We start from the raw sequence: 57,671 nt of genomic DNA on the forward strand, positions 1-57,671 counted from the left end.
CGACAATGTTGGTAACAATGGACTTGGCCGTGGATGCTCTGATCAGGTGATCGTTGAGGTACTCGACACCCCGGATAACATTTCTCTGACAAATGCCATCATTACACCGTCTAATGCCAATGATTGTTCGCCTGATAATGGCCAGATTGCAGTAACAGACGTGCTGCTTAACGGTGGTTCAGATGGCACTGCCAACTATGATTTCAACCTATACGAAAGCGATGCTTCTACCCTCAGCCCGATTACGTTCGTTGGAGCAACTGTTTCTGGCTTAGCTCCTGGCGTGTATTTCGTAGAAGCAGTCGACAACACAGGAACCGGCTGTTCTTCTAACCTGCTTCAGGTAACAATTGCTGATGACGCAGTAAAACCTGCCATCACCATTGCTGAAACTGCTAAGAACACTATCTGCGATCCTTCTTTCGGGGGTGGTATCACTCCTACCGGTTCGCTGACTGCTACCATTACTGCTGGAGCAGGCGTTGATATGGATGGAAGTTATACCTTCGAATGGTTCCAGGGAACTACAGGCACCATGTCTGCCATCAACGATGGAGATGTGCTTGCAAATGGATCTGATGTCACCATCGCCAATGACCTTAACCCTGCAACTCCACCTCACACTTCAGTGATCAGTGGACTGGTAGAAGGTACCTACTGGGTAAGACTTACTGATACAAGCAATCCAAACAACAACTGTACTGCTACTGCTGAGTTTACGCTAACAGCTGATTTGAAAGAAGTTGAAATATTGGCTGCCAACATCACCCTGGCGCCTGATGTGGATTGCTCTGGTAATGACACCGGTTCAATCACTGTAGAGGCCGTAACAGTGGATGCTGTTGATGATGCAAACGTGGCTACTAACTTTACGGTAGAGTTCTTCGATGCTGCATTCGCTCCTATTGTAGCTCCCATCACTACTGTAGGAACTTTCACAAGACTAGGTTCACTGGCTGCTGGAACTTACTATGTAAGAGCTACCAGAGATGCTACTGGTTGTGTATCTGACTACACTGAAGTAACTATCATTGCAGATTCCATTGAGCCTGATATTACTGCCACAGTGAACCCGAATACTTTCTGCGACTTTACCGTCAATGGAAGCGGTGACATTACTTTGTCTATCGATGACCCGGCAAGCCCTGGTACACCTAGAGCGGCGGCCAACTACAACTTCCAGTGGTATGAAGGTTCTGGCATTCTTGGAGCCAACTTCCAAACTGGTGCAGGTCTTAACAGCGCTGCCAACCTGAAACCTGGATTCTACACAATCGTCGTTACAACTATCGACAATGTTGGTAACAATGGACTTGGCCGTGGATGCTCTGATCAGGTGATCGTTCAGGTGAAAGACACCCCGAACCAGGTGCTCATTCGTGCCGCCGACATCACGAAAACCAATTCTCAGGATTGTAACCCAGCGCAAAACGGAACAATCACCGTGAATGATGTATTTTTAAACAATGTATCGAATGGTACAGGTGGCTACACTTTCAAACTTTTCAATAATGCCTTTACCGACATTTCTGGTACCTATGCTTTCGCAGGAAACGTGGTAAGTAGTTTACCAAGCGGAACCTACTACGTGCAAGCCACCAGCACATCTGGTTCGGGTTGTAATTCCAACTTCCGTCAGGTAATTATTAACGACGTTTCGGTGAAGCCAACGCCATCAATTAGCCAGGTACGACCAAATACATATTGTGATCCTGCCAACTTTGACGGTAGCTTAACAGTGACTATTGGCAACAACGATGGTGGGGCATACCTCTACCAATGGCACAAAGGCTCGATTGGCGTTGTCAACCCAGTAGCAGTGGGCAATGGTGGCCAAACTGCAACCATCTCAAATGTTGAGGACGGACAGTATTGGGTAAGGGTAACCGACAACACGACTACCGGCTTGAACTGCGCTGCTACGGCCACTTTCAACCTTCAATACGTACCGGTTGTAATCACCCTGCAAGCAAGCAGCGCTGATGATACGTCTTGTGATGTAGACAATGGCTCCGTTTTCTTCAACGGCACGACGGACTTCGTAACAATAACAAGCTCCGGCAACCCTGCGGACAATGCGACAGTTAATGGACTCGCAGCGATTGATGCCAGCTACACCTTCCAGTTGTATAATTCGTCGTTTGCACTTCAGGTACCTGGAACATTGACCACCGCCAGCCTGGCGGCAGTGCAATTGCCCGCCGGTCGCTACTACGTAGTGGCAACACACAAGACCTTCCTTTGTGCCTCAGCTTTCTATCCAATTGACATTGATGACGATACAGTGCTGCCAATAATCGCTTCGTCAACTATCACCCCGGATACAAGCTGCGATGTTGAGAATGGAAGCATTCAGTTTGTTGCAGAAACAAATGGAGCAGATGGTTTGGCTTACGTTCTAACTTGGTATAGCGGGCAAAATACCTCTGGGGCTAACATCACAGGATCAACAACGGTTACTGGTTCTGGTAGCAGCGCTGACCCCTACATCGCAAGCAACCTGGCCGCAGGTTTCTACACTGTTATGATTGAGCAAACGCCAGGTTCAGGCTGTGAAACAGTAGAAACCTTTCAGGTGTTTGAGCAGCTTACTGCTCCTTCATTCGTGCTTCCTGCCTCACAGTTGACTCACTCAACACTGTGCGTTGGTGTGAATGGTTCGTTTAGATTAGACGACGACGACATTGTGTCGACTGGCATTGGTGCGACACTTTCTAACTACACGTGGAGCTTGTATCCTGACAACAGTGGATCTCCTAATACTGGGGCACCGATTGCGTTGGGCGCAGTTGCTAGTCCTTCATATGACTACTTCACAACAACAGGAACAGGCCTTGCGCCGGGCACATACTACCTGCAAGCTGAAAGCACGCTCGGTTGTGAATCCGCCTTTATCAAGTTCTCCATAGAAGACTTCAGCACCGTCCCTGCGGCTCAGGTGTCAGTAGTCTCTGATAAAGGCTGCGATACGTCCTTCGGCGTAGGCGAGATCAGCGTTGTTGTAACAGAAGTTGACGGAACGCCTGAAGCAACTGGCTATGTATTGGTACTGAAAAACAGTGGTGGTACCACCATCGTCGAAACTTCAACAACCGGCAACAATGCTGCCTCTTATACCGGACTGGCTAGTGGGGTTTATACACTCACCGCTACAAATAACCGTACGGGATGTGTGCTCACTCAGGATATCGACGTGCCAACTGAGACTGAAAATGTATTGATCACGTCAAGTAGTGTAGTGCATCAAACTACCTGTGACCCTAATGGATCAGTTACAATTTCTGAAGTGACATTCAATGGAGTTGTCTATACAGTTGGTGGTGTGAACAATCTACTGACAAACTTTACCTTCACGTGGTCGGGCCCTAACGGCAGCATTACTCCGGCCGGGGGCTCGGAAAATATGATCAGTAATCTTGAGGGCGGATCGCTTGACCCTACTCTGTGGACCTTGTATTCTGTGCAGGTGGAGCATATCACAACCGGATGTACCATGTCGGTAACGGGAGAGTTTCCCGTTTATAATGCCGACATCGTTTATCCCGATATTTTGATTGATCAAGTAGCTGCTGATCAAAGCTGTACTGGCGGAACACCTTCAGGTATACTTTCAGCAACGGTTGATAATTCAAATGATGATACCAACCCCAATTATACTTTCGAATGGTTCACAGGCTCAGGGGCAGTTGCAGCCAATAGCATCGCAACTACGTCAACAATTTCTAACCTGACAGCTGGCTTGTACACCGTCTCGGTAAGGAACCTTTTGACAGGTTGTAATTCACTAGCCGAATTTGACTTAGCCAGTGAACCATGGATGGCAGAAATTGATTCAGCGGATATCGTTATTACGGCCATGACCAACTGTAGTCCAGCCGATGGCACAATTGAAATTAGCGCAATCTCGCCAGGCTCATTGACCGACTACACTTATTCATTGTACGATCAAGATCCGGCTGATGGGGCAGTGGCCATACAAACATCCACCGACGGAACGTTTACTGGTGTTGCTGCAGGGCAGCATTTCATAGAAGTTATTCATAACACCACCAACTGCGCTATGTTGTCATATGTAGAAGTGGAAGTACCGGATGAATCAGTGCCGCCAGTTATCTCCCTTGTGGATATGGTGTTACAGACCAACTGTAACCCTGCCATTCCGAATGGGGCCATTTCTGTGTCGGCTGACGGATCTCAGGATACTGGTGCATATACGTTTAGCTGGTTTAGAGGGTCTAGTGCTACAGGAACTCCTTTGGTTGCAAACAACCCCCAATTGTTGAACATTGCCGCCGGCCAGTATACGGTGCTAGTTGTCAACAATACTACAGGGTGCAGTCAGTCGAAAGTGTACCGTATCACAGATGAGTCAATCAACCCGCTGGAAGTCACGATCACTGCAACCCGCAACGACAAGTGTCTTGCACCGTTTGATGGAGTCGTCGCAGCCAACCTAATTAACATACCGTTTGGTAAGGCCTCATCCGATTACAAATTTGTATGGAATGCGGGACAAGTACCTCCGTCATTCGATGTGTTTGACTACGAGGGCCAGGCATGGGAAGGCTTAAATAGCGGGATATACACCTTGATGGTTTTCAACAGACAGGATCCGCTTTGTGCAACTGCCCCCATACAGGTTTTGGTTGAGGATGCCACCAGCATTCCGGCCATTGTTGTCAAGGAGACACAACCTCTGACCATCTGCTACCAAGACAGACCAAATGGTGAATTGACAGCTTCACTCGCCAATGGCACTGTAACTGGTCACACTTTCGAATGGTATATTGGAAGTCTGGCTGACCCAGCTGCTAAGATTTTTGACGGCCCGATTGTGAACAACTTGGCCGCAGGCCCTTACACCCTGCGGGTAACTAACTCTACGACTGGTTGCCAGTCAACCCAAACCGTGGAGGTAACTGATCAGACTGTTCCACCATCGAATCCTACCCTTACACTTGTGAGCAACATGACAAGCTGCGCAGCACCTAATGGTGAGGCAAGGGCAACCGTGGAAGGTAATATTGGTAACTACAGGTTCGAATGGTACGAAGCAACGGACACTAACACAATCATCTACACCGGCTTCGACCCTAAAGGACTGGGAAGAGAAGGTGAAACGGTGGAGTACATTGTAATCGCTACTGATCTTCTGACAGGTTGCGTATCTGAAGAGTCAAGAATATCAATCAGCGATGCCCGCACAGAGCCACAGTTCGTAGTGGATGTACAAGACTCGCAGTGTCTGGTGCCAACAGGGGTTGCTCTGCTGGTATTCCCTGAGCCTGTAGAGCTGGACAGCGTCGTTTGGACTCACTTAGCCACTGGTAACACTACTTTTGAAGGTGGTCTGTTTGAAGCAACATTTGGTGACTATTCGGTGACCATTTGGGACGGCAATGGATGTACTGCGACACAGGAATTCACTATTGGGGCGGATATCGTGATCTACAATGGTGTGTCGGCCAACGGCGATGGACTGAACGATTTCTTCATCATGGATTGTATCGATCAGTTCCCTAACAACAATGTGAAGATATTCAACAGAGCTGGAGCTATTGTATGGGAAAACGATGGTTACGATAACACCGATGTATACTTTGACGGTGTCAGTAACAAGGGAATAGTAGCGGGAAGCAGGCTGCTACCTGCGGGTACCTATTTCTATCTCGTCGACAAAGGTGATGGAACTGATCCACTTTCTGGCTATCTTGAGCTCGTAAGATAATTTGAAGTATGAATATTGTAACTAGATTATCGTTCTGCGTCGTGTTGTTGTTGGCTAGCTGGGGAGTGTTCGCCCAGCAACGCCCGGTTATTTCGCAGTACATGTACAACGGAATGGTGCTTAACCCTGCCTACGCAGGAAGTACCAACGAATTCAGTGCTGCGGTGATCCACCGGGATCAGTGGGTCAATATTGATGGTGCCCCATCATTCCAAACGTTCACTGCGCACACACCTTTGTTTAGTAACCAGATCGGCGTAGGTCTAACGGCAACCAGAGACCAGGTGGGTATTCATACCGACTACGGTTTTTATGCTAGTTATGCTTACAAAATTAAGTTAGCTAGTGGCTATCTGGCAATGGGCTTGCAGGGAGGCTTTAATGACAGAAAATCGAACTTTGATCTACTAAGGTTGAGGGATCAAAATGATGTATACTTACAGGGAACATGGCGAAAGTTTAGCCCCAACTTTGGGACTGGTGCATATTACTACAACAAAAGAATGTACTTGGGTGCTTCTATTCCTCACATTGTAAAGAACAGCGTGTATGAAGATGATGTAAATGAAGGTGTGGCCTCAAAAGCAAAAACACCTCGGTATGTTTATCTGACGGGAGGAATGGTTTTCCCCCTGACCGACAACATCAACCTTCTCCCTGCTGTGCTGATCAGGTACCAGGATCATCTGCCGTTGGGTATCGACCTTAACTGTAATGTGATATTTGAAGACATTGTTTACGCAGGCCTCTCCTACCGCAGCGGTGACTCAATGACGTTGATTACTCAGCTTGTTTTGAATGAGAACATTCGACTTGGCTATGCCTACGACGTGGTTACCTCGGGCCAAAGGCAGTATACCAACGGAACCCACGAGATCATGATCAACTATAGAGTATTAATAAAGGCTCTTTCTAAAGATCCTTTATGCCCGGTTTATTATTAATCAACCTAACTTCCTCGAAAAGCCAGACAATGTTGTTTGGCTTTTTTTTGCCCAGGCTCCCACTTTAAATGCGATACAGATTCTATTGAAAGCAAACTTAAGGATCAAGCGGAAAATTTGGGGGATAAAACTCAAAAGGAGTGTTATTCGATTCAGCAAATAGGCGGCAATAAAAAAGCAAAACTGGTTCAATGCGTCTCGCCCGGCCGGGTTAGGCTTGGATCTTTTGCTTTTTTATGCAAGCAGAAAATACCCATGCCAAACATCAATCCCCCCAGAAATACAGATTGATCCAAACTTAATCTCCAAAAGAAATCCCTAACCCTCTGGCCGTTTTCACCAGGTAGGAATCCGTGTTAACATAATTATAAGTGCTAATAGCTTCCAGCAATGGCACGTCTACGATATCGTTGTGCTGATAGGCCACCATCCTGCCAAACTTCCGCTCCAGCACCATTTCAAATGCCTTCACACCAAACTGCAAGGCAAGCACCCTGTCAAAGGCTATCGGGCCGCCTCCTCTTTGGATATGCCCCAATACCGTTTCCCGAATATCGGCCTCACACCCTGCATCTTTCAATTCCTGAGAAAGCCGATAAGCACACCCGCCCAACCGGACGTTTTTATACCCGACCTCATTGCTTTTAGAGGCAACCACATCTCCTCCAATAGACTTAGCACCCTCGGCCATCACAATATGGGCGAAACCTTTTCCATTGTGGTAACGCTGGTCTATTCGTTGCTTTATTTTCTCTACATCATAGGGAATCTCTGGAATAAGGCAAACCTCAGCCCCGCCGGAAATGGCTGTGTGGAGAGCAATCCATCCAGCTGCCCTACCCATCACCTCCATGATCATTACCCGGTGGTGGCTTTCGGCAGTGGTCACCAGCTTATCAAGGCAATCAGAGGCTATTTGCACTGCTGTTTGAAAACCAAAAGTAAAATCGGTGCCCGAAAGATCATTGTCAATTGTTTTCGGCACACCCACTATATCCAAGCCCCGCTCGTAAAGCTTCTGCGAAATGCGTTGCGAACCATCCCCGCCTATACTAATCACCGCAGTTATGCCTAAATCATCAAGGCGGTTGAGTAAGTCATCAGAGCGATCAATACTGGACCAGGTACCGTCTTCATGCTTCACAGGCCAGGTAAATGGCCCTCCTTTGTTGGTTGTTTTTATGATAGTGCCGCCCTTTACGTGGATGCCGGCGATGGCCTTATTATCCAGCCTGACAATCTCCTGCGGGTCGCTCAGCACACCATTGTAGGCTTCAATGCTTCCGTACACCTCCCACTCGGGATTTTGCTGCGACCTTTTTACAATCCCCCGCAGCACGGCATTCAGACCGGGACAGTCGCCGCCGCCTGTAAGCACCAGTAGTTTCTTCTTGCTCATATTTCCAGATTTGTGATGAATCTAAGCAATCCAACAGAAATACAAAGCGATTCTTTATCGACCAGCCCATTGGCAAGTCGAGTGGTCACGAACGTGAAAATCACGTCCATGGAAAAATGTTGGCTACGTTACCTGATAAGAGAACCGGCTATCCTAGTACTCCCACACTTTCAATCCCATCCAGCCCGCATCGTAAAGAAACAAGGTGACAATCACACAGGAAAAGGCCAGCAGGATATAATACACCGAGAAAGCCTTCTTCTCCCCCAACTTAAAGTTCATAATACCGAAGCGAGTGCTCAAAAAAGCACTGAACAATATGATCCAACCTCCCAGATAAATTAGCCAGCCATTGACGTTCGGTTCGCCTGCTTCGCTTAACTTATTGATGGTTCCGAACAGCCCCGTAGCAATCATAATCAAACCAACCACCACCAACGAAGGCACCATTCTCCGAAAGAACTCCTGCCAGGCCAAAGACTTCCTGATAGCAAAAATCAGCCATACCAGCGTAGCAAAGCAAGAGCTTACAAGCATCACCAACGACACCACCAGCAGTAGCCGCTTGGTGAGAACACTTGAGTATTTCACTCTCTCAAGGTAATTGCCAACAACTGCTGTAGCCAGCACGGGCTCACCTTTGTCGGTTGGCACAAATACGTGACTGGGAACATAGTCTTTGAGTCCGGCAAAAAGATAGCCCTCGCCTCCCTGATTAGCTACTGGCAGCACGGGAAAGCGATCTTTCATAAACTGCTTGAGGTAGAGCGTGTCGTTGTCGATGGTTACCTCGCAGGTGCTGAATATGCGATCGATAAAGGCGAAAATCTGATTACGGGAGGCCTTGAAGAGGTAGTAGCCCTCGTATTGCTTCATTGCTTCAACGTCCAATGCTTGGGTAGCGGGTCTGGCAACTGATATGTCCTGCACCAGAAACTGCTTGATGAGGTTGACCAAATCTCCCATGCCCTTGCCTGCATTGTTAGAAATCGCATATCCTATGCCATACTGGCTGTTGTAGCCGTAAGACGATGAAAAACCATCAATCCCACCATCGTGCCCATGAAACGAAGCAGGCAGCTGCGTATCAAAAGTATAATTACCTAAACCGTAGCCAACTGGTAAGCCCGCCTGATTGGCAATGGTGTAGGCCGGTGCCTCCATCAGGTCAAGTACTTTTGAGGGGAAAACCTGGGCAGAATCTACCATGCCCCTGTTGATCCAAAAAGAAAGAAAACGTGCCATGTCGTTGGCATTGCTATTGAAGGCTCCTGCAGGGCGATGATAGATTGGGAGAAAGGGCACTTCATTGCCGGTTCCATCATATCCTTTGGAATAAGCCTGTCCCTCAGGAACAGACTTAAAGTTAGAGGTCTTCATTCCGATTGGGCTGAGCACAGTTTCCGTGATAAATTCATCATAAGGCTGCTCAGCATACTTTTCGATAAGATAACCGGCCACTGTCCAACCAGGGTTGCTGTAGGCATAGCGGGTTCCTGGCTGCCACCGTACTTTAAGTGTTTTCTTATGCTGTTCCAGCACCTTTCTTAGAGGATAAACAACGGTGTCGGATGTGTTATAAACTTCATTCAGGTGCATGTCGTCGAACCCAGCTGTGTGCGAAAGCAGGTGTTTTACCCGCACAGGGTGCTCCGGCTCAAAGCTATTCTCAAAGTCTATTTCCGGCACCAAAGCCTTCACTTCGTCTTCCAGCGAAAACTTCCCTTCTTCCACTAACCTGAGCACGCCCAACGCCACAAAGCTTTTGGTGATGGAACCCAACCTGAACAGGGTCGATCCATCTACCTGCGAGTTGGTCCCTTTGTCTTTTACACCCAGTCCGCCTGAAAAGATGGTGCTATCATCTTTAACAATGGTCAGCATGATGCCAGGGATGTCGCTCCTGTCCATCAGCAGTTCAAGGGAGTCTGTCAGCTGCCGGGGTGTCAGCGGCGTGCCGGAGGGCTGGGCTTTTGCAACAAGAACGCTAAAAACAAGAGCGACAGTGAGTTCAAACGCATGCTTCATTCCTTTTTTCTTTTATAGGAGGCTTGTCAAATGAGTTTCAAAAAAGCAATTTAAGCCCGAAAAATGACTTCTCTGTCTGGCTAAACAATATCTAAGTATTTACTTTTGCAGATGGTACTTTGGGGAATGGCGTTGAGCTTCTCCAGAGAGTGCCAATTGTTTTATTATTCGCCAGCTCACACAGCTTTTCAACCAGTATTCTATGAGATTACTCTTACTTATCCCTTGTTGCCTTTTGTCTTTTGCACTGCAGGCACAAACCACTCAAAATCCCGTTGCGCTGGTCAATACGCTCATGGGAACAGACTCAAAAATGGAGCTGTCCAATGGCAACGCTTACCCGGCAGTTGCCGTTCCCTGGGGCATGAACTTCTGGATTCCTCAGACTGGAAAAATGGGCGACGGTTGGGCCTATACTTACGATGCCGACAAAATCAGAGGGTTTAAACAAACCCACCAGCCATCGCCCTGGATGAACGACCATGGTCAGTTTAGTCTTATGCCAGGCACAGGAGCTGTTCAGTTCGATCAGGACAAAAGGGCCAGCTGGTTTTCACACAAGGCCGAAGTAGCCCAACCACACTATTACAGCGTGTACCTGGCCGATGCCAACATTACCACCGAAATAACCCCCACTGAAAGAGCTGCCATTTTCAGGCTTACCTATCCGGAGGCAGACAGCGCCTGGCTTGTTATTGATGGCTTCGACAAAGGTTCTGAAGTAACCATCGACAAAGAAAACGCCAGAATAACTGGTTACACAGTAAGAAACAGTGGTGGGGTGCCAGCCAATTTCCGCAATTATTTTATCATTGAGTTGGATAAAAAAGTGAATTGGAGCGTTGCCGACACGCTTAAAAAAGGGCATGCTGTGGGAGCCGTGGGCTTCTCAACAAAAAAGGGAGAAGTGGTGCACATCAAGGTGGCCTCCTCCTTTATCAGCCCTGAACAGGCCACTATCAACTTGAAAAGGGAAGTAGGCAACAAAAGCTTTGAGCAAGTAAAAGCCGAAGCAGAAACAGTATGGAACGAAAAACTTGGTGTGGTGGCCGTCGGGGGTGGTTCAATCGACCAGATGCGCACGTTCTACTCATGCCTCTACCGCACGCTCCTTTTTCCGCAAAAAATGTACGAGCTGGATGAACAGGGAAAAATCGTCCACTACAGCCCTTACAACGGGGAAGTGCTTCCCGGCTATATGTTTTCAGGCACCGGCTTCTGGGATACGTTCAGGGCGCTTTACCCTTTGCTCAATCTTCTGTATCCGTCTATCAACAAGGAGATGCAGGAGGGGCTCATCAACGATTACAAAGAGGGCGGTTTCCTCCCCGAGTGGTCGAGCCCGGGCTACCGAAACGTAATGGTAGGCAATAATTCAGCCTCTGTCGTCGCCGACGCATACATAAAGGGCCTCAGAGGATATGACATCAATACGCTGTACGAAGCGTTGAAAAAAGATGCCAATACCGAAGGGCCCATGGACGCTGTGGCAAGAAGGGGTGCTCCCTACTACAATAAGCTGGGCTATGTACCCTACAATGTTGGCATCAACGAGAACGCCGCACGCACTTTGGAATATGCCTACGATGATTTCACCATTTATCAGCTGGCAAAAGCACTGAACAAGCCTCAGAAAGAGATTGATCTCTATAAAAAGCGCTCACAAAACTATCGAAATCTTTTTGACAACGAGACAAAGCTCATGCGAGGTAAGAATGAAGACGGCAGTTTTCAATCGCCTTTTAATCCGCTCAAGTGGGGTGATGCATTCACTGAGGGCAATAGCTGGCACTATACCTGGTCAGTTTTTCACGACATAGAAGGGCTAAAGCAACTCATGGGTGGCGACAAAATGTTCATAAGCATGCTCGACTCCGTCTTTAGTATGCCACCGCTCTTTGACGACAGCTATTATGGCTTCACCATCCACGAAATCAGAGAGATGCAAATCATGAATATGGGACAATATGCACACGGAAACCAGCCCATCCAGCATATGACCTATTTGTACAATTTCACTTCAGAGCCCTGGAAGGCGCAGTACTGGATCCGGGAAGTCATGAACAAGCTGTACACCCCTGCTCCTGACGGTTACTGTGGCGACGAAGACAACGGACAAACTTCCGCCTGGTATGTCTTTTCAGCCATTGGCTTCTATCCCGTGTGCCCTGGCACCGATCAATATGTGCTGGGAGCTCCACTGTTCAAAGAAGTAATGATTTCTCTGGAAAACGGTAAAAACATTGAAATTCTTGCACCGGAAAACAATCATGCAAATTTTTATGTTAATGAAGTGGTCTACAATGGAAGTGTGTATGACAAAAATTGGCTCGCTCATTCCGGGTTGGTGAAAGGGGCGAAAATCTCATTTGATATGACATCAAAACCAAATACAAAAAGGGGTGTTTCTGCTGTCAACTGGCCATTTTCGATGACTTTTGACAAAAAATAGCACTCTTTCACAGCCTATTTTTCTTAAACACTGTCAGGTCTACATTAATTATAGGACTTAAGTAATAAAAAAAATAATTATTAGGGGTTACCTTTAACGATAATGTGATATCAACACTAGTGAACATTATAAACTTACATAAGTAATTTTAGTTATCCACTTTCGTTTTTTTCTGTTTTACTAGTTTGTAACTGCGCCGCCTGAAATATTTTGTTTTACCGATTTATAAACATTGTGATCGAGCGACGTTGTATTTTTTTTTCGGAAATTGAGATTAACTGATTTAGTCGACCAGCATGATTAAGAAGCTATTAACCGCAGGAGTCCTCTTCGTCGTATTTTTTAATGGGGAATCGAAATCCCAGGAGAAAGCATCCGACGCAGATTCCGCCCAGTATTGGTGGGGGAAAGGGTACGTTAGTGCCGTCAAAGGGGATTATGAAGCCGCCATTGTTGACTACGACAAATCCATCAAACTATATGGACTGAAGGGGGAAGTGTATTACGACAGAGGTAATGCTCGTGCTGAGCTAAAAAACTATGCAGGGGCCATCGAAGATTACACCAACGCCCTGAAGTACCTGATTGACGATCTTGATAAGTTAAAGACCTACTATGTGAGGGGCATGGCAAAGATCGAAATGCTAGACCTTGATGGCGCCATAGCAGACCTCAGCGAAGTCGTGAAACTATCTCCAAACCACGAGGAAGCATTTTATTACCGGGCAACCGCCAAAGACAAACTAAAAGACTACAGAGGTGCGATAGAGGATTTCACAAAAGTCATTGAAATCAATCCCCAGTCAAGCAGGGCTTATAAGCTTAGGGGTATCGAGAAGATCAGGCTTCGTGACAAACAAGGTGGTTGTAGCGATTTGTCGATGGCCAGTGAGCTTGGAGACACCAAGGTGGCCAGCGTGATGGAAAAGCTTTGCGGATCGTCGAATTGATCTACATGCCGACACATCAATTAAATCCTCAATTGGCTAAAAGCATCTGGTCAAATCACCTGCCCTTTCTTTGTACCCCTCGCACAGCCGGGGCTGTCCAGGGATCATCGGGCCAGGAGTGTTTCGGATACCTTCTCTTAAGATCCTTCTTTACTTCGAAATAGGCATTGCTCCAGAAGCTTTTCAGGTCTGACGTTACCTGCACTGGCTTGTATCCCGGAGATAGCAGATGCAGCACCACAGCGGCTTTACCCCCGTTTATTCTTGGTGTCTCAGCTAGGCCAAACACTTCCTGTAGCCTGACCGATAACACTGGAGACTCTCCCGCAGAAAAGTACTGAAGCTTGATTCTTGATCCGCTCGGCACCTCAATATGTGTTGGAGCTAATTTCTCCAGCTCCTTCTGAGTTTCCCAGTCCAGCGAGCTATTGAGCACCTCAGCCAGGTCAATCCTTTTTAAATCCTCTGGCTTCTTAATGCCCGATAAATAAGGCCCCAGCCACGCTCCGTTTGTCGCCAATAGTGAATGCGTGCTTACATCGGGCCAGCTCTGCTCCGGATTCCATTTTTTCAGACTCATGACCCTGCTTTGCCACTGAACAAACCTATCGTCAAAGTTCAGAAGCGCCTCCCCTTCCTTTGCAATGGCTTCGCTTATCGCCTGTGTTAACTGGCTTTCATCAGGGGCCGGCAATGGCTTCGAGCGCAGGACAATATTGCCAATTCTTAAGTCAAGCGAAGCGACCAGTCCGCCTTTTCTTGTATCCCAGGTTACTACCTCCCTCTCCTTCACCATGCCCGTCAGGTCTTTGGGGTTAAGTGGAGCAGCCAGAAAAATCTTGCCCACGCCGTCACGGGCGTCGAGGTGTGCCACCGCTAGCCAGGGTTCGTGAGCCAGGTCGTCTTTCTGTGCTGCCATGGCATACTTACCATTGGCCAGCTGAAACTGCGCATTGTTGCCAGGCCGGGCACAGGCAATTCTTTCCGGGTACGCATAGGCCAATAACAAACCAACCTCATAGGGATCAAAAACGCCATTTTCTTCCCCCAGGTTAAATATCCTCCGATACGATTCCGCCACTTTCTCTATTCTACCGAACTGCTTTCCATGCCCACCATTATCCCGAAACCTCCGCAAGGCCTCAATCCGCAGAGTGATATCGATACCAGCTTCTCGTTGCAAGGGGTCTCGTTCTTCCAGCACGGCAGCCAGGTCGGTAGCCAACTCCACCTTGTCAGATTGTTTTGCCATTAGCAACATGTGGGCAATGCGAGGGTGACAAGGCAGCTCGTGCATCTTCTTGCCATGAGAAGTGATCCTGGCATTTTCAAGTGCCTCCAACTGATGCAGGGTATCTGAAGCCTGTGCCAGTGCGCCCTTAGGCGGCGGTGTTAACCAGGTAAGCTGTTTAACGTCCACAATGCCCCATTGTGCCATGTCCAGCACAAGGTTGGCCAGGTCAGCCTCCATGATCTCCGGCGTTCGGTGTGGCTTCAGCCGCTCCTGTGTAGCTTTGCTCCACATCCTATAGCAGGTACCGGGGCTAAGCCTGCCTGCCCTGCCGGCTCGTTGGTCGGCGGAATCTCTTGATATCTGCACAGTTTCAAGCCTCGATAAACCCGAGCGGGGATCGAATTTCGAGGTGCGGCCGTAGCCGGTATCCACCACCACTTTGATGCCTTCTATCGTGAGGCTTGTTTCTGCTATCGAAGTGGCCAGCACCGCCTTTCTCCTTCCGTCGTTGCCGGGCATGATGGCGGCGAATTGCTGATTTTGTGGCAGCTGACTGTAAAGCGGATGGATGGCGAAATCGGTCATTTCTTTTCTGAGCAGCTCTTCGCATTTTCTGATCTCCCCTTCCCCGGGAAAAAAGGCCAGAATGTCTCCTTCCCGCTCTCTGGATGCCTTAAGAATGGTTCGGGCAGCCATTTCCGGCAACAGCATCAAATCCTGCTCGCCGGTGTAGATCACCTCCACAGGATATTGCCGTCCTTCACTCACGGTCACAGGCGCTTTCATAAGCTCAGGCAGCTTCTCCATGTCCAGCGTGGCCGACATGATCATGATGCGCAGATCGGGCCGCAGCACCTGCTGCACTTCCCTGCAAAGCGCCAGAGCGACGTCGGCATGCAGGCTCCTTTCATGAAACTCATCGAAAACTACCATCCCCACTCCTTCCAATGCATTGTCAGAGTGGATCAACCGGGTGAGGATACCTTCAGTGAGTACTTCGATTTGCGTTTGGTCTGACGTCCTGTTTTCGAACCTGATGCGGTAGCCGACCTTCTTTCCCAGGTCATCATTCAGCATGGAAGCCATACGGGTGGCTATCGACCTTGCCGCCAGGCGCCGGGGCTCCAGCATTAATATCTTTTTACCGCCCAGCCATGGTTCGTTCATCAATACTAGTGGTAGCAGCGTGCTTTTTCCTGCTCCGGGAGGTGCATTGACGATCAGGGTGTTTTCCCTGGCCAGACTCTCCGTTATTTGTGGAATGATGTCAACAACAGGAAGGTCGAAGGCGAGTGGATCGAAAGACAAACTGAAGGATTTTGAGATATTCAGACTATTTGGACACAAAACTACACACCGCTCGTCGAATTCCTTTTATCCGGTTTCTAAGTTTCTACATTTGCGTCAAAAAACATCCATGACCAAAATCACAGTAAACAATAATGGCTCTCTGAAAATCGACGGAGATTTTGAAATTGTAGACAAAGAAGGCAATGCATACGGTCTTCAGGGAAGAACGATTGTCTCATTGTGCCGTTGCGGAAAATCTGCTAACAAGCCATTTTGTGACGGGTCGCACAAAGAGCACTTTGAGCACGAGGCCATTGCTTTCGACTTACCGCCTAAGAAGGTATAAGGGTTTACATATTCCTCCTGTACTGCCCACCCACTTCATACAAGGCATGGGTGATTTGCCCTAAAGAACAGTACTTCACGGCTTCCATCAGCTCCTCAAACATGTTTTGATTGCTGATGGCAGCCTGCTGAAGGCTTGAAAGCACCTCATGAGACTTGCTTTCGTTGAATTTCTTCAGGTTATTCAACGACTCAATCTGAAACTCCTTTTCGTCTTTCGTTGCCCTTATTACTTCCATGGGCGTGATGGTCGGCGAGCCTTTTGATGAAAGGAACGTGTTCACCCCAATGATCGGGAAGTCGCCATTGTGCTTCATTGTTTCGTAGTAAAGGCTTTCTTCCTGGATTTTGCTGCGCTGGTACATGGTTTCCATGGCCCCCAGCACGCCGCCTCTTTCGGTGATCCTGTCAAACTCTGCCATAACAGCCTCCTCCACCAAGTCGGTCAGTTCTTCGATGATAAATGAGCCTTGCAATGGGTTTTCATTTTTGGCAAGCCCCAACTCCTTGTTGATAATCAGCTGAATGGCCATGGCACGACGCACCGACTCCTCCGTCGGCGTGGTAATGGCCTCATCATAGGCATTGGTGTGCAGGGAGTTGCAGTTGTCGTAAATGGCATAGAGCGCCTGCAAAGTGGTTCTGATGTCGTTGAAGTCAATCTCCTGTGCATGCAGCGACCGGCCGCTGGTTTGGATATGGTACTTCAGCATTTGAGAGCGCTCGTTGGCACCGTATTTCAGTTTCATGGCTTTTGCCCAAATCTTCCGTGCTACTCTTCCAATCACAGAATATTCAGGATCAACGCCATTGCTGAAGAAGAAAGAAAGGTTAGGAGCAAAATCGTCGACATGCATGCCACGGCTAACATAGTACTCAACGAAGGTAAAGCCATTTGACAACGTGAAAGCCAACTGAGAGATTGGGTTGGCACCTGCCTCGGCAATATGATAGCCTGAGATAGAAACAGAATAGAAGTTCCTGACATTCTGGTCAATGAAATACTGCTGCACATCGCCCATTACTTTAAGGGAGAATTCGGTGCTGAAAATGCAGGTATTCTGTGCCTGGTCTTCTTTGAGAATATCGGCCTGCACGGTTCCCCGTACTTTTGAAAGGGTATCGGCTTTGATCTTTTGATACACCTCAGCAGGCAGCACCTGATCTCCTGTCACGCCCAACAACATAAGACCCAGGCCATCGTTTCCTTCAGGAATCGCTCCACTGTACACAGGCTGCGTCATTCCTTTGGCCTTGAAGAGTTTAGCGATTTTCTCCTTCACTTCCGCTTCCAGCCCCTGCGCTTTGATATACTTCTCGCAGTTCTGGTCAATAGCCGCATTCATGAAAAAAGCACAGATAGTAGCTGCCGGCCCATTGATGGTCATTGAAACGGATGTGGTCGGATCAATCAGGTCGAAGCCGGAATAGAGCTTCTTGGCGTCGTCGAGAGAACAAACGCTTACGCCGGAATTGCCAATCTTGCCATAGATGTCTGGCCTGTGGTCGGGGTCTTCCCCATACAAGGTCACCGAATCGAAAGCGGTCGATAACCTGGCGAACGCATTATCTTTCGATACATAATGGAAGCGCTTATTGGTACGCTCCGGCCCTCCCTCTCCGGCAAACATACGGGTAGGATCTTCGGTAGTGCGCTTGAAAGGAAATACGCCTGCAGCATAGGGAAACTCGCCGGGCACGTTCTCCTGCAAGTTCCACTTCAGCACATCGCCCCAGGCTTCGTAGCGAGGTAAGCTGATCTTTGGGATTTTAGTATGTGAAAGCGATTCAGTATGCGTGGGTACTTTGATCTCTTTCCCTCTTACTGTATAAACATATTCCTCGTTTTTATACTGCTGCACCTTTTCAGGCCAACCTTCGACCACCTTAAGATTTTTGGGATCAAGGTCGAGCGACGTCTTTTCAAAAAGTGTCTCCAGCTTCTCTCCCAACATCTTGTCCTCTCCGACTTTCTTCGCTGCGGCAATGGTTTTTTTGATGCTGTAAAGGGTTTGTGCCACTCCTTTCTGATCTTCTACCCACTGATTGTAGTGCCTGATGGTTTTCGTTATTTCGGACAAATAGCGGGTGCGCTTGGGGGGAATGATGAAGATCTTTTCTGAGAGTTCGTCAGAAGACACTGACGTGGACGTCAGGCTTGCCCCAGTTCGCTCGACGATCTTATCCATCAGCTTCCTGTACAGCGTATTCATGCCAGGGTCATTGAACTGGCTGGCAATGGTGCCAAATACTGGCAATTGGTCATCTGGCGTTTCCCAGAGACCATGATTGCGCTTGTACTGCTTCTTCACATCCCGCACCGCATCCAGAGCCCCTCTCTTGTCAAACTTGTTGATGGCAATCATGTCAGCAAAGTCGAGCATGTCGATCTTTTCCAGCTGAGTGGCTGCTCCGTATTCTGGCGTCATCACGTACAGCGAGACATCCGAATGATCAGTAATTTCCGTGTCCGACTGCCCGATGCCTGAAGTCTCCAGAATAATCAGGTCAAATTCGGCCGCCTTTAAGATATTCACGGCCTCCTGCACATGCTTCGAAAGCGCCAGGTTCGACTGTCGGGTGGCCAGCGACCGCATGTACACCCTGGGATGGTGGATGGCGTTCATGCGGATCCTGTCGCCCAGCAATGCACCGCCTGTTTTTCTTTTGGAGGGGTCGACCGACACCACCCCGATATGCCTGTCCTTGAAATCAACTAAAAACCGCCGCACAAGCTCATCCACTAAACTGGACTTGCCAGCACCACCAGTACCTGTGATGCCCAGTACCGGCACTTTACTTTTCGCAGCCTCAGCATCTACCTTTTGTAGCACTGGTTGAGCCACATCCGGAAAATTCTCCGCTGCCGATATCAACCTGGCCACCGACTTCACATCTTTCTTCTTCAAGCTGCCCAGCTCACCGCTGAGGTGCTCGCCAATGGGAAAATCGCTCCCGGCTATCAGGTCGTTGATCATTCCCTGCAATCCCATGGTACGGCCGTCGTCCGGTGAGTAGATCCGGTTGATGCCGTAAGCATGCAACTCCTCCACTTCCGCTGGCAGGATGGTTCCTCCTCCCCCTCCAAATATCTTGATATGCCCGGCGCCCTTTTCCCGCAGCAAGTCGTACATGTACTTGAAAAACTCCACATGCCCTCCCTGGTAACTGGTAATGGCAATAGACTGCACATCTTCCTGAATGGCGCAGTCCACAATCTCCTGTACCGACCGGTTGTGGCCCAGGTGAATCACCTCCACGCCGGTTGCCTGAATGATGCGGCGCATGATATTGATGGCAGCGTCGTGGCCGTCGAACAAAGAGGCAGCCGTAACGATGCGAATATGGTTTTTTGGCTTGTAGGGGGCTTCGGTATGTGACATAAAAGATGACGAAATGACTATTGGGTCAATGATTTCTTAAAGTTAACCAATGTGGCGGACATGGTTGACCATTTTTACCCAACTGATATTGGTCAAATAATGCTGAATGAAGAATTTTATATTTCAGGTTGATTCTTATAATTTCCAGATGACAATCATAAATGCTAATAAGGGAATCATTCTTCGGTTTTTCTTAAGCATTTTTGACGTCGAAAAAACACTACTGAAGGCAGAATCAAATCTGAATTCAGCAATATCAAATCACCAATTCGTTTGAATGAAAGACTATAAAAAATATTATATCATACCCGCTCTTCCCGAAGAAGTGTACGCAGCGCTTACCCACCCTGCCTCTCTTCATGCCTGGACAGGCGAAGAAGCCGAAATGTCTACGGAACCAGGCTCAGAATTTTCTCTTTGGGAAGGAAGCATTGTGGGCAGAAACCTGGAATTTGAGCCTGGCAGAAAGATTGTGCAGCAGTGGTATTTCGGCGAGCAGGAAGAAGCTTCTGTTGTCACTATTATTCTCCACCCGCACAAAAATGGCACCTCGGCCGAGCTGCGCCACAGCAACATCCCCGATGAGGACTATGACGACATTGTGGACGGCTGGAACACCACCTACTTTGGAGCGCTGATCGATTTTTACGAATAAAGCTCAACCATTTTTTATAGATTAGTGTCTGGTAGTTACCGATACTATCGTCTATGAAAAACTGCACTTTACCCTCCATCATCTTTTTAGTTTTTGCATTTGCTTGCCAGAAAGAGGACGTTGATAGCAAAAAGGACCGGGATAATTTGCCTCAGTACAGCTCAGATGCACAGCTACAGCAGGTGACTTTATATGGCCTCGAAAGTAATAGCCTTCCTGGTAATATCATCGAGTTCTACGAGTATGATGAAAATGACAGAGTTGCCAGGATAATAACGCCTGGAACGGGTGGCTTGGAAGATATAGCACAATACCAAAGCTTTGGATATAACAGCGAGGGCAGGGTAAGCTCCGTTTCTACTTATGTAGCCAACACAGGAGAACCAAATGGTTTTTTGTTGATCGAAGTGAAAAATATCTTCTATTCGGGAGACGGTGTCAAGACAAAAGAAAGTGTGGAAAACCCACAGATCGGCCTCAAAAAAGAAACGAAGTTCAGCTACGAAGGTATTCGACTTGCAAAATCTGAAGAGTTTGACAACAAGGGAGCCCTTGAAAGGTACACAGTGTATGAATACAATGACAGCGGCACACTAAAAAAGGAGACGGCTTATTCTCCAACAGGAGACCTCAACAGCTATGTAAGCCATGTCTATGAAGGCAACCGGCGGATACACTCATCGTTTTACTCTTTTTCAGAGGAACTTGTCAAAGAGGAAAAAAGGGCCTACGATGCCAACGGCAACCTGGTTGAGTTAAAATCCATCAATATTGCCCTATGGCTTTCCACCATGAGCTACAGACTGGAGTACACTTACAAAGAATAAAAAAAGGGAACTTAATCCCTTTTTGATGCTTTCTTAGCTTTCTTCTCAGCCCTTTTCTCTTTCAGGTTCTTGGTGGGCTCCTTTTTCTCGTTACCTTTTTGGGGTGATGTTCCTTTTGCCATGACTATTTGCTTTCGTTGATGAAGTCTGTGAGAAATGTAGCGTTAATGTGAATAATATCCTTCAAAAGGATGAGATTTTAATTACTGGATGGGGCAAAGGTGTATCAAAACAGCCACCTCGATTCCCCTCAGTCTTCTCACGCAAGGGTCGTTCTGGTGAGTGTCGTCACTCACCAGCCTCAAAACAGCCGCTTGGCAAGTGTCTTCACTCGCCAACAACCTCCGCCACGTACCCTACCGCTTTCTCGGCACACTTCTCCCCATCGATGGCTGCCGACACAATGCCACCGGCATAGCCAGCCCCTTCTCCGCAAGGATACAGTCCTTTTACAGCAATATGCTCCAGCGTTTCCGGGTCACGGGGAATGCGCACGGGAGATGAAGTGCGGCTCTCAGGCGCATGCACCACCGCCTCATTGGTCAGGTAGCCCTTCATGGCCTTTCCAAACTCCCTGAAGCCTTCCTGAAGCGTCTTGTAAATAAAGTCTGGCAGCACACTACCCAGCTCCACGGAAGTGACACCCGGCTTGTACGAAGTCTCCGGCACGTCGGCCGACAGCTTACCGTTAGTGAAGTCCAACAGCCTTTGTCCAGGCACCCGCTGTGTCTGCCCGCCTTCTTTCCAGGCCAGTTGCTCTACCGACTGCTGAAAAGCCATGGCCGCCAAAGGGCCTTTTTTGGCAAATGCTTTAAAATCCTCAGGCCGAAGCTCGACAACAATACCGGAGTTGGCGCTTGGCTGGTCTCTCTTGGACGGCGACCAGCCATTGGTCACCACCTCGCCGGGACTTGTGGCACAGGGGGCAATCACACCACCAGGACACATACAGAAAGAGTAGACGCCACGGGTGTTGGTTCCGCTACCCACCTGCTTCACGATGCTGTAGGGCGCCGGAGGCAGGTAAGTCCCTCTGTCATCGCATTTGTACTGTATCGTGTCAATCAACGACTGCGGGTGCTCCACCCTCACTCCCAGGGCGAAGGGCTTAAGTTCAATCGCAATCTTCTTTCTGTCCAGCAATTCAAATATATCTCTGGCGGAATGGCCGGTGGCCAAAATCACCTTCTTCGCTTTGATAATATCTCCGGAAGCAGTTGTCACACCCTCAATGGCATCGCCTTTGAGTAAGATATCTGTCACTCTGGTATTAAATTTCACCACACCACCGTGGGCTAAGATGCACTCCCGGATATCGGTAATAATCTCAGGCAATTTGTTGGTCCCGATGTGCGGATGGGCCTCCACGAGTATTTCCTTAGTTGCTCCAAAGCCCACCAACAGTTTCAAAATCCGCTGCACATCACCCCTTTTCTTACTGCGGGTATAGAGCTTACCATCTGAATAGGTGCCAGCTCCTCCTTCTCCAAAACAGTAATTGGAATCTTCGTTGACAATATGATCGATGTTGATCGCCTTCAGGTCTCTGCGACGGTCACGGACGTCCTTGCCTCGTTCAAGAATAATGGGCTTTCTACCTAATTCTATGCAACGCAGCGCTGCAAAAAGGCCGGCAGGGCCGGCTCCGATGATAATGACTTCTTCCGCTTTAGATACATCAGGGTAGTTGGGTAGCCAGGTTGGTGTTTCCACAAAGTCCTCGTTCACATACACCCGAACAGTGAGATTTACTTTGATGATGCGCTGACGGGCGTCGATCGACCGCTTGAGCACCTCCACATGCCTGATGTCTGAAAACGGGATGTAGGCCTTCTGGCTGGCCAGCTTATAGAGCGCTTCCTGGTCGGCGGCCTCTTCAGGTAGTACCTGAAACTGAAATTCTTTTTGCAATGCGTATCTTCTTTAAAAACGCAAAGATAGACAATTGGAATGCTAAGAATTGGATTACCTGGAAAACGGGACATGAATCCTCATTGAAGATCAGAGGAGTGAGAAAATATTCGTTAATAGCCTATTTGGTGGCAAAAGGCAACAAGTTGTCTAAGATCTTCCTCCTGATTCGTTTTAATCGACTTCTCCTTTATGAAGGACTTTATTTCATTTGAATACTTCGGAAAAAGTTTTACGATAACTGACCTTTTTGCTCGACTAATCCTTTTGTTCTTGTCTATAAAATAGTAGGCCGTTTGCTTCGTCAGCAGCATGCAGTATCTGGCTTTCTGGTTATAAAGTTCCCTGTAAGTCGGGTATATCCCCCTTTCAATATTTCTAAATGGCGTTATTCCATCACGGTATTGCTCTCCGAAAACCTCGGTCTTCGCAAGTCCCACTACCTGATGAACGCCCAACTGAAGTCTTTTGTCACCGGCAATCGCCTCCACCCACATATTACCGGGAAACGAGTAGAACTCCGACCCTCCGACCGTGATCTTTTTTGTGCCCGTCGGACTGATACTTACGGTATCGCCAGCGTAATTAATATAAAGCATTTCCCTTAAGAGTAAATTATAATTAAGGAGTGCGTTGATAGTAGACCCACTGACCAAATCTACATCTCCGTATTCAAATGAGGCAAACCTGAATACTTCAGATAACGGAATCACTGACTTAGTCACTTCTCCGGGCCTTACTTTGAACTTACGGCCTTCCTGCGCCCTTAAGCTTACGCTTAAAAGCAACATAAACACCAGAAACAAAGAATTTTTCATCTAAAAAGAATATAGCCTCATGCCGCAATAAACTTCAATATCTGAAATTTTCAGACAAAAAACCGTACGAATTGAGGCAAGAAAAATATCCCACTCACACTGGAAGCCTTTACAAGGTGGAGTTGTCTTTTAAAAACCACTCACTAATACAACCATATGAAGGCATCTATTAATATTTTCGTCCTCATGACAGCCACGCTTACCGCCTGCTACTACGACGACCCCGCACCTTACGTCATTTTCAAAGACACCTATGCGGAAGTAATCTACGACGACACTCTTTTTGTTGACCTCAACTCAAAACAGGAGCTGCTGGTGGAGGCCGGTTCAGATGCAAGTAATGTTCGCTACCTGAAACAAAAAAACAATGAAGAGGTCGTGGACATTACAGGCACGGAGCTAGTTCAATATTCAACAACCGGTTGGAATGGCCACAATAACTATGAAAACTCTATTGTCTATTCGTCGTTCCCGGATAGTTTGTATGTTGTTGGCGATGTGCTCAGAATAACAGTCAGGTTCAATTCCAATGGCTGGTACGGAAAGACTCTTTTTTACAAGGTAAAAGAGTAGTTCGGGTTTTACTCCTTCCAAACGAAAAGAACCCGGCCAATAGTCCGGTTATCAACCACCGATGGGGAAAGGGCTTTCAATTCAGGTAATGACTGCGTATTATTAACTATATTGTTTGCACCCTACTTACCTGCTTAAATGACCGACAACTCTTACCTCATCAGTGCGGCTACGATCAAAGAGCCGCCTACTACCTTCTTTCAGCGTCTTAAATTCCTTGGGCCGGGCTTTATCCTGTCCGCTTCCATCGTTGGCTCAGGTGAGCTGATCGCTACTACAACCCTTGGTGCGTCGGCAGGTTTTACCGCCTTCTGGATCATTATTGCCAGCTGCCTGATAAAAGTGGCAGTGCAAGTGGAGTTTGGCAAGCACACCATCCTCACCGGAGAAACAGCCATGCAGGCATTAAAGCTGCTGCCGGGCACCAAGTCGGGCAAGGGCAAATGGTCAGTGGTGACCATACTCGGCCTGATGTCGCTAAAGGTGTTCCAGATTGGCGGTATGATGGGCGGATCTGCGCTGGTGCTGAGCATGCTCTTTCCATCTGTAGCCACCATGATCTGGGTGATTTTTGTTGCTTTGCTGGTGGCCAGTATCATTTTCAAGGGCTACTACCTCCCTGTAGAAAAAGCCTCGCTGGTGATGACAGTGCTTTTCACCTGCCTTACCATCGCCTGCCTGATTTTCCTTTCCGACACCCAATACAACATCTCCATGGCCGACATCTGGAGCGGGCTCCAGTTCGACCTGTCACCCGCCCTGGTGGGGGTAGCCATTGGCGCCTTTGGCATTACAGGCGTTGCCAGCGATGAAATATTAGCCTACACCTACTGGTGCAGGGAGAAAGGCTATGCTGCCTATACCGGCCCTCGTGACGATTCAGACGCATGGCTGCGCAGAGCAGAAGGCTGGACCAAAGTCATGTACCTCGACGCTACTGTTGCCATGATTATCTACACCTCGGTGACTGCTGCCTTTTATCTGCTGGGTGCTGCCGTTCTCAACCACAGTGGCAATGTGCCTGAAGGGCTCAAAATGGTAGAAACCATTGCCACCATTTACACCGAATCGCTCGGACCGGGCTTCAAAACCATCTTTCTGGTCGGTGCCTTTTTTGTGCTGTTCTCCAGTGTATTTGCCACCCTTGCCTTCTGGACGAGAATGTATGCAGACATTTTCGGGCAGCTTGGCTGGATCGATTTTTTTGACATGGCCGCAAGAAGGAAAACCATCGCTATGCTGGCGTGGATCTTCCCCACAGCCTGGGCCCTGGCCTATTTCTTTGTGGAATCTCCGGTGCTGATGATTCTTTCAGGTGGCATTGTCGGCTCTGTTTTGCTGCTGCTGGTGGCTTTTGCAGCCATTCATTTTAAGTACAAAAGAGAGCAACCCATCACCTCTGGAATGTTGTATAACATCACACTCTGGATCAGCATAGTAGCCATTGTGGCCGTTGCGATATATGGTTTGATCAAGCTACTCTAACCTACATTTCGACAGAAGGAAAGAAAATAACAAGTATTAATTCGACAATTACGAAATTAATATTAAATTCGTCTTTGTCGAATTAACTTTATTTTATGAAAGGGACAAACCTTGGTGAATTGGAAGAAATGATCTTGCTGGTGGTAGCCTCACTTTTCGACAATGCCTATGGCGTGGTCATCAAAGAAGAGGTTGAGAGCAAATGTCAGCGTTCTATCACTATCAGCACGGTACACAACGTGCTGCAACGACTGGCGGAAAAAGACTACCTGGAATCACGGTACAGTGACCCCACGCCGGAGCGGGGAGGCAAACGCAAGCTGCTTTTCAGGGTGACTAAATCAGGCCAGGAGGCTCTTGAAAATGCCAAAAGCATTCGTGAGCAAATATGGCAATCTATTCCCAAGGTGGCATTTGACAGGTCATGAAAGAAGTTAAACATCCTCCAAAGTGGGCAGAGCGGGTGCTCAGAAAATTCTGTCACAGTGATCTGTGGGAGGCCATTGAAGGCGATCTGTATGAGATATACCTGTCTGACTTGAAGCAGTTCTCAGCCAGAAAGTCTTCACGTAATTATGTCCTCAATGCCATTGCCTTTCTTCGCTATCACCGCCTTCGCAAAAAGAATTACTCAACAACTCAAAATAATATGGATTTATTACAAAACTATCTCAAAGTGTCGTACCGGGACTTGGTCAGGCACAAAACGTTCACCGCTATCAATATGGTTGGATTGGTGGCAGGGATCTCCACCTGCCTTCTGATCTTACAGTACGTGCTCTTCGAAACCAGCTTTGACAGGTTCAACAAAGATTTTGATCGTATCTACAGGGTGTACAACGACCGGTATCAGGAAGGTGGGCTGGTACAACACGGCACCATCACCTACCCTACTATTGGCAGCGCAATGGCAGCTGAGTATCCCGAGATAGCATCTTATACACGCATGACCGCCGGCTCGTGGATCAACATAACCTATGGCGACGATATTCGGCGTGTGGAAGATTACCTGTGGGCAGATGAGCATTTTTTTGACGTTTTCACCTACCCGCTGATAGCAGGTGATGCACAAACGGCACTTAGCGAGACGGGGAGTGTAGCCATTTCAGAAACTTTCGCCAGATCACTACTCAAAGGAGGCACTGAGCTTTCAAATTTGATAGGTCAGCCAATCAAAGTGGGGACTGGCGAGCTTCCGGGTCAAATCACCGCTATTTTCGAGGACGTACCGGCCAACTCTCACCTCCAGTTCGGGATGATCGTTTCCTACAAATCATTTATTTTTCTGGCAGGCGAAGCGGCCGACAACAGCTTCACCTGGTCCGACTTCTATCATTACCTGAAGCTAAAACAGGGAGCTGACCATGAACTACTGGCTGCGAAGTTTGATGACTTTAGTGAAAAATATTTCGAAGGCAATACCGTGTCGGGCAGCGTGGAGAAGTTTGGTCTTCAGCCGCTTTCCGAAGCCAGGTTGTATTCCGACTTCGAATATGAAATAGGCCATACTTCCGATGGCAGGGTGGTATGGCTACTGCTATGCATAGCGTTGATTGTTCTTCTCATTGCGTGGATCAACTTCGTTAACCTCACCACAAGCAGGGCGCTACAGCGAGCCAGGGAGGTGGGGGTTAGAAAAGTCCTCGGTGCCCATCGCAAACAGTTGGCCATACAGTTTATGATAGAATCGATAATGGTCAATACCCTGGCGTTGCTTTTATCGCTCGGCCTGGTATTCCTGCTACAGCCAGGCTTTGTTGCCTTAACGGGCGTTGGGCTCACACCTGACATCTTCGCAAATGCCACTTTGCTCAACCTACCAGCCTGGATCATTTTGGCAGCCGGATTCTTTTTGCTGGCCACTTTAGCAGGCATGTATCCTGCCCTGGTGCTTTCACGGTTCAAAAGCAGTGATGTGCTGAAAGGGAAACTGGATACCCGAAGTGGGTCGGCCGGGGTCAGGAAGGTTTTGGTAGTCTTTCAGTTTACCTCAGCAATTATGCTGATTACAGGCACCATTTCCATTACTCAGCAAATTCGCTACATGCAAAACGAGGATCTTGGCGCCCAAATCGACAATATTATCGTCCTCAATGGCCCATCGATGGTCAGGTTCGACAGCACCTTTATTTCCAGGTTTGCTTCATTCAAGAAAAGCCTGATGAGCCTCAGCGGCGTTTCATCTGTCACATCCTCCAGCAGGTTGTTCAGTGAGCGAACTGGCAGAATATTTCAGATTGGGTCACCGGAAATTCCTGACCGGGCCGATCTTACTTCCAGCTTTATCCAGGTCGATTACGATTTCGTTGATCACTTCAAGATCAACTTACTGGCGGGCAGGTCGTTTGAACTAACAGACCACAATACCGATTTCAGGCAGCTCAACACCGTGCTGGTAAACAAATCCGCCAGTGAACTGATGCATTTCAACTCTCCGGAAGAAGCCATTGGCAAGTCAATAACGTTCTGGGGCAATAACTGGCGAATCGTTGGAGTGACCGACGATTTTCATCAACGCTCTCTTAAAGAGTCTATTGAGCCGATCATACTGATGCCTGCCTATAGTCCGGAAAACTATATCAGTGTGAGGTTAGAAGGTTCGAATTCCGAAGAAATGCTGTCCGCTATCAGGAGCAAGTTTGATGAGTTCTACCCGGGCAACTACTTTGACTACTTTTTTATGGACGAGTTTTTCAACCGTGCCTATAGTGCCGACAAACGCCTGGAAAGAATTTCGGAGATCTTTACAGGCCTGGCCATTATCATTGCCATGCTTGGGCTCTACGGGCTGGTGCTGATGATGCTCATGAAAAAAACGAAGGAGATTGGAATCAGAAAAGTGCTGGGGGCTTCATTGCCACAGCTTATGCTACTTGTTGTCAAAGATTTCGGCTTACTGCTTGTTGCAGCCATTCTGATAGGCTTACCATCGAGCTATTTCATTCTCAAAGAATGGATGCAAAACTATGCCTATTCAAACGGGGTTCAATGGTCGGTATTTCTGCTCTCGTCAGCGATTCTGCTTAGCATTGCCCTTGCCACTATCACACTCCAAACAGACAGAATAAGTAAAAACAATCCCGTGGATTCTTTAAAATATGAGTAATCAGGTCTGCTTCCCGTATCCAATTGTGTGCGGGAAGCATTGCCCTACTCAATGCCGTTCGTCATTTTGAGCTTACCGTATAGCGACCAAATGGGCAAAATTTTTTATATTGACTTACTACCACCCAAACTTTCAAGGGTATGGTCAAACGAATCTTTTGGTTGCTGCTCTTTCTTTTGCCTCTCGCTGGTCAGGCCAGTTCGATCCTTATACCCATGGATGCCAGGCAAAGGAATCATCTCAAGGCCTACGGCATCGCCTACTTGTCTCTCCAAAATGAGATACCCATCAACTGGCTGCTCAACTACCGTGGCGGTAGCTTTCTTTTTCCATACAATCCCCTAGTTGAAAATGAGTGCAGCATCAGGGGTGTATCGTTTGAAGTGATTAGTGACGGGGAAACAGCCCTGCTGATGAAAGAAATTGAAAGTCCGAGGGTGAACATGAACTCGGTAAAGATGGAAAAGGAACCCAGAATCGCCGTTTACTCTCCGAAGAACGACATGGTGGAAGACAATACCGACGCTGTGATCACCGCCCTTGACTACGCAGAGATACCCTACACACTTATTTATGATACGGAGGTACTGTCCGATAGCCTGTTGCATTTCGACTGGCTGCACCTCCATCATGAAGACTTTACCGGGCAATTTGGTCGTCACCTGAGACGATCATCGTCGCAAATTGAAGCCAAAATACAAGAAGCCACTGCCGCCTCCTTTGGCTACAGCAAAGTATCAGACATGAAGCTGGCGGTGGCCAAAAAGATTGAGGGCTTCACGCTGACCGGTGGTTATCTCTTTGCTATGTGCTCCGGTGCCGAAACGTTCGACATTGCCCTGGCTGCTGAGGGGGTGGACATTGTGGAAAGCATGTACGATGGCGACGGTATGGATCCGCAGGCGCAGCAAAAGCTCGATTTCAGTAAGACCTTTGCCTTTACCAACTTTATACTTGACCCGCCCAACTCGAGAAGGTTTTCAAACATCAATACATCGGAAGGTCGGCGCTACTACTACGATGAAAGCTCGGGCTACTTTTCCCTGTTTGACTTCTCTGCCAAGTGGGACATTGTGCCCTCCCTCCTCACCCAAAACCATACGGCCATTGTCAAATCCTTTTTCGGACAAACCACTGCATTTTCGGCCTCCACCGTTAAGTCCGATGTGCTGATCCTTGGCGAAAACAGTGGCGACGGCGAAGTGCGCTACATCTACGGCGAAATGGGCTACGGCCATTGGACCTTCTACAGCGGCCACGACCCCGAGCGTTCTCCTGGTGGCTGGCGGGAACAAACCAATCTCGACCTTTACCCCAACTCACCCGGCTACCGCCTTATCCTGAACAACGTGCTGTTTCCTTCGGCGCAAAAAAAGAAGCAGAAGACGTAAAAGGACTGAAATATTCTAAATTCAAACTTTTTTTTCCTTGAACCTATGTCGCAAACGCTGAGAAAACGAATAACCATATACGCCGGGTCGGCACTTACCTTCTATACCCTGCTTGTTGCAGCCCTCACCTACTTCGAGAGCATGAGCAGTGCCGCCAATATCACAAGCTTTCCAAAGGCGCTATGGTATTCTATAGTTGTGATCACTACAAGAATGTATGGCGAGCTGTTTCCAATCACCGTATATGGCCGGTGGATCGGAATGGTCTTTCTTTTGTTGGGCGTTGTATTCTATTGTTTTCTGATAGCTGCTGGCATCAGCGGCTTGATTCATTTGAGACGAAGATGGAAGCCTGAGAAAAGCTGACCCAGGTAAAAAACATCAGAACTTGTAGCCTGGAAGACGTTACTGAACAATTTAACGAACAGATTCTCATAAAAGGATAATTTTGCCTTACCAAAATATCCAGCCGGTGATAGCAGCAAGCCCTTCCATAACCAGATCAATCCACATCGATGCTCCGCCGTCAAAAGTTTGGGGCACACTCACTGTTCCTGACCTGATGAAAGAATGGATGGCAGAGCCTGAAATGGAGTTGGGAATTCTCACTACCTGGAAAGTGGGGAGTGCCATGGTGGTAAAAGGCTTTCACCATGTGAAGTTTGAGAATAAGGGAACCGTACTAGCCTTTGAACCGAACAAACTGCTCAGCTACAACTACCTTAGCTCAATATCGAGACTTCCTGATGAGCCTGAAAATTATACCGTTATTGAGTTTACACTGGCAGCTACTGAAGCCGGTACAACATTAGCAATTACGCTGAGCAATTTCCCAACCGATTCCATTTTCAAACATGTCGATTTCTACTGGGCAGGCACTATCGAAATTATAAAAAGCGTAGCCAATAAAGAAGCAAAAGGTCCAAGCGGGACGCATTGAACCAGTTTTGCTTCTTTATTCACAGACAAAATACTCACTTCAAAAATCAATCCCCCAGAGACACCGATTGATCCGACTTTGCGTGCCTATTCCTCCTCGTCCTCCGCCTGTAGCAATTCCTTCAACCTCATCAGCGCCTGCTGGTTGCTCACCAGGTTGATATTGTCGATAATATTCTTCTTCTCTCTGGTCGTCAGGTGCCAGTTAAGAGAGGCTCTTTCGTTTTGCTTCCTTTCGAGTAATACCTCAGCAGGGAGGTTGCTCTCCCCCTCAAACATGGTGTTGGTGTTATACTCCACCTCTATCTGATAGAGGTTGCCCTTGAACCACTCGGTAGCAAACTCAATCCGGCTGTCGTTGTTGAGGTCCTGGATATTGCCCAGGTTGTTATACACACTGCTGATAGGTGATGAAAACTTCTGCACAATAGACTCTGAGGCCTTTTTCTCTATCTCCGCATTCTTCTGATGGTCTCGCACAGAAAATATCACTACACCGGAAGTGTTTTCCTCAATCCAGTCCCGGAACACGTAAACGAATCGAATAGCATCCGATATGCCATAGTTGTCAGAAATGCCGGCGTCCATGATTTCCAGTGGGGGGTCGCTGGGCAACTCTATATTGGGCGTGATATAGGGAAAAGTAGCACTCATTCTCAGCGCACTTAAAAACCGGAGCTCATCCGCATTTTGCTCTTTAAAAAAGCTCCTGAAATCTACCCCTCTTATCTTCGTGATCAATTCCGCATGGGCGCTGGCTGCATTGGTGGTCATAAAACCGACGTCTTGCGTGGAGATATAGAGCTTTCGCCCGTCATTCACTATGGTGGGAGCCATCAACAGCAACGGCACCTCGGCATTGCTCTCAGCTTCCTGATAGTCTTTGAGCTTTTTTTCCATGATCATGTCCGTGTTCCGGTTAAGCTGGTTCTCAAAAGCGTAACCTCTGTCCTTCAGGTAAACCTCTCCTTCATACCTGAAATACTGGAACCGAATAAACATGTCGTTGACAAGCAGACTGAAAATCATCGGATTCAGGTTATCCATGGCAATTTTGGAGAGGTACTGATCCTCCATACGGTTCTCTATCTCTCCACTCTTCTCCCGCAGAAAAAGCTCCCGATAGTATGCCGCTCCCACAATGCCTCCTGAAGCGCCGGTGATCATCATGGTATTGTCGAGCAAAGTCCCATTCAAAAGGCTGTCCATCTGCTGCATCACCCGCATGGTCCACAGTGCCGCCCGCTGCCCCCCACCACTCACGCACAAGAATACCATCTTGGGCTTTCCGGTCGTCTTTTGTTTGGCCTTCCACTTCTCCAGCACAGGCAGCATCGATTCCACATCACGGTTGTACACCTCCGGCGTATTGCGATCACTTAATGTCTTGATAGAATACTCAGCCCTGCTTCCTTTATAGTTGAGCCCGAAAGCAGGATTGAGGCTCCGAAAAACGTCCATTTTCACAAGGAAATTGAGTAGCAGAAAGGCTGTAATGCTGAAAATAAGTCCCCAGCTGCGAAACCAGTAGCTAATGGCACCACTAAGCATAATGAAAATGGTGCCAAAGAGGATAGCGCTGGCGGCCGCCGGTATCTGGAAATAGGGATTGTCCATAAAGAAGCCCAGCAGCAAAACAACGACAATAATTAAAAGCTCAATCAGCACCAAATTGAAGTGGTTTTGATCAAAAACTTTTAAGATGGCTTCCTTGTCATAGAAATCGTTGATGTAGGCAGTCGGTCTTAGCCTGAATTTTTCGTCCCAATAGAAGTCGACCCTGTTTCTACTTTCTCTTACTTCCTTCAACTTATCAAGGGCTCGTTTGCGGTTGACTTTCACCTTTTTCAGGCGTTTATCCACACTACCCGTCAGGTACTTAAAAATGTCTTTGTTCGTCAGCCTGAAGTAGGTGTATAAAAAAGCCAGCATGCCCAGAAACCCGGCCAGGTAGCCAAGGATCTTCCAGAAAAGGTCGCCAGGCCCTCTGAATTCATTTTCCATTTGAAAACGAAAAATGAAAACGAGGTAAGCCACGTTCACGATAATAGGCAGCAGGCTGTTGTTGATGGAGAACTTGGTAAAAGGTCGCTCAAGCACACCCAGAAAAGAATACTCGTGGCCGTAGAGGATATAGCACGAGATATTGAAAGCTGCGGTAAACCCGCCCATGCAAAAACCTACTATAAAGAAACTCCAAAAGTCTACTCTATTGAGGTATTCCGGGTCAAGAAAAAGGTAAGGGATGCCGAGAATTCTTCCGAAGTTACCTGTAAACACTGCCACCAGGCTCACCCAAAAGAATAGCATGAACAGGTTACGCCTGACGTGCATAACCAATAATTGTACAGGAAAGGAATAAATGAGTTTATTCCACATCTTTCAACCAGCCCATGCTGCGTTTCACGGCGCTTTTCCACCCGTTGTACAGGCGTTTTCTATCACCCTCCTCCATCTCTGGAGTAAACACTCTATTGATCTCTCTGTTTTTCACAATTTCCTTTTGACTCCACAATCCCACTTCAATACCTGCCAGAAAAGCAGCGCCCATGGCGGTTGACTCAATAATACTTGGGCGCTCCACGTTGGCCCCTAAAATATCCGCCTGAAACTGCATGAGAAAATTGTTGGCAGTAGCTCCACCGTCCACCTTAAGGGTTTTCAGGGATAAGCCGGCATCTTTTTGCATCGCCTCCAGCACATCTTTGGTTTGGTAGGCCATCGATTCCAGCGTGGCTTTTACCAGGTGGCTCTTACCCGTATCACGGGTCAACCCGAAAATGGCACCTCTTGCATACATATCCCAATAGGGTGCCCCAAGACCGGCAAATGCTGGCACTACATACACGCCCTCCGAGTCGCCAGCCTTTACGGCAAAGTACTCCGAGTCAGGTGCTTCATCAATCAGCTTCAACCCATCCCGCAGCCACTGTACGGCTGCACCGGCAATGAAAATACTGCCTTCGAGTGCATACGTTACTTTACCGTCAAGCCCCCAGGCAATTGTGCTCACCAGTCCTGAGTGAGACAGCTGCATTTTAGTGCCTGTGTTCATCAGCATGAAGCAGCCTGTGCCATAGGTGTTCTTGGCCATGCCCGGCTCAAAGCAAGCCTGCCCGAACAAGGCCGCCTGCTGATCGCCCGCTATGCCGGCAATGGGTATTTTCACGCCATCCATTTCAAGGTCACCGAAGTGGTGCGACGACGGCTTCACCTCAGGCAGCAGCGATTCAGGCACTTTGAGGGCTTTCAGCAGCGTGTTGTCCCATTCCAGTTTCTTGATATTATAAAGCAGGGTTCTGGAGGCATTGGTGTAGTCAGTGACGTGTTTCTTCCCATTAGTGAGCTTCCACACCAGCCACGAGTCGATGGTACCAAAGGCAAGCTCTCCCTTCTCCGCCCGTTTCCTGGCTCCTTCCACGTTGTCGAGGATCCACTGCACTTTTGTACCGGAGAAATAGGCATCAACTACCAGTCCGGTGTTCTCCCTGATGTATTGCTCATGGCCATCGGCTTTCAGCTTTTCGCAAATCTCAGCTGTGCGACGATCCTGCCACACAATGGCGTTAAAAATGGGCTCACCCGTCTTTCTGTCCCACACCACAGTGGTTTCCCTTTGGTTGGTAATGCCAATGGCGGCGATCTGCGACGGTGCTACCTTGTGATCGGCCAGTGCCTTTTTGAACACCTCCCATTGTGTAGCCCAAATCTCGTCGGGGTCGTGCTCGACCCAGCCTGGCTTGGGAAATATTTGTCTGAATTCTTTCTGAGCGCTGCCGAGAATGCTCCCATCAGCATTGAAGATGATCGCACGTGAACTTGTAGTGCCCTGGTCGAGGGCTACGATATACTTTCCTTGCATCATTCGGGTGTATTAGGGTAAACTTTTGCATCAAAGTAATAAAAAAAAGATAGTCAGACGTATCTTCACGGCAGTTATAAATGGCTAAATACAGAAGTGGCTGCATGACCGAGGAATCTTACGACATAATCTCCAGGGACGGACTCAACCTAAAGGGTCGCTCCTGGTTGCCCAACATGGAGCCATCAGCTTTGATCTGCCTTGTGCACGGGCATGGGGAACACATAGGCAGGTACCAGCATGTTGCAGAGTTTTTTACACAGCAAGGCATGGCTGTGTTCGGTATGGATCTTCGTGGGCATGGTCATTCCGAAGGAAAAAAAGGCCATACCCCGTCCTACGACCTGCTGCTTGAAGATGTGGAAGACTTGATGAAGTCTGCCAGAGTGGAGTTCATAGAAACGCCTATGTTTCTCTACGGCCATAGCATGGGGGGCAACATGGTCGTGAACTTTCTCACCTCAAAAAAGACACTTGAACTGCAGGGGGCTATTCTTTCCTCGCCTTTTTTAAGGCTGGCCATGTCCCCTTCACCACTGCTATTGAAGTTGGCGAAAATCATGCGAAATATCTGGCCATCCTTCAGTGCGTCCAGTGGGCTGGATCCCAACGGAATCTCATCGATAGCAGCAGAAGTAGAGAAATACAAAAATGATCCCATCGTACACGACCGGATTACTTCTCAGCTTTCATTGAGCTTAATAGAAGCAGGAAAAAAGGCCATTGGAAAGGCTGGAGAACTCAATATTCCCGTGCTGGCCTTTCACGGCGGACAGGACAAAATCACCAGCATGGAAGCAACAAAAGAGTTTGCTTCAAAGGCGCCGGGCTACGTTACTTTTCATCTGTGGGAAACGTCTAAACACGAGACGCACTACGATGTAGACCGGGAAAAGGTGCTTCAACTGGTGGCCGATTGGGTTCGGCAACAACTTGCCTAGCCCGGTTGTCCGGCGAACTCAAGAAAGCCCTCTTTCAGTTGAGCCTCCGGTAATGAAGTCACATTTTTCAGCAGGTAATCGACCACCCCTTTTTTGAAGCCCATTTTTTTGGCCACTTCATACATAAAGGTTTGTTCCTCGGGCTCAATCACTCCGTCGGCAACCACCACCCTTCCACAGCTCAGCATCAATTCAATTTTCTGCGTCAAATTCAGCATTTCGAGCGACCCAGTAGGCGTTGGATTGTTGATCATACGGGCTATTTCAGAGTTCTTGGCCCCACGACTGGAAGCAAACTTCATCAGGTAAGCTTTTTCGCTAAGGTCGAATTTATTATCAGACAGGGCGAGTTCAATCAGCAGACTGACTTGCTTTCTTAATACGTAATCCATGCAATCAAAAAATGATTTATTTAAAGATAGCTAAAAAAATCAAATTGAAGAGAACATGGTGTTTGGCTAACTGGGAGTGTTGGCGGTTCGTTTCGTTACTGTTTAAGTTGACGGTGACTGAAGGAGCAGACCAATGCCCTATCTATGTTGCTAGTCACCGAGCGACTGAAGCAATCCTTTGACTACGGAGCCATATTCTAACAGACAGATTGCCACATCACTCTGCCAGTAGCCACACAATCAATATTCGGAACATTAACTCGCAATCACCGGCATGGAGTGTTGAGTGCTTCGACCTACTCCGTCCTCAACGTATCCACCGGATTAATTTTCGCCGCAGCCAGCGCTTTGAATGTGACCGACAATAGCGCAATTACCAGGCTGAGGAAAATCGCAGCTACGTACACAAGTGGCTGCACCTCCACCCTGTATTCAAACCCATCCAACCACTCTGAGGTATAGTGGAATGCTATCGGCGCAGCTGCTATAAACGCAACAGCCACCAGCACTACAAACTCTCTCGAAATAATATAAAAGATGTTAAACACACCAGCTCCAAGCACTTTCCTGATACCGATCTCCTTCATGCGCTGGTTAGTGACGAACGATACCAGGCCATAAAGCCCCAGACAACCAATAAAAATAGCGATGCCGGTAAAAACGCCTATCACCTTTGCCAGCCGTTGCTCAGCTTCATAAAAACTCCTGATTGTTTCATCCAAAAACTGATATTTGAACGGCTCGTTGGGAAACATGTCGTTCCAAATCTTCTCTATGCTGGCCAACGATTCTTTCGCCTGCGACATATTGAGCTTGACCCCAACCTCCACAAAAGACTCCGGATTGGCGGAGATGTAGCCTGCTTTCATAGGCTCTCTCAGCCCGTTGGTATGATAGTTCTCTACTACGCCCACAATCGGCACACCTGATTCACCAAGCAGCACTTTAGCATTCAGCGCCTCCTCAGGGCTGGCAAACCCCATTTCCTCAATCATTTTCCTGTTGGCGACAATTTCGGTAACCGAATCATCTCTAAGAAAGCCCCTGCCAGCCAGAAAGGTAAGCTGGTACATGTCGATATAATCTTTATCGCCGAATTTCAGCTCTGCGGAATACGGTGTATCCTCTGATGAACCCTCGAATGAATAGGTGCTCACCCAGCGGCTGCGAGAGCTGGGGCTCCCGTTTTGCAACGTGGCCATTTCTACGCCACTCACGTTTTTAACAGCGCCTTTGAATGCTGCGCCTTTGCCCTGCTTTCCTTTTGGAAACTGAATATTGATAACGCCTTCTTTGGCAAAACCCAGGTCCTTGTTGATGAAATAATCCATTTGAGAAAAAATCACAAAAAGACCGATGATCAGCACCTGCGAGATCAAAAACTGGAACATGACAAGTATCTTTCGCAATACACTTCCCTTTCCCGTTTTCCCCGACAACCCGCTTCTGATCACTTGCGAAGGACGAAACCTTGCCATGACCAAAGAGGGGTACAAACCAGAAATCAACACCACGGCTACGAGAAGAAACACAAGAAAGCCAATCGCCATGGGGTCGTTGAACAAACTAAAATGAAACGGAAAGCCGATAAGGTCTTCCACATACGGTTTCAACAGATAAGCCAGTGGAATCGATAACAGCAGAGAGACAAGTGCCAGCAAGGTGGTTTCTCCCAGAAACTGCCCAATCAGGTTACCGGAAGAACTGCCGAGCACTTTCTTGATGCCTACTTCCTTGCCCCTTTTCATCGCATTGGCCGTGGCCAGGTTAATGAAATTGATGCAGGCGGTGAGCAGCAAAAAGGCCCCCAGCACCATCATGCCGGTGATGGTAGTGCTCGAAATTGTCCTGGAGTTGTAGTTGCTAAAATGGTTATCGAAATGCACCTGGCTCAAAGGCTGGAGCTCGAAATTAAAGAACTTGGCAAAGAAAGAGCCTGCATTTTTCGCTATCAGGGTGTCGATCTGCGATTGAAAACCAGTGGTATCTGCCTGCTCCGCCAGCATGAAATACGTGTTCATGGAATTATCGAGTCTATTCCATGAAGTGAAGTCTACCTGCTCCTTAAGCGTTTCCTGCGACACCACGATAGTAAAAGGAAAGTCAGTGTTGGGAGGAAAGTCTTTCAGAATGCCAGCCACCGAAAGCGTGAAATCATTGTCCATTACCAGTGCTTGCCCGACTGCCTCCGATGGGTCACTTGTGGCAAAAAACTTTTTGGCGATCGACTCAGAAAGAAACACCTTTCCCGGCAGACTAAGGTCGTTCACATCCCCGGAGAGCATCTCAAAGCTGAACATCTTAAAAAAGGAAGGCCCCAAAAGTGCCACTCCTTCCGTCTCAGCAAACTCCCGCTTTTGTCCATCTGCTTCGATCACAAAATTACCAGACCGCCGATAGTAGGTACAGGCGCTTTCTTCCACGCCGGGCACTTCGGCCTCAAGCGCTTCCCCCAGCGGCCCTGGTGTAGCGGTCAAAAATGAAAAGCCACCCTTTTGGCTGGTTTGGCTGTTGACCCGGTAAATCCTGTTGAGATTGACATGAAACTTATCATAGCTCATTTCCTGCTTCACCACCAGAAAGATGATGATAGCCGACATGATGCCGAGCGTCAGGCCCAGAATGTTGATGAACGTGAAGGCTTTGTCTTTTTTGAAAACCCGGAAGGCAGTGCGTAAAAAAGTGGTCATTGATCGTTCGATTAGTCGCCTCCAAGGTACGCTAACAATGAGTCGCCTGATGTTAACGACCGGTTAAAAAGCGTTAAGAAGTGTTAAAAAAATCAGAAACCGCCAATAGTAAACAGGGCTAAAGCTGTTGAAAACACCTAAACTCACTCCCAAAGCTGTTTTTTTACCCCGACCCCAAAGGGAGAGCCTGACTAGCCGTAACAGCTTTTAAAATCTTCTTTCCTCCCTTTAGGGTCGGGGTAAAGAAAGAAGATTTTAAAAGGTTTGCTCAATTACTTTGCCCTGCACTAATAGTCCTTCAATTTATATAGGTAATTAAACCCTACTCCATCGTGCCTTCATAAATCGCATTGAAGATGAGCTTGTAAGTAGCTCTTGGCTGGCCTCTGAACTGCGGACGGAAAGCGAACAACACAATGCTGCCACTGCCATAACCCGCTTTGATCACTGCAGCCTTAGAACCAATATACTTGTCCTGCCCCATGGCCCAGCCACTCATCAGCAGCTTATCCTTGGCATAGGTAGCCACTATCTCAAGCGGCGGCTCAGGTGCTTCTTTCACCGATGGTTCTTTTCCTCCTTCTCCTTCGTTCTCCTTCACTACCCTGCTATAAGCACGGCTTTGGTTAAATGAAGCTGCCACTTCTGACTGCACACCGTAAGCCAGGCTGTGATTAGTATCCACATTGGTTCTAATGAGTGAGCCGGGTATAAAGAAGGTGTTAGGCGATAGTCCGTTGGTGGTGCTGCGCAGCGACAGACCAAACTGGTCTACAGCAAAGTCGCTGGCCTCATCAAAGGTGATGAGCTGACCGCCTTTGGCCACGTAGTTCTTGATGGCTGCGAGCCCATCGATGCCCATACCACCTGTGTATTCCGGCGGCATAAAGCCAAACGAGTAGCCATTGAGGATGCCATCAGGACGCTGGTCAGGGATAATGATGGCGTCATACTGTGAAAGATCCTTGGTGCGCACATCGTTGTCGTGCAGCGTATCCAGCGGGAAGCCGTAGTCCTGCAGCAACCAGCGAGTCCAGCCTTCGTCCATATTGGCCTGCCATGTTTTGTACAAACCAACTTTTGGCAGCTTGATGGCTTTCAGCGTGCCTGCGGGCTTGGCTGCAAGGCCAGTAAAGTCTACACCATACGTTTTCGACGCTTCCGAAACATTGGCATCGGTAGAGCCACTCTTTTCTACAACGAAGGTACCAGCAGCCATGTCGCCTTGTTTTGCTGCCAGTCTGCTTACCTTTTCGCCCTTGGCCAACAGGAAGTTAATGGCTTTGATCGCTGCGTTTTCATTGGTGGTGAGGCTATAACCGTAGCCCGACTTGCCCGATACCTTACCGGCTGTAACAGGCTCTCTTGTCTTTATTTCCTCAGTACTGGCAGTGAATTTCTCCATTACCTTATCGACCGTCACGCCCATTTGCATAGGCAATGTCCAGCCGGCCAGGTCATAAGGAGGAATTGGAGGGCCTCCCGGGCTGATTCTAAGGTCAGGATAGCTTTGCTTCTCCATCAAATCGACCAGATAAGGGCGGAACGCCTGCGCTGAATAAGCAATATAAGAGCCTGCGGCATATTGCTTTCCATTCGCCATAAACGACTTCGTTGCCTTGTGCATTTCCACACCACCTTGACGCAAAATATTCACCAGGTTGCGGGCCTCCCCTCTATCGAACTGCTCTGCAGGGATCACGTAGGCAAAGCTATTCTCCAGCAGCTTCGCTTCGATGGCATCTTTCCCCATGCTATAGATATTGTACAGGTAATGCTCCTTGCGGTCGGCGGCAAGGTCAAGCACAGCCAGCGAGCCTGTGATCATATAGTCCACAGCGTCTCTGAAATGCGACTCCCCACCCTTCCATGGGTCGGAGTAGAAAATGTGCGTGCCGTCGGTAGGCTTCGAGCCGCCCAGGCCACGGATATACTTGGGAATAGAATCGGGATCGTAGAAACGGGGTGTTGGCGTGGCGTGGCCAGTTTCGGTAAGAATACCAATCATATTGTGAAAGTAAGGCACGGTACGCATGCCACCATTCCACCACATGCTAAAGGTGTGGTTCGAAATCACACCGGGCATTCTTTCCAGTGCAAAGCGGTTGGCCATGGCTGTGCCCACGAAGTTGGTACCCGTGGTAGCGCCGGGGTGAATATTAGGGTTGACCGGATTATCGAATGGGGGAAGGAAAATCCTTGCCCAGCCTGGTGACGTTTGGTGCTGGTTGTACACAATCTGCGGGTACCACTCGTTGTAAAGCACTTCGTTCACGTGGTAGCTCTCCGGCATGTTGTTCATGAACCAGTCACGGTTGTTGTCGTGGCCAATGAAGTGGTGGTACAACCATGGTGGGTTCGTCGTTTCCCATGGTGTGCCCAGGTTCTTTTTGTACCAGCTCTCCACGATATTCAGTCCATCAGGGTTCATGCTGGGCATCAAAATGAAGATAACCTCTTCACGGATTTTCTTCATCTCGGATGTTTCTTCCGTAGCCACCCGGTAAGCCAGCTCCGGCGTCATTTGGGCACCGGCACGCTCAGTAGCATGCAGGCCCCCGTCGATCCAGATGACTGCCTTGCCTTCCTCGCTGTACTTGCGTGCAGTGGCTTCATCTACCCTCACCCGGGCCAGGTCTTCACTTATCTTTCGGTATTTCTCAAGGTTTTTGATGTTGTCTTCGCTCGAAATGAACACCACCACCATCGGTTTGCCGAGCGTGGTTTTGCCAATCTCCTTCATCAGCACCCTGTCCGACGCTGCATCCAGCTTCTGGAAATAATCCATCTGCTGCTGGTGATTGAACAGTTTGTAGTCGGCACCCACCTGAAAGCCGAAATGTGACTCCGGCGTGGGAATTTGAGCAAATGTTGTGTTGACCATCATCACGCAAAAGGCTGATAGCATGGCCAAAAATCCTCTTTTTAGATACATAAGATTATCAAGTAGTTAACGAATAATTGCTGTTTATCTGGTGCCTGAAATAAGAGCCTGCAGGCTTCATATCCAAAGAATGGAGGGAGAATTGGAACAGCGGAGGATATGGCGAATTTTGCCGGTAATTTGTTTTGTGGGCGGGTTGGAGTTAGAGGCAACAATTACATCATCTCCAATTGGAGAAATAAAACACTTTTCCTCGTATCTTTATCAACATGCGCTCTTTTCTGCTCATCGGCTTCCTCTGCTCGAGTGCTGAAACTGGCAAATAGCACTGAACGCTAGTTCGAGCCCCGGCTGGGGAAGCTGTGGCTCGGACTTCCCCACCTTCTATAATGTATCCGATAGACTCATTCCCAATACGCATCCTTTTTTTGCTTGATATCAATATGTATTCGGCAGTATATTGTTTTAAAAAAGCTATTGAGTAGGAAATATAAGTTTCTAAACAAAGAAGGGCTGTACTTTGTGAGCTTTGCTACTGTGTATTGGCTTGACGTCTTCACCCGGGATGGATACTTCCAGACAATAATTGAAAATTTGGATTTTTGCAGAAAAGAAAAAGGGATGGAGATCTATTGCTGGTGCATTATGCCCAGCCACGTTCACCTCATTTTCCGTGACAAAAATAACAATCCTGGTAAGCTGCTTGGGCAATTCAAAGCCCATACGTCAAAGGAAATTCAAAAGGACATTGAAATCAACCCTCAAGAAAGCAGGAAAGAGTGGCTACTGTGGATGATGGAAAGAGCCGCCCGGAAAAATACTAACGTAAAAGTGAGGCAGTTCTGGCAGCAACACAATAAGCCGATCGAACTTTGGAGTTCCCACGTTATAGATCAGAAAATAGACTACATCCACAATAATCCGGTAGAGGCTGGTTTTGTGTTAGAACCATGGCATTGGAAGTATAGCAGTGCCATTGACTACAGTGGAGGAAAGGGTCTGTTGGAGATTGATTTGTTATAGAGGAGTCGGCTAATGGTACGAGTCACAGACTCGCACCAGCCTTCCATACTATTTCCAGCTTAGCTGCTAGAAATAGGCTTGTCTTACGAAGATTTTCTTGAATCGCTTGTTGAACTCCCATTAACTTAACATCAACTCCAGCCAACAAAATACTTTTCCTCGTATCTTTATCAACATGCGCTGTTTTCTGCTCATCGGCTTCCTCTTCCTTGGTTTGGCTGCCTCAGCCCAGGACACACCTGCGCCCAAGCCACCCACGGGCCTGATCCAGAAAAGCATCTTCTTTGGGGGCGGCAGCTATTATGTGGACGAAGAACAAACACAGGAACTGTTTCAACTGCTCGACACCATCCCCAATATTGAGCTTTACCAGATCAGCATCTACAGCCACACCGACAATATCGGCGGGCAGCTTTACAACAAATGGCTCTCAGAAATGCGCAGCCAAGCCGCCCTGCAAAAGCTCATCATCATGGACATCCCACTGGAAAACATCTCCATCAAGGCTTTCGGGCAGGAAAACCCCTACTTCGACAACAAAAAATGGGAAGGCAAGCTCCTCAATCGCCGGGTGGACATTATTTTCTGGCCGATTGTTTTTTAGGTACAAGCAGGCTTACGTTTTTGAAAGACAGCCTGGTATTTGTCACGACGCTAAAGTCCGCAAATAGCACTGACCTCAGCAGCAGTGATTCGTCGCTAAGGAACGACCAGGTCAGAAAAGTCCCAACATCTTTATTTCAGGGAATATTCCTTGCGCAGCGCCAACAGTATGGCAGCGTTCACATCCATGTAGGTATTGAACGAAATCATGCGGGTAGATTTAAGATTATTGGTGTGGTAATAGCCCAAAGCATTGGTTATGTCGAGCCTGTTGATTTTTTCCGGCTGCGAGAGATGGAACGGAATATATTCGTCGCTGTCTTCATATTCCGCCATCCTGTCAAAGATACCATTGCTGAGCAGTTCGTATTGAAAATCGTAATCCATGTGGTTGATCATAATAGGTTCGATGTATTCATGATAAACCGACGCTTCCAGGGCCTGCCTTTCCATGAGGTAATCAATGGCCACCGAGAGATCGCCCACCAGCTTTTGTAATTCCCTGCTTTTGAAATACCTGAGGGTGCCCGAGCTTTTTAGCTGCTCTAACACCACCGTTCTGGGTGTGAAGATCACCGGTGTTCTCACCGTAGTGGCCCAAAGAAAATTGATTGAAAGATCTTTCGAGGTGGAGGTAAGAGCACTGTCCTTGAAAAACCTTACCATGTATTCAATCGCCTGCTCTTTTTTGATTCTGCCTGCCACTTTCGTCACCACCGTGACTGAGTCATTTTTTAGCTCCTCGTAAAAGCTCTTGGCCAGCTCGTTTGCCTGCTGACGTTCAAAGTATTCCTCCCGCAAATTGTCGGCAAGGAATCCGAAAAAGACAGCCAAAAACAATAAGACAAATTCGAAAACATATTTTTTCCAACGCCGGGGCCCATTGAATGGGCTGAGTGGGTTGGCGATTTCAGAGGAGCTCATGAGCGTGCTAGGAAAGTGAGTTGAGAAAGGCCAATAAAAGAGATTCGGGCATAGCTGGTTTGCTATCAAAGATAATCAGGCGCCCAATAATATCTTACTGCCGAGCGTAAATTAACCTTCCCCCGCCGTGGCTCGTGTCTTCACGAGCGACCTCCTGCGTTAGTCATTATTACCGCTCCTCAACCGTCGGATAGCCATTATCTTTTGGCCGATTACGTTTTGATAAGTGTCAACATAAAGCAACGCTGGTGCGAGGTCATGACTCTGGCGGAAGCCATCTACCCCTATCCTTTACCCTTGTCGCAAAATCTTCTCCATCTTCCTGCCTTTGGCCAATTCGTCGACGAGCTTGTCCAAATACCTCGCTTGCTTTGTTAAAGGAGTTTCGATGTCTTCTATCCGATAGCCGCAAATCATTCCGGTAATCAGGTGAGCATTGGGGTGCAGCTTTGCCCGCTTAAAGAACGTCTCAAAAGTTGCTTTCTCGTCAATCAGCTCCTGTAGCTGCTTGTCATCAAAACCAGTCAGCCAATGAATCACCTCATGCAATTCTTCTTTGGTTCTCCCCTTGCTTTCAACTTTTTTAACATAGTGCGGATATACCGATGAGAAAGTCATTTTCACAAATTTCGCATCATGCTCTGGTGTGGTAGTCATAGTGTATGATTTAGGTAATTAATAGTCTGGCCAAAGTTACGAGACTCCGTCCAGACTACAACCCGGACGGAGTCTCCCTCCGCTGTGGCTCGTGTCTTCACGAGCTACTTCATGCATCACCTCTTGCCAAAAAAAGGTAGGCGAATCGTACGTGGTTGGTTCGTGAGACGCTAACCAAGGGGAAGGAAAATTCGTATGTCAGTTACCGATTTTCGGATGTTACATAGGAAAATTTGGATGTTGGTTACGGTCTTCGAGACAGGTGACGACCCGGGTCTTAACCGTTTGGGGTTGTGTCTTCAGTTGGGGTTGTGCCTTCAGTTTGGGGTTGTGTCTTCACAACCCATCCGAAGTTTCCTCCGAACTTTCGGCCTGTCATTTTTAGCCTTTACCGATTACACCAAGGCGCTAAGCATTCTGCATTGCTTCGGCCGATTCGTTGCTCTCCTTTCTTTCGCTCGGCTTAAAGATCATTCGGAAGATTTGGTCTTTGTAAATGTAGTAGCCCAGCCAGTTCAACAGCGTGGTTACCTTGTTCTTGAAGTTTACCAGCCCCATGATGTGCACAAAAATCCATATCAACCAGGCGGTAAATCCTCTAACGAAAACTTTCTGCCCCGGGAAGTCCAGCACCGCCTTATTACGCCCTATAATCGCCAGCGAGCCTTTGTCTACATACCGGAAAGGGCGCCACGAAGCTTTTTCACGGTTCAGGTTATCTGCCAGGTTGCGGGCTTGCTGCATGGCGGGTTGCGCCAGCTGCGGGTGTCCGTTAGGATAGGCTTTGTCGGTCTGGATGATAGCACAGTCGCCCAGTGCATAAATGTTGTTGTAGCCCTGCACAAGGTTGTAGGCATTGGTTTTCAGTCTGCCACCACGGCCTGTGCTTTCCGGGTAGAAACCATCAAACTGCCTTGCTTTCACCCCTGCTGCCCAAATCAGGTTTTTCGTTGCAATAGCTGAGCCATCGGACAGGTACACCGTGTCTGTCACAAAGTCCGCCACAAAGGTGTTGAGCAGCACTTCAACCCCCAGCTGCCGCAATTTTTTATGGGTATACTTCTGGGCATTGCCCGACATGGTCGCCAGCACTGCCTCGTTGCCGTCAATTAGAAAAATATCTCCAAGGTCTTCCTCAGCCAGCTCGGGGTAGTCTTTTTTCAGAATGGTCGCCCGCATTTCGGCCAGTATGCCCGAAAGCTCCACGCCCGTGGGGCCGGCACCAGCAATCACAAAGCTCAGGAGCTTTTTGCGTTCAGTCCGGTCGTCGAGCCGGGTGGCCTTGTCCAGCCTCAGCAATATGGTATTGCGCAGAGAAAGCGCATCGCTGATAGTTTTCATGGGCAGGCTATTTTGCTCGATATTTCTGTTACCGAAAAAATTGGCTTCTGTGCCAGTGGCCATCACCAGCATGTCGTAGTGCAGGGTGCCGTTGTTCAGCACAATCGTGTTGGTTTCCGGCACCACCCTTACTAATTCACCCAGGCGAAACCTGACGTTCTTTTTGTTTTGCAGGATTTTCCGGAATGGGTAACTAATAGCCGACGGCTCCATAAACCCCGTGGACACCTGATAGATCAATGGCGGAAAAAAGTTGTAATTGTTCGCATCCACCAGGGTGATCCGGTAGTGCTCATTGTTCCCCATTTTCTTAACAAACTCCAAACCGGCGAAGCCGCCACCTACCACGACAATTTCCTTTTTCATTTTTCTCTCCTTTTTCAAATTGCATCACTCATTGTGCCATTCAATTGAGGCACTATGCCCCCTGTTCAAAAGGGTTTGTTGGTGCTCACGGCAATCCTGTTCCAGGCGTTAATCACTGTGACTGCCATGATAATTTGCGCCAAATAGCGGTCTCCAAACAGGCCGATGGCCTTTGCGTAGGTTTCGGGGGTTAGCCCTTGCCGATGAATCAGGGTGACCTCCTCAGTCACCTGAAGAAGTACTCGTTCTTCTTCCGAAAAAAGGGTGGTTTCCCTCCATGCATTCAACAAAAAGAGCCGCTGCTGGGTTTCGCCATGTTTGAGGGCCTCTTTGGTGTGCATATCAATGCAAAAGGCGCACCCATTCACCTGCGAAGCCCTCACCTTGATAAGTGCCTGATGGGTGCTTGTGAGCCCGGCGTTGGCCACAAGCTGACTTAGATGATACAATGCCTTGTAAGCCTCCGGCTCCAGCGCATCGATTTGGATTCTTTGTTTCATAAACTGCCTAGTGTTTAAAACTTGAAACAAATTTATGAGACCGGCGAGGCAAAAAAGTTAAACCAGTTTAAGAAGCGAGCCGGTTCCTGATTTCACTCAAATATTCGGGCGTAAAGCCCAGGTAGGAGGCTACCAGGTATTGGGGCACCCTTTGGTTGAACTCGGGAAAAGCTTCACTGAAATGGATGTACAACTGCTCTCTGGTGTACTGCCGGAAAAACTTCACCCTTAGCTGAGCGGCAGCAGCAGCCGACTGGTAAACATGCCTGAAATACTTCTCCATTACCGGGTGGTTTTTCAGCAAGGTGTCTTCTTCCTGCTTCGAGAGCCTCATGACTTTCGATGTCTCCACTGCCTGAATACAGAATTCAGAATTTGTTTGCCGCTGGAAGGAAAACAGATCGGTAAGCCACCAGTTTTCTATGGCAAATTGTGTTGTCTGCTCGGCACCATTTTCTGTTACAAAAAACATGCGCAGGCACCCTTTCACTACAAAGTAATTGTGTCGGCAAATGGTATTTACTTCGTGTAGAACATGCTTCTTTTTAACCTCAATGAGCTCAAAGTAATGGCTTATTTCGTCATACTCATCGTCGGCAAGCTCAACGAACTTCGAAATATGATCCTTCATCATAGGTGTGTGGTTTTGAAATAAAAAGTCGTGAGTTCGATATAAGAATATAGCAAAGCGTAGGCTTAATTTCATTCGTGTGAATTTATACGCAGCGACCTGGCGGCAGGTGCTCTTTCAAAGCTCTTTTGTTAAAACGATCATGTCTCTGCATTCAATGCCGTTCTCAATAATTGGTTCGTCATAGTTTTCTTTAAAAAAAGTCCGGTTTTTTGCCGGTTATTCTAAACCCTACTTTTTGATAAAGGTACAGCTGCCCAACACTTGAGTTGCCGGTTCCAATAATGATTTTTTTCAGCCCCTTCAGTTTTGCTTTCTCAATGGCATCATTCAACAATATCGTCCCGATTCCTTTTCCCTGAAAGCTTTCGTCCACCGCAATATTCTTGATTTCAACAGTTTCATTGTCAACGCCAAAAAGAGCGTAACACCCAATGGTTCGCCCCTTCAAATCAGCTTTGTACACAATTGAGTCAGAAATGTATTTGTCGATGGTGTGTTTTGAAGGATCAGCAATTAGCAAAAGGTGGCAAGGGAGGCTATCTGTTTTCTGAAGTGCTGTGATGACAAGGTCATGTGCTACAATTGGCTTCTCTTTCATATATGCCCGGTGTCGGTATATTTTTCAAGTTACCACCTGTTTAACTGCAAAAAAAGTCACGATCCGCCATCATGGCTTGTATCTTAACCTTGAGTGTGTTTCGGGCTGTGCCTTCATACCCCATCTTTGGTTCTGTCTTCAGTTTGGAGTTGTGTCTTCACAACCCGTCCATGCCTTTCCCCGGCTTTTGTGAGTGAGCTCCACGCAAAACTCCAAAGGTTTTGCTATTTTCATCTTTTAACTTACTACCTACCTATGAAACTACTGCATCGTTTACCCCTCTTCTTTGGTCTGTGCTTTGGCCTGTCGGCCTGCCAGGAAAAGTCTCCTGATACCAGTCCGCCCCCCTATCAAAACCCTGCCCTGCCTGTCGATGAGCGGGTGGATGACCTGGTGGGCCGAATGACGCTGGCACAAAAGGTGTCGCAAATGACCAACGCCTCCCCTGCCATTGATTCGCTGGGCATTCCGGCGTACAACTGGTGGTCGGAAGGCCTGCACGGCATGGCCAGGGCAGGCAAGGCCACAGTGTTTCCACAGGCCATTGGCATGGCGGCTACATGGGACGATGACCTGATCTTTGATGTGGCCACGGTGATTTCGGATGAAACCCGGGCCAAACACCACGACTTCGTGCGAAAAGGCAAGCGGTTTCTCTACCAGGGCCTCACGCTGTGGTCGCCCAATATCAATATTTTCAGAGACCCCCGCTGGGGCCGTGGGCAGGAAACCTACGGCGAAGATCCGTTTCTCACTGGTTCGCTCGCAGTCCCGTTTATCAAAGGCCTGCAGGGCGACGATCCCACCTACCTGAAAACGGTGGCCACCATCAAGCATTTTGCCGTGCACAACGGCCCCGAGCCCGAAAGGCATGAGTTTGACGCCAAAGTGAGCCTGAAAGACCTCAGGGAAACCTACCTGCCGCAGTTCAAAATGGGTGTGCAGGAAGGCCACGCCTACTCGGCCATGTGTGCCTACAACCGGATCAACGGCGAGCCCTGCTGCGGCAGCAAAAGCCTGCTGACCGGTACCCTGAAAGGCAAGCTGGGCTTTGATGGCTTTATCGTGTCGGACTGCTGGGCCATTACCGACATCTGGAAATTCCACCAGGTGGTGGGCTCCGAAGCGGAGGCGGCCGCCATGGCAGTGAAAGCGGGGACAGACTTGAGCTGCGGCGAGGAGTTCCTGTCGCTGGTGGAAGCAGTGGAGAAAGGCTATATCACCGAAGCGGAAATTGACGTGTCGGTGAAGCGCCTGTTCAAAGCCCGCTTCAAGCTGGGTATGTTCGACCCGATGGAAACGGTGAAATACGCTCAGATTCCTTACAGCATCGTCGACCAACCAGCCAACCAGGCCCTGGCCCTGAAAACGGCTCAGGAAACGATGGTGCTGTTGAAAAACGACAATAACACCCTCCCCCTCCGCAAGGACTTAAAGAAAGTGGCCGTTATTGGCCCCAACTCCGACCAGTGGCTCATGCTGCTGGGCAACTACAACGGCGTGCCCTCCAAAGCAGTGACGCCTTTGGAAGGCATCAGGAATAAGCTGGGGGCCGGCACGGAGGTGGTGTTTGCCCAGGGGTCGGAATACGCAGAGGGCTTGCCGATGTTTTACACTGTGCCTGCCAATGCCATCAACGGGCCCATCAGGGCCAGCTACTTCAACAACAGCAAGATGCAGGGCGACGTGGTGTATGAAGAGGAAATTGATCAGCTGGATGTGAACTGGAACGACGCTGCCCCCAGAGAAGACCTGGGTGACGACAACTTCGGCGTGCGCTGGGAGGGACAAATCACCGCACAGAAGACGGGCTATCATCAGCTGGGTGTGATCACTACCTGCAATACGCAGCTCTACTTTGAAGGCAAAGAGGTAGCCAGAACGGTCTATCACTTTGGTGACGAATATGGCGACCCGAGGCTACGGAAGTCGGAGCCGATCCTTTTAGAAGCAGGAAAAACCTATAGCTTCAAAGTGGATGCAGGTGAAAACTATGCCGACGCCATGGTGCAGTTGGTGTGGGCAGAGCCCAAACCCGACCTGATGAAGGATGCCCTGGCCGCTGCCAGCGGTGCTGATGCGGTGATCATGTGCATGGGCCTTACGCCCCGCATGGAAGGCGAAGAAATGGATATTAAGGTGGATGGATTTAATGGCGGCGACCGCACCAAGCTGGGCCTACCGGCGGCACAGCTTGATTTGATCAAGGCCATTCACGCCCTGGGCAAGCCAGTGGTGCTGGTGCTGCTCAATGGCAGTGCGCTGTCGATCCCGTGGGAAAACGATCATATTCCGGCCATTCTGGAGGCGTGGTATCCGGGCCAGGCGGGTGGCACCGCCATTGCCGACGTTCTTTTTGGCGACTACAACCCCTCGGGCAAGCTGCCGGTTACCTTCTACAAGTCGGTTGCGGACCTGCCTGCCTTCACCGACTACCAGATGACGACGCAGACCTACCGGTTCTTCAAAGGGCAAGCGCTGTATCCGTTCGGGCACGGCCTGAGCTATTCGACTTTTGGTTTTGCTGATTTGAACCTTCCGGCCGAAAGCAAGCCCGGTGAGGCAGTGCCGGTGAAAGTAACCGTTACCAACACCGGCCCAATGGACGGCGACGAGGTGGTGCAGCTGTACGTTGCCAACAAAAACCGGCCGGCCGATGCACCCATCAAGAACCTGGCGGCCTTCCGGCGCATCCACCTGAAGACTGGCGAAAGCAAAACAGTGGAATTAACGATTAGAAAAGAGGCCTTTCAAACCTTCGATGCTGAGTTTAACCTGGTGAGCGTGCCTGGAGAGTTTGCTATTTCAGTAGGGAATTCCTCGGCGAAAGATGATTTGAGGACGGGGCTGGTGGTAAGGTGAGTTGTGCGGCTGAACGGGCCGGACATACATCGGCCCTAACCAAACGAGCGTCATGTCGATTGCGACGAAGGAGCGAGCCGACGTGGAACGACATCCCCTGGCCCTTGCAGTAATCATTCTGAGAACTGGTCTCAAAAAAAACCCTGGAAGTATTGTATGCACTGGAAGCACAAGTCTCGATCACCGTCATTGCAAATGAAGGTAAAGAGGGGTTTTACTACAAGAGCTGATTAAATGCGGAACCCTTACCGGATCGCAGGTTCTACGATAGGGGTTCGGGTTTCTTGCTGAGCTTTCTCGCTCAGCGATTGCAGATGCTGAACAGGGGAAGAGACGAGGGCGCAACGTCCCTGTCCAAACCGGCGTCATATCGATTGCGAGTCATCCTGAGCTTCCCGAAACGAAGTGTAGGCATAGTCGAAGGGACGAGCGAGCCGACGTGGAATCCGACGCCGGAACGATACCCCCCGGCTTCTAGCAGCAAGCATTTCTGAGGTTGTCTGACAAAAAAATACTGGAATTATTGTGTTTGACTACGATAGGGCTTGTTGCTTCTTGATTTTGCGAATTGAAGTTGAATGCACTGATTATTCACTAATAATTTTTCACAGTACTTCATACCGTGTTCCACGAAGTTGAAAAGTCAGTGAGTCGATCAATGCTTTCAATTCCCTCTTTTCATTCAAGTAATCCTTTGTTTGTATCTGCCCGGCTTCCCGTTTTTGGTGTAAACTCTCCAACTCCTTTCCAATTCCAAATCTTCTCTTCGCTAATTCATACGCTTCAAAGTCTCTTTTTCTTCTCTCTTCGATGTCTAATCGTACGTCTTCGCTCACTCCGTTTCCTGCAACCAAGTCAAAACTAAAGCCACCCCGCTCGTCATAAGGAATACACTGCCCAAGCTGGAGAGTGGGTTTCTTTCTAATTATTTGCCTAAAAGTGTCAGCACTGAAGGAAATATAGCCTTGTTGAGTGATAACCGTCCAAACTCGTTTGTTGTCGACTAGTTTCATTTCAATGTCCTGAATTTCCAACCATCTGTCGTCAAACGATTGAGAAAGCTCGAATGACAAATCCATTGGACTTTCAAAGACCAAAGTCGCTGGTGCAACCCAAAACGTAATATAAAAGCCTTCCATGTCTGGTCGGTTCCATTGAAAAATATAGTCAATGTCTAATACCAAATTTTCTTTCAGCTGAAGTCCGTAAACAGTTGCATCATGCCAACCCATTTGTTCAATATCCTGCTCAGTCCAAATCCATTTTTCTAATTCGTAATCAGTCATTCGTTAAAAGTGAATTGAGTAGAACAGTCTTTTTACTTGTAAGGTCTTTGATCTGGATTAAAAATCCTATGAGAAATAGCCAAGTTTCTTGCTCAGCTTTAAAAATCGGCGATTGCAAATCTGGAAGAGCTAGTTAGGTATCCGCCACTGCTTTCATCAAGCTTCCCGCTCTGCCCTCATGCTCATCGCCACACACCACCACAGCCACATTGCCCACCTTGCGCCCCGACGACACATAGGTATGCGCCTCAGCGACGTCAGCCAACGGAAAGTACCTGTCGACCACAGGCTTGTAATGCCCTTTCTCGGCCAGGCCTTTCAAAAAGACCAGGTCTTCTTTTTCCCAATAAAAATTGGAAGCCGCTATCACTACCTTTTTGCGTCTGAAAAGGGAGGTGTACATGGCTGCCAGCATGTGCCGCAGGCCAAACTCAGTCAGCAGGTATTTGCCGTTTGGGGTCAGCAGGTTCATGCACTCTTTCATGGAAGTTTTGCCTACGGTGTCAAACACTATGTCGTAGCGCTTGTCTGTATCAATGAAATATTCTTTGGTGTAGTCAATCACTTCATTTGCGCCTATCGACTTCACCAACTCAATGTTTTTGGTACTGCACACCCCTGTTACATGGGCCCCAAAGTATTTCGCCAACTGAACGGCGGCAGTGCCCACTGAGCCCGACGCACCGTAAATGAGCACGTGGTGCCCTTTTTCTATTTTGCCTTTTTTCTTCAAATAGGCCAGCGCCGACAATGGACCATTCACCATGGTAGCCGCCTCCGTAAAAGCCAAATTTTGCGGTTTCAAGTGCATCAAAGCATTTTCCGGCAGGCATTTGTATTCGGCATAGGCACCAAAGCTGAGGCCGGTGTAGCCAAATACCTGGTCGTTTACCTGGTAGCTTTTCACCTTGCTGCCGATGGCCTCCACTACCCCCGAAAATTCGATACCAAGCACTGGCTGCTTTGGCTTTCTGAATCCAAACATCAGGCCCACCGGCAGCTTCAGCAGGGGCGGGTGATCGAAGCTTCTCATCTTGGGGTCTTCGGCGGTCACAGAAGTGGCGTGAATTTTTACGAGCACTGCGCCGGGTTTAGGCACGGGCTTTTCAAGCTCTGCCATTTGCAGCACACTGGGGTTTCCGTACTTTTTGAATACTATTGCCTTCATCTGCGTAGGATTTTGTTTTGAAAGCCACCCGCTTCGGGGGCCTTCTCAAAATAACGGGATACGACAACGCAGGAATTTGATCTAAGTCAAATAATCACTCTGACGAAACCTTTGCTCTGATGCGGGACAGGGTTTCCAAAGAAACGTTCAGATAAGAGGCAATAATGGTGACAGGTAGGAATTGGACGATATGCGGTTCCTTTTCGAGTAGCTTGAGGTAGCGTTGGGAGGCGTCGAGGGTTTGAAACTCCCTGAGCCGTTGTTCAAACCAAACGGCATAGTATTCGATAAACATTTTGTCGAGCATCATTACCTCGGGGTAGGTATTTTTCACTTTGCCAAAGCGGCCGTAGTCAATAATAGTCACCTCCAGCTCAGTCAGGGCCTCCACGTACACATCGCCCGGCTTTTGCATGATGTAGCTGTCAAGCGACACCGCCACGTCGTCATGAAAGTAGATCTCGGTCGTGATCTCTTTATGGTTGTGGAGATAAAACTTCCTCGCTATACCCTCCTTGATCAGCAAGTGAGCGGTACATATCTGACCGGGCCGTAGCAAGTGAGCACCTTTTGAGAATTTTTTATCGACAAACACTTTCTCCAGCTCTGCGTGAATCTCAAGATCAAGCTTGTAGGATAAGTCTTTGATCCTTTTTATGTATGGGTTCATTTATCGCTTTCCTGTTTTATCAAAATGACGCAACCACCGAATATACGGAATCTCTTCTGGTTTGTGTTTTGGCTTTTTGAAGTTTGGAGGTAGAAAAGGGGCTTAGAAACGTAACAACACAGTTGCCGTGGCTAGTGTCTTCATGAGCGACTTCCTGTGTTGGGCGTTACCGGGGAAAATGTAAAGATGAGCGTGTTGTTGGTTCGTTGAACACGACCCCAAGGCGGTAGAGCCGGTTTTATAGGGAATAAAACTTTACAGTTTGTATATTTGTTTACCTCATGACGCCATGAAAGCGAAAACAAAACCGAACTATCAGCAAGTGCTTAAGCTCATTCATCAGCTCCTGGAAAAGGAGAATGAAAGCCTAGCTACTGCGCTCCAATCAGAGATGACGTCAAAAAAAACCACGAGCTCTCTACAAGCCATTTTGCTTGACGCCCCCACCTGGACAGACGACGACCTAAGCACTTATCAGGCAGCGAGGGACGGCATCAACAAGTCACGTCTGGCATGATTCCCCTGGACTCCTCGGTAATAATTGAGCTTTTCAGGAAAAAGAACAAGCAAGAAACAATGTTCTGTCGCCGTGGCTCGTGTCTTCACGAGCGACTTCCTGTGAAGGTCGTTCCCAAAAGAAAGTTATAAAGATCACAAAGGGTTTCCCAGTCCCTTGCGCAGACTAGCTTGGCTGCCAAGGCCGCCAGAGAAAAAAAAAACGACCCTAGCACAACGGCCGGTGAAATAACCACTTTCAAATCCAGCCACACTCGCACAATCTTATTTGAATTTTATAACTTTGGTCGATGATTAAGCCGCTCACTCTTGATGAACTCTACGAGAAGAAACTCCGCCGCCGGCCTGAAACTATTCAGGGCGGTGTTGGGCAGTTCAATGTGTTCAACTACGAGGACTTTATTGGGCCCGACCCCAAGCCGGTGCCTTACAGCCGACGGGAGTATTACAAAATCAGCTTCCTGACGGGTAACACCAGGTACTTTTATGCTGACAAGGCAGTAGAGGTAAAAAACGCCGCACTGGTTTTTGCCAACCCTATGGTTCCCTACAACTGGGAACGGCTGAGCGACAATCAGTCGGGGTACTTTTGTGTGTTTACAGAAGAGTTTTTCACCAACTTCGGAGCCATCAGAGACTACCCCATTTTCCAACCCGGCAGCACGCCCATTTACGAAGTAGACCCGGGCGACATTGAAGAGATCAACAGGTTTTACCTTCAGATGATAGAGGAAATCAACTCTGATTATGCCTACAAGTACGATCTCATCAAAACACTGGTGATCCAGCTGATACACAAAGCGATCAAGCTCCAACCAGCTGAGGCCTCCCTCCACTCCCAGTCCAATGCCAACGACAGGATCTCCTCCCTTTTCTCCGAATTGCTTGAACGCCAGTTTCCGATTGAGTCGCCCATCCAGCGAATGAAGCTTCGGTCGCCCAACGATTTTGCCAATAACCTCTCGGTGCACATCAATCACCTGAACCGGGCATTGAAAGCAACCATGGGGCAAACCACTTCGCAGCTGATCTCCAGCCGCATTATGCAGGAGGCGAGAATTTTGCTCAGGCACACCAACTGGCAAATATCGGAGATTGGTTATTGCCTGGGGTTTGAAGAGCCATCGCATTTCATCTCGTTCTTTAAGAAAACTGAAAACGTTACTCCCCGACTCTACCGAACGCAATAGCAATTGTTTGATTCTTGATGCTTTTTGATTGAAGCGGGCTATAGCCAGTCAACCTGCGTTGCGCACCTTTGTGAGGCTGCTTTATACTGTATGCGCACAATTTTGTTTTGTTAAGAGGTTCAGTTGCTCAATTCAATTTTTACCCGATCCCTAAAGGAAGACGAATCATAATTAGTAGGGCCCTTTAGGGGTGCCCGGCTTAGGGGTGCCCGGCTTAGTGGTGCCCGGCTTAGGGAATAAAGGTCTAGAATGCTCTTAACAAAACGACATTGTGCGCACGGAAGCTGATAGCAGCGAAAACTAACTTTTAACACAAAAACCTTTAACATGAAATACAACTATATCGGCGATACGGGGCTGAAAGTATCAGAGCTCTGTTTTGGCACCATGACCTTTGGTGGTCAGGATGCGGGCATGTGGAGCAAGATAGGCCAGCTGCAGCAAAAAGAAGTGAATGACATGCTGGGCGCTGTCATTGAATCTGGCATCAATTTTATCGACACGGCCAATGTCTACTCCTTTGGGCAGTCGGAGCAGCTGCTGGGCCAGGGCCTGAAGGACGTGGGCGCCAAAAGAGATGAGGTAGTGCTGGCTACTAAGGTGCTGGGGCCTATGGGCTCACAGCCAAACAATGTGGGCCTTTCCCGCTACCATATATTCAATTCGGTAGAGGCCAGCCTGCAAAGGCTACAGGTAGATCACATCGACCTGCTGTATGTGCACGGCGTTGATCCAAGAACATCCATTGAAGAGATACTAAGGTCTCTCAACGACGTGGCAGACAGTGGCAAGGTGCGCTACATCGCTATTTGTAACTGGCCAGCATGGATGGTCGCCAAGGCGCAAGCAGTGGCTTACTATAACGGCTGGCATAAGTTCATAGGCTTGCAATACCATTATTCTGCTGCCACCAGGGACATCGAGCACGAGCTGGTGCCCATGGCCGCCGACCACAAACTGGCAATCTTTCCATGGAGTCCGCTGGCGGGCGGCTTCCTCTCCGGCAAATACACCAGAGCGGGCAGCAGTGATGTCAACGGAAGACGGGCCAATTTTGACTTCCCTCCTCTCGATAAAGAAAAAGCGTATGATTTGGTAGAGGTAAT

At 48.4% G+C, this 57,671-nt stretch carries 41 protein-coding genes (1 of these 41 running past the window's edge); 21 read left to right on the forward strand and 20 right to left on the reverse strand.

The annotated features are described in order from the left end of the window. Together AAC052_RS20985 and AAC052_RS20990 are read left to right on the forward strand one after the other, a co-directional pair. The coding region (locus AAC052_RS20985) for a gliding motility-associated C-terminal domain-containing protein (protein WP_339815371.1) at positions 1–5,728 on the forward strand (5,728 nt) is incomplete at its 5' end. An 8-nt stretch (positions 5,729–5,736) separates the two neighbouring features. Further along, positions 5,737–6,672 (forward strand): type IX secretion system membrane protein PorP/SprF, encoded by a 936-nt coding sequence (locus AAC052_RS20990; RefSeq protein WP_339815372.1) that lies wholly within the window; start codon positions 5,737–5,739, stop codon positions 6,670–6,672. Positions 6,673–6,970: 298 nt separating this feature from the next. Here the strand turns inward: AAC052_RS20990 and AAC052_RS20995 are convergent, their stop codons facing one another. Both AAC052_RS20995 and AAC052_RS21000 read right to left on the reverse strand, forming a co-directional pair. Continuing rightward, positions 6,971–8,071, reverse strand: a complete 1,101-nt coding sequence (locus AAC052_RS20995; RefSeq protein ID WP_317491448.1) for an ATP-dependent 6-phosphofructokinase — start codon at positions 8,069–8,071, stop codon at positions 6,971–6,973. A gap of 153 nt (positions 8,072–8,224) precedes the next feature. Continuing rightward, positions 8,225–10,099, reverse strand: a complete 1,875-nt coding sequence (locus AAC052_RS21000; protein WP_339815374.1) for a serine hydrolase domain-containing protein — start codon at positions 10,097–10,099, stop codon at positions 8,225–8,227. A 202-nt stretch (positions 10,100–10,301) separates the two neighbouring features. On the opposite strand from AAC052_RS21000, the gene AAC052_RS21005 reads away from it, so the two are divergent. Together AAC052_RS21005 and AAC052_RS21010 are read left to right on the forward strand one after the other, a co-directional pair. Further along, a complete protein-coding gene (locus tag AAC052_RS21005) occupies positions 10,302–12,551 on the forward strand; it encodes a GH92 family glycosyl hydrolase (RefSeq protein WP_339815375.1) in 2,250 nt (749 codons plus the stop codon). A 296-nt stretch (positions 12,552–12,847) separates the two neighbouring features. After that, positions 12,848–13,501: a tetratricopeptide repeat protein gene (locus AAC052_RS21010; protein WP_317491445.1), complete on the forward strand. Its 654-nt coding sequence runs from the start codon at positions 12,848–12,850 to the stop codon at positions 13,499–13,501. Between the two features lie 55 nt (positions 13,502–13,556). On the opposite strand, the gene hrpB is transcribed toward AAC052_RS21010, so the two are convergent. Next, complete coding sequence (gene hrpB / locus AAC052_RS21015; RefSeq protein ID WP_339815376.1) at positions 13,557–16,043, reverse strand: ATP-dependent helicase HrpB; 2,487 nt, start codon at positions 16,041–16,043, stop codon at positions 13,557–13,559. Between the two features lie 109 nt (positions 16,044–16,152). Here hrpB and AAC052_RS21020 point away from each other — a divergent pair, with 109 nt between their 5' ends. Next, positions 16,153–16,371 (forward strand): CDGSH iron-sulfur domain-containing protein, encoded by a 219-nt coding sequence (locus AAC052_RS21020; protein WP_151998692.1) that lies wholly within the window; start codon positions 16,153–16,155, stop codon positions 16,369–16,371. Between the two features lie 4 nt (positions 16,372–16,375). Here the strand turns inward: AAC052_RS21020 and AAC052_RS21025 are convergent, their stop codons facing one another. Continuing rightward, complete coding sequence (locus AAC052_RS21025; RefSeq protein ID WP_339815377.1) at positions 16,376–19,753, reverse strand: methylmalonyl-CoA mutase family protein; 3,378 nt, start codon at positions 19,751–19,753, stop codon at positions 16,376–16,378. 277 nt (positions 19,754–20,030) lie between these two features. Here AAC052_RS21025 and AAC052_RS21030 point away from each other — a divergent pair, with 277 nt between their 5' ends. Beyond that, on the forward strand, positions 20,031–20,408 hold the full coding sequence (locus tag AAC052_RS21030; RefSeq protein ID WP_339815379.1) for an SRPBCC domain-containing protein: 378 nt from the start codon (positions 20,031–20,033) through the stop codon (positions 20,406–20,408). A 53-nt stretch (positions 20,409–20,461) separates the two neighbouring features. After that, positions 20,462–21,235: a hypothetical protein gene (locus AAC052_RS21035; RefSeq protein WP_339815381.1), complete on the forward strand. Its 774-nt coding sequence runs from the start codon at positions 20,462–20,464 to the stop codon at positions 21,233–21,235. Between the two features lie 327 nt (positions 21,236–21,562). Here the strand turns inward: AAC052_RS21035 and AAC052_RS21040 are convergent, their stop codons facing one another. Then, a complete protein-coding gene (locus AAC052_RS21040) occupies positions 21,563–23,146 on the reverse strand; it encodes an FAD-dependent oxidoreductase (RefSeq protein ID WP_339815383.1) in 1,584 nt (527 codons plus the stop codon). Between the two features lie 113 nt (positions 23,147–23,259). Beyond that, entirely contained in the window at positions 23,260–23,964 is a 705-nt protein-coding gene (locus AAC052_RS21045) for a hypothetical protein (protein ID WP_317491440.1), read from the reverse strand. 156 nt (positions 23,965–24,120) lie between these two features. On the opposite strand from AAC052_RS21045, the gene AAC052_RS21050 reads away from it, so the two are divergent. From AAC052_RS21050 to AAC052_RS21080, 7 genes are all read left to right on the forward strand, one after another. Continuing rightward, complete coding sequence (locus tag AAC052_RS21050) at positions 24,121–24,537, forward strand: hypothetical protein (RefSeq protein ID WP_317491439.1); 417 nt, start codon at positions 24,121–24,123, stop codon at positions 24,535–24,537. A 138-nt stretch (positions 24,538–24,675) separates the two neighbouring features. Then, positions 24,676–26,022, forward strand: coding sequence for an Nramp family divalent metal transporter (locus AAC052_RS21055; protein ID WP_339815384.1), 1,347 nt, complete (start codon positions 24,676–24,678; stop codon positions 26,020–26,022). A 95-nt stretch (positions 26,023–26,117) separates the two neighbouring features. Next, positions 26,118–26,450, forward strand: a complete 333-nt coding sequence (locus tag AAC052_RS21060; RefSeq protein WP_339815385.1) for a helix-turn-helix transcriptional regulator — start codon at positions 26,118–26,120, stop codon at positions 26,448–26,450. Beyond that, positions 26,447–29,128, forward strand: coding sequence for an ABC transporter permease (locus AAC052_RS21065; protein WP_339815386.1), 2,682 nt, complete (start codon positions 26,447–26,449; stop codon positions 29,126–29,128). Before AAC052_RS21060 ends, AAC052_RS21065 begins: the two co-directional genes overlap by 4 nt. A 140-nt stretch (positions 29,129–29,268) precedes the next feature. Continuing rightward, entirely contained in the window at positions 29,269–30,519 is a 1,251-nt protein-coding gene (locus AAC052_RS21070; RefSeq protein ID WP_339815387.1) for an asparagine synthetase B, read from the forward strand. A 45-nt stretch (positions 30,520–30,564) separates the two neighbouring features. After that, positions 30,565–30,885, forward strand: coding sequence for a potassium channel family protein (locus tag AAC052_RS21075; RefSeq protein WP_339815389.1), 321 nt, complete (start codon positions 30,565–30,567; stop codon positions 30,883–30,885). 82 nt (positions 30,886–30,967) lie between these two features. Then, positions 30,968–31,459, forward strand: a complete 492-nt coding sequence (locus tag AAC052_RS21080; RefSeq protein WP_339815390.1) for an SRPBCC domain-containing protein — start codon at positions 30,968–30,970, stop codon at positions 31,457–31,459. Between the two features lie 86 nt (positions 31,460–31,545). Here AAC052_RS21080 and AAC052_RS21085 read toward each other — a convergent pair whose 3' ends face one another. Together AAC052_RS21085 and glpK are read right to left on the reverse strand one after the other, a co-directional pair. Next, on the reverse strand, positions 31,546–33,792 hold the full coding sequence (locus tag AAC052_RS21085; RefSeq protein WP_339815391.1) for a patatin-like phospholipase family protein: 2,247 nt from the start codon (positions 33,790–33,792) through the stop codon (positions 31,546–31,548). Positions 33,793–33,826: 34 nt separating this feature from the next. Beyond that, a complete protein-coding gene (gene glpK / locus AAC052_RS21090) occupies positions 33,827–35,320 on the reverse strand; it encodes a glycerol kinase GlpK (protein WP_339815465.1) in 1,494 nt (497 codons plus the stop codon). A gap of 80 nt (positions 35,321–35,400) precedes the next feature. Here glpK and AAC052_RS21095 point away from each other — a divergent pair, with 80 nt between their 5' ends. Then, positions 35,401–36,261 (forward strand): lysophospholipase, encoded by an 861-nt coding sequence (locus tag AAC052_RS21095; protein ID WP_339815392.1) that lies wholly within the window; start codon positions 35,401–35,403, stop codon positions 36,259–36,261. On the opposite strand, the gene AAC052_RS21100 is transcribed toward AAC052_RS21095, so the two are convergent. The 3 genes from AAC052_RS21100 to AAC052_RS21110 all read right to left on the reverse strand — a co-directional run bounded on the left by AAC052_RS21100 (position 36,258) and on the right by AAC052_RS21110 (position 42,278). After that, positions 36,258–36,653 carry a hypothetical protein gene (locus AAC052_RS21100; RefSeq protein ID WP_339815393.1) on the reverse strand — a complete coding sequence of 132 codons (396 nt, stop codon included), beginning with the start codon at positions 36,651–36,653 and terminating at the stop codon, positions 36,258–36,260. The two genes, AAC052_RS21095 and AAC052_RS21100, sit on opposite strands and share 4 nt — an antisense overlap. Positions 36,654–36,949: 296 nt before the next feature. Beyond that, positions 36,950–39,343 carry an ABC transporter permease gene (locus AAC052_RS21105; protein WP_317491429.1) on the reverse strand — a complete coding sequence of 798 codons (2,394 nt, stop codon included), beginning with the start codon at positions 39,341–39,343 and terminating at the stop codon, positions 36,950–36,952. A 322-nt stretch (positions 39,344–39,665) separates the two neighbouring features. Continuing rightward, positions 39,666–42,278 (reverse strand): M14 metallopeptidase family protein, encoded by a 2,613-nt coding sequence (locus AAC052_RS21110; RefSeq protein WP_339815394.1) that lies wholly within the window; start codon positions 42,276–42,278, stop codon positions 39,666–39,668. A gap of 426 nt (positions 42,279–42,704) precedes the next feature. Here AAC052_RS21110 and AAC052_RS21115 point away from each other — a divergent pair, with 426 nt between their 5' ends. Then, a complete protein-coding gene (locus tag AAC052_RS21115; RefSeq protein WP_339815395.1) occupies positions 42,705–43,250 on the forward strand; it encodes a transposase in 546 nt (181 codons plus the stop codon). 175 nt (positions 43,251–43,425) lie between these two features. Next, positions 43,426–43,854: an OmpA family protein gene (locus tag AAC052_RS21120; protein WP_317491426.1), complete on the forward strand. Its 429-nt coding sequence runs from the start codon at positions 43,426–43,428 to the stop codon at positions 43,852–43,854. Positions 43,855–43,985: 131 nt separating this feature from the next. Here AAC052_RS21120 and AAC052_RS21125 read toward each other — a convergent pair whose 3' ends face one another. The 6 genes from AAC052_RS21125 to AAC052_RS21150 all read right to left on the reverse strand — a co-directional run bounded on the left by AAC052_RS21125 (position 43,986) and on the right by AAC052_RS21150 (position 48,873). Continuing rightward, a complete protein-coding gene (locus AAC052_RS21125) occupies positions 43,986–44,777 on the reverse strand; it encodes a hypothetical protein (protein WP_339815396.1) in 792 nt (263 codons plus the stop codon). A 291-nt stretch (positions 44,778–45,068) separates the two neighbouring features. After that, positions 45,069–45,434 carry a DUF2200 domain-containing protein gene (locus AAC052_RS21130; protein ID WP_339815397.1) on the reverse strand — a complete coding sequence of 122 codons (366 nt, stop codon included), beginning with the start codon at positions 45,432–45,434 and terminating at the stop codon, positions 45,069–45,071. A gap of 408 nt (positions 45,435–45,842) precedes the next feature. Continuing rightward, entirely contained in the window at positions 45,843–47,141 is a 1,299-nt protein-coding gene (locus AAC052_RS21135) for an NAD(P)/FAD-dependent oxidoreductase (RefSeq protein ID WP_339815398.1), read from the reverse strand. Between the two features lie 65 nt (positions 47,142–47,206). Beyond that, a complete protein-coding gene (locus AAC052_RS21140; RefSeq protein ID WP_339815399.1) occupies positions 47,207–47,641 on the reverse strand; it encodes a carboxymuconolactone decarboxylase family protein in 435 nt (144 codons plus the stop codon). A gap of 67 nt (positions 47,642–47,708) precedes the next feature. Next, complete coding sequence (locus tag AAC052_RS21145) at positions 47,709–48,275, reverse strand: Crp/Fnr family transcriptional regulator (RefSeq protein WP_339815400.1); 567 nt, start codon at positions 48,273–48,275, stop codon at positions 47,709–47,711. A gap of 190 nt (positions 48,276–48,465) precedes the next feature. After that, entirely contained in the window at positions 48,466–48,873 is a 408-nt protein-coding gene (locus AAC052_RS21150) for a GNAT family N-acetyltransferase (protein ID WP_339815401.1), read from the reverse strand. Positions 48,874–49,128: 255 nt separating this feature from the next. Here AAC052_RS21150 and AAC052_RS21155 point away from each other — a divergent pair, with 255 nt between their 5' ends. Beyond that, positions 49,129–51,735, forward strand: a complete 2,607-nt coding sequence (locus AAC052_RS21155; protein ID WP_339815402.1) for a glycoside hydrolase family 3 C-terminal domain-containing protein — start codon at positions 49,129–49,131, stop codon at positions 51,733–51,735. Between the two features lie 605 nt (positions 51,736–52,340). Here AAC052_RS21155 and AAC052_RS21160 read toward each other — a convergent pair. From AAC052_RS21160 to AAC052_RS21170, 3 genes are all read right to left on the reverse strand, one after another. Further along, positions 52,341–53,021, reverse strand: a complete 681-nt coding sequence (locus tag AAC052_RS21160) for a hypothetical protein (RefSeq protein WP_339815403.1) — start codon at positions 53,019–53,021, stop codon at positions 52,341–52,343. A gap of 133 nt (positions 53,022–53,154) precedes the next feature. Then, the gene (locus AAC052_RS21165) at positions 53,155–54,189 is read right to left on the reverse strand and encodes an NAD(P)-dependent alcohol dehydrogenase (RefSeq protein ID WP_339815404.1); all 1,035 of its coding nucleotides are present in this window, start codon (positions 54,187–54,189) and stop codon (positions 53,155–53,157) included. Between the two features lie 94 nt (positions 54,190–54,283). Next, positions 54,284–54,859, reverse strand: coding sequence for a hypothetical protein (locus AAC052_RS21170; RefSeq protein ID WP_339815405.1), 576 nt, complete (start codon positions 54,857–54,859; stop codon positions 54,284–54,286). 289 nt (positions 54,860–55,148) lie between these two features. On the opposite strand from AAC052_RS21170, the gene AAC052_RS21175 reads away from it, so the two are divergent. The 3 genes from AAC052_RS21175 to AAC052_RS21185 form a co-directional block, all read left to right on the forward strand. After that, positions 55,149–55,376 carry a hypothetical protein gene (locus AAC052_RS21175; RefSeq protein ID WP_339815406.1) on the forward strand — a complete coding sequence of 76 codons (228 nt, stop codon included), beginning with the start codon at positions 55,149–55,151 and terminating at the stop codon, positions 55,374–55,376. Positions 55,377–55,665: 289 nt separating this feature from the next. Further along, the gene (locus AAC052_RS21180; RefSeq protein ID WP_339815407.1) at positions 55,666–56,565 is read left to right on the forward strand and encodes a helix-turn-helix transcriptional regulator; all 900 of its coding nucleotides are present in this window, start codon (positions 55,666–55,668) and stop codon (positions 56,563–56,565) included. A 327-nt stretch (positions 56,566–56,892) separates the two neighbouring features. Continuing rightward, on the forward strand, positions 56,893–57,671 hold the 5' portion of the coding sequence (locus tag AAC052_RS21185) for an aldo/keto reductase (protein ID WP_339815408.1). The gene runs 244 nt beyond the window's last position; the window shows 779 of its 1,023 coding nt (coding positions 1–779); it begins with the start codon at positions 56,893–56,895; its stop codon lies beyond the right edge, outside the window.

The organism is uncultured Imperialibacter sp. (assembly GCF_963974565.1).
Classification (GTDB): domain Bacteria; phylum Bacteroidota; class Bacteroidia; order Cytophagales; family Cyclobacteriaceae; genus Imperialibacter; species Imperialibacter roseus.

What these genes read in the sequence shown, in the direction of transcription:
- AAC052_RS21110 (WP_339815394.1), bottom strand. Translation starts at nt 42,278, where the DNA reads ATGTATCTAAAAAGAGGATTTTTGGCCATGCTATCAGCCTTTTGCGTG.
- AAC052_RS21035 (WP_339815381.1), top strand. Translation starts at nt 20,462, where the DNA reads ATGAAAAACTGCACTTTACCCTCCATCATCTTTTTAGTTTTTGCATTT.
- AAC052_RS21100 (WP_339815393.1), bottom strand. Translation starts at nt 36,653, where the DNA reads ATGGATTACGTATTAAGAAAGCAAGTCAGTCTGCTGATTGAACTCGCC.
- AAC052_RS21055 (WP_339815384.1), top strand. Translation starts at nt 24,676, where the DNA reads ATGACCGACAACTCTTACCTCATCAGTGCGGCTACGATCAAAGAGCCG.
- AAC052_RS21170 (WP_339815405.1), bottom strand. Translation starts at nt 54,859, where the DNA reads ATGAACCCATACATAAAAAGGATCAAAGACTTATCCTACAAGCTTGAT.
- AAC052_RS21180 (WP_339815407.1), top strand. Translation starts at nt 55,666, where the DNA reads ATGATTAAGCCGCTCACTCTTGATGAACTCTACGAGAAGAAACTCCGC.
- AAC052_RS20995 (WP_317491448.1), bottom strand. Translation starts at nt 8,071, where the DNA reads ATGAGCAAGAAGAAACTACTGGTGCTTACAGGCGGCGGCGACTGTCCC.
- glpK (WP_339815465.1), bottom strand. Translation starts at nt 35,320, where the DNA reads ATGCAAGGAAAGTATATCGTAGCCCTCGACCAGGGCACTACAAGTTCA.
- AAC052_RS21145 (WP_339815400.1), bottom strand. Translation starts at nt 48,275, where the DNA reads ATGATGAAGGATCATATTTCGAAGTTCGTTGAGCTTGCCGACGATGAG.
- AAC052_RS21135 (WP_339815398.1), bottom strand. Translation starts at nt 47,141, where the DNA reads ATGAAAAAGGAAATTGTCGTGGTAGGTGGCGGCTTCGCCGGTTTGGAG.
- AAC052_RS21060 (WP_339815385.1), top strand. Translation starts at nt 26,118, where the DNA reads ATGAAAGGGACAAACCTTGGTGAATTGGAAGAAATGATCTTGCTGGTG.
- AAC052_RS21165 (WP_339815404.1), bottom strand. Translation starts at nt 54,189, where the DNA reads ATGAAGGCAATAGTATTCAAAAAGTACGGAAACCCCAGTGTGCTGCAA.
- AAC052_RS21010 (WP_317491445.1), top strand. Translation starts at nt 12,848, where the DNA reads ATGATTAAGAAGCTATTAACCGCAGGAGTCCTCTTCGTCGTATTTTTT.
- AAC052_RS21045 (WP_317491440.1), bottom strand. Translation starts at nt 23,964, where the DNA reads ATGAAAAATTCTTTGTTTCTGGTGTTTATGTTGCTTTTAAGCGTAAGC.
- AAC052_RS21075 (WP_339815389.1), top strand. Translation starts at nt 30,565, where the DNA reads ATGTCGCAAACGCTGAGAAAACGAATAACCATATACGCCGGGTCGGCA.
- AAC052_RS21025 (WP_339815377.1), bottom strand. Translation starts at nt 19,753, where the DNA reads ATGTCACATACCGAAGCCCCCTACAAGCCAAAAAACCATATTCGCATC.
- AAC052_RS21020 (WP_151998692.1), top strand. Translation starts at nt 16,153, where the DNA reads ATGACCAAAATCACAGTAAACAATAATGGCTCTCTGAAAATCGACGGA.
- AAC052_RS21130 (WP_339815397.1), bottom strand. Translation starts at nt 45,434, where the DNA reads ATGACTACCACACCAGAGCATGATGCGAAATTTGTGAAAATGACTTTC.
- AAC052_RS20990 (WP_339815372.1), top strand. Translation starts at nt 5,737, where the DNA reads ATGAATATTGTAACTAGATTATCGTTCTGCGTCGTGTTGTTGTTGGCT.
- AAC052_RS21150 (WP_339815401.1), bottom strand. Translation starts at nt 48,873, where the DNA reads ATGAAAGAGAAGCCAATTGTAGCACATGACCTTGTCATCACAGCACTT.
- AAC052_RS21065 (WP_339815386.1), top strand. Translation starts at nt 26,447, where the DNA reads ATGAAAGAAGTTAAACATCCTCCAAAGTGGGCAGAGCGGGTGCTCAGA.
- AAC052_RS21175 (WP_339815406.1), top strand. Translation starts at nt 55,149, where the DNA reads ATGAAAGCGAAAACAAAACCGAACTATCAGCAAGTGCTTAAGCTCATT.
- AAC052_RS21085 (WP_339815391.1), bottom strand. Translation starts at nt 33,792, where the DNA reads ATGCACGTCAGGCGTAACCTGTTCATGCTATTCTTTTGGGTGAGCCTG.
- AAC052_RS21030 (WP_339815379.1), top strand. Translation starts at nt 20,031, where the DNA reads ATGAAAGACTATAAAAAATATTATATCATACCCGCTCTTCCCGAAGAA.
- AAC052_RS21070 (WP_339815387.1), top strand. Translation starts at nt 29,269, where the DNA reads ATGGTCAAACGAATCTTTTGGTTGCTGCTCTTTCTTTTGCCTCTCGCT.
- AAC052_RS21155 (WP_339815402.1), top strand. Translation starts at nt 49,129, where the DNA reads ATGAAACTACTGCATCGTTTACCCCTCTTCTTTGGTCTGTGCTTTGGC.
- AAC052_RS21050 (WP_317491439.1), top strand. Translation starts at nt 24,121, where the DNA reads ATGAAGGCATCTATTAATATTTTCGTCCTCATGACAGCCACGCTTACC.
- AAC052_RS21160 (WP_339815403.1), bottom strand. Translation starts at nt 53,021, where the DNA reads ATGACTGATTACGAATTAGAAAAATGGATTTGGACTGAGCAGGATATT.
- AAC052_RS21005 (WP_339815375.1), top strand. Translation starts at nt 10,302, where the DNA reads ATGAGATTACTCTTACTTATCCCTTGTTGCCTTTTGTCTTTTGCACTG.
- AAC052_RS21105 (WP_317491429.1), bottom strand. Translation starts at nt 39,343, where the DNA reads ATGACCACTTTTTTACGCACTGCCTTCCGGGTTTTCAAAAAAGACAAA.
- AAC052_RS21120 (WP_317491426.1), top strand. Translation starts at nt 43,426, where the DNA reads ATGCGCTGTTTTCTGCTCATCGGCTTCCTCTTCCTTGGTTTGGCTGCC.
- AAC052_RS21000 (WP_339815374.1), bottom strand. Translation starts at nt 10,099, where the DNA reads ATGAAGCATGCGTTTGAACTCACTGTCGCTCTTGTTTTTAGCGTTCTT.
- AAC052_RS21125 (WP_339815396.1), bottom strand. Translation starts at nt 44,777, where the DNA reads ATGAGCTCCTCTGAAATCGCCAACCCACTCAGCCCATTCAATGGGCCC.
- AAC052_RS21095 (WP_339815392.1), top strand. Translation starts at nt 35,401, where the DNA reads ATGGCTAAATACAGAAGTGGCTGCATGACCGAGGAATCTTACGACATA.
- AAC052_RS21140 (WP_339815399.1), bottom strand. Translation starts at nt 47,641, where the DNA reads ATGAAACAAAGAATCCAAATCGATGCGCTGGAGCCGGAGGCTTACAAG.